53 protein-coding genes (2 of these 53 running past the window's edge) are annotated in these 56,401 nt (G+C 67.2%); 13 read left to right on the top strand and 40 right to left on the bottom strand.

The genetic code is table 11. The features are described 5' to 3' along the window. From DSM104443_RS05380 to ppsA, 5 genes are all read right to left on the bottom strand, one after another. Positions 1-320, bottom strand: partial view of an acetoacetate--CoA ligase gene (locus DSM104443_RS05380; RefSeq protein ID WP_171090180.1) — the beginning only. Its footprint begins 1,636 nt before the window's first position; the window shows 320 of its 1,956 coding nt (coding positions 1-320); the start codon lies at positions 318-320; the stop codon falls past the left edge of the window. Then, positions 317-1,129, bottom strand: a complete 813-nt coding sequence (gene pcp, locus DSM104443_RS05375) for a pyroglutamyl-peptidase I (protein ID WP_212756957.1) — start codon at positions 1,127-1,129, stop codon at positions 317-319. The genes DSM104443_RS05380 and pcp overlap by 4 nt, the downstream gene beginning before the upstream one ends. 67 nt (positions 1,130-1,196) lie before the next feature. Further along, a complete protein-coding gene (locus DSM104443_RS05370) occupies positions 1,197-1,985 on the bottom strand; it encodes a 3-hydroxybutyrate dehydrogenase (RefSeq protein WP_171090178.1) in 789 nt (262 codons plus the stop codon). Further along, complete coding sequence (locus tag DSM104443_RS05365; RefSeq protein ID WP_171090176.1) at positions 1,982-2,446, bottom strand: GNAT family N-acetyltransferase; 465 nt, start codon at positions 2,444-2,446, stop codon at positions 1,982-1,984. The genes DSM104443_RS05370 and DSM104443_RS05365 overlap by 4 nt, the downstream gene beginning before the upstream one ends. A gap of 38 nt (positions 2,447-2,484) precedes the next feature. Then, positions 2,485-4,869, bottom strand: a complete 2,385-nt coding sequence (gene ppsA / locus DSM104443_RS05360; protein ID WP_171090174.1) for a phosphoenolpyruvate synthase — start codon at positions 4,867-4,869, stop codon at positions 2,485-2,487. 95 nt (positions 4,870-4,964) lie between these two features. On the opposite strand from ppsA, the gene ppsR reads away from it, so the two are divergent. The 3 genes from ppsR (at position 4,965) to DSM104443_RS22145 (ending at position 8,322) form a co-directional block, all read left to right on the top strand. Then, positions 4,965-5,789, top strand: a complete 825-nt coding sequence (gene ppsR / locus DSM104443_RS05355) for a posphoenolpyruvate synthetase regulatory kinase/phosphorylase PpsR (protein WP_171090172.1) — start codon at positions 4,965-4,967, stop codon at positions 5,787-5,789. Positions 5,790-6,103: 314 nt separating this feature from the next. Further along, entirely contained in the window at positions 6,104-8,005 is a 1,902-nt protein-coding gene (locus tag DSM104443_RS05350; protein WP_171090171.1) for an autotransporter domain-containing protein, read from the top strand. Next, positions 8,002-8,322 carry a putative signal transducing protein gene (locus tag DSM104443_RS22145; RefSeq protein ID WP_171096229.1) on the top strand — a complete coding sequence of 107 codons (321 nt, stop codon included), beginning with the start codon at positions 8,002-8,004 and terminating at the stop codon, positions 8,320-8,322. The genes DSM104443_RS05350 and DSM104443_RS22145 overlap by 4 nt, the downstream gene beginning before the upstream one ends. 181 nt (positions 8,323-8,503) lie before the next feature. Here DSM104443_RS22145 and DSM104443_RS05340 read toward each other — a convergent pair whose 3' ends face one another. The 18 genes from DSM104443_RS05340 to rpsB all read right to left on the bottom strand — a co-directional run bounded on the left by DSM104443_RS05340 (position 8,504) and on the right by rpsB (position 26,639). Beyond that, the gene (locus DSM104443_RS05340) at positions 8,504-10,708 is read right to left on the bottom strand and encodes a patatin-like phospholipase family protein (RefSeq protein WP_171090169.1); all 2,205 of its coding nucleotides are present in this window, start codon (positions 10,706-10,708) and stop codon (positions 8,504-8,506) included. Between the two features lie 11 nt (positions 10,709-10,719). Further along, positions 10,720-11,427 carry a queuosine precursor transporter gene (locus tag DSM104443_RS05335; protein WP_171090167.1) on the bottom strand — a complete coding sequence of 236 codons (708 nt, stop codon included), beginning with the start codon at positions 11,425-11,427 and terminating at the stop codon, positions 10,720-10,722. Between the two features lie 18 nt (positions 11,428-11,445). Further along, positions 11,446-12,228 carry a TrmH family RNA methyltransferase gene (locus DSM104443_RS05330; protein ID WP_171090165.1) on the bottom strand — a complete coding sequence of 261 codons (783 nt, stop codon included), beginning with the start codon at positions 12,226-12,228 and terminating at the stop codon, positions 11,446-11,448. Between the two features lies 1 nt (position 12,229). Then, the gene (gene rnhB / locus DSM104443_RS05325; RefSeq protein WP_171090163.1) at positions 12,230-12,829 is read right to left on the bottom strand and encodes a ribonuclease HII; all 600 of its coding nucleotides are present in this window, start codon (positions 12,827-12,829) and stop codon (positions 12,230-12,232) included. Further along, positions 12,786-13,937, bottom strand: a complete 1,152-nt coding sequence (lpxB, locus tag DSM104443_RS05320) for a lipid-A-disaccharide synthase (protein ID WP_171096227.1) — start codon at positions 13,935-13,937, stop codon at positions 12,786-12,788. Before lpxB ends, rnhB begins: the two co-directional genes overlap by 44 nt. A 44-nt stretch (positions 13,938-13,981) precedes the next feature. Further along, positions 13,982-14,758, bottom strand: coding sequence for an acyl-ACP--UDP-N-acetylglucosamine O-acyltransferase (lpxA, locus tag DSM104443_RS05315; RefSeq protein ID WP_171090162.1), 777 nt, complete (start codon positions 14,756-14,758; stop codon positions 13,982-13,984). A 188-nt stretch (positions 14,759-14,946) separates the two neighbouring features. Continuing rightward, positions 14,947-15,384 (bottom strand): 3-hydroxyacyl-ACP dehydratase FabZ, encoded by a 438-nt coding sequence (fabZ, locus tag DSM104443_RS05310; RefSeq protein ID WP_171096225.1) that lies wholly within the window; start codon positions 15,382-15,384, stop codon positions 14,947-14,949. 5 nt (positions 15,385-15,389) lie between these two features. Then, on the bottom strand, positions 15,390-16,388 hold the full coding sequence (lpxD, locus tag DSM104443_RS05305; protein WP_212756953.1) for a UDP-3-O-(3-hydroxymyristoyl)glucosamine N-acyltransferase: 999 nt from the start codon (positions 16,386-16,388) through the stop codon (positions 15,390-15,392). Positions 16,389-16,391: 3 nt separating this feature from the next. Then, positions 16,392-16,844: an OmpH/Skp family outer membrane protein gene (locus DSM104443_RS05300; RefSeq protein WP_246232524.1), complete on the bottom strand. Its 453-nt coding sequence runs from the start codon at positions 16,842-16,844 to the stop codon at positions 16,392-16,394. 173 nt (positions 16,845-17,017) lie between these two features. Continuing rightward, positions 17,018-19,312 (bottom strand): outer membrane protein assembly factor BamA, encoded by a 2,295-nt coding sequence (bamA, locus tag DSM104443_RS05295; protein WP_171090160.1) that lies wholly within the window; start codon positions 19,310-19,312, stop codon positions 17,018-17,020. Positions 19,313-19,328: 16 nt separating this feature from the next. After that, positions 19,329-20,699 carry an RIP metalloprotease RseP gene (gene rseP, locus DSM104443_RS05290; protein ID WP_171090158.1) on the bottom strand — a complete coding sequence of 457 codons (1,371 nt, stop codon included), beginning with the start codon at positions 20,697-20,699 and terminating at the stop codon, positions 19,329-19,331. Then, positions 20,696-21,907: a 1-deoxy-D-xylulose-5-phosphate reductoisomerase gene (ispC, locus tag DSM104443_RS05285; protein ID WP_171090156.1), complete on the bottom strand. Its 1,212-nt coding sequence runs from the start codon at positions 21,905-21,907 to the stop codon at positions 20,696-20,698. The genes rseP and ispC overlap by 4 nt, the downstream gene beginning before the upstream one ends. Next, on the bottom strand, positions 21,904-22,728 hold the full coding sequence (locus tag DSM104443_RS05280) for a phosphatidate cytidylyltransferase (protein WP_171090154.1): 825 nt from the start codon (positions 22,726-22,728) through the stop codon (positions 21,904-21,906). The genes ispC and DSM104443_RS05280 overlap by 4 nt, the downstream gene beginning before the upstream one ends. Before the next feature lie 10 nt (positions 22,729-22,738). Then, on the bottom strand, positions 22,739-23,506 hold the full coding sequence (gene uppS, locus DSM104443_RS05275) for a polyprenyl diphosphate synthase (protein WP_171090151.1): 768 nt from the start codon (positions 23,504-23,506) through the stop codon (positions 22,739-22,741). 64 nt (positions 23,507-23,570) lie between these two features. Beyond that, on the bottom strand, positions 23,571-24,122 hold the full coding sequence (gene frr, locus DSM104443_RS05270) for a ribosome recycling factor (RefSeq protein WP_171090149.1): 552 nt from the start codon (positions 24,120-24,122) through the stop codon (positions 23,571-23,573). 27 nt (positions 24,123-24,149) lie between these two features. Continuing rightward, on the bottom strand, positions 24,150-24,899 hold the full coding sequence (pyrH, locus tag DSM104443_RS05265) for a UMP kinase (RefSeq protein WP_171090147.1): 750 nt from the start codon (positions 24,897-24,899) through the stop codon (positions 24,150-24,152). A gap of 2 nt (positions 24,900-24,901) precedes the next feature. Next, positions 24,902-25,783 carry a translation elongation factor Ts gene (gene tsf, locus DSM104443_RS05260; RefSeq protein WP_171090145.1) on the bottom strand — a complete coding sequence of 294 codons (882 nt, stop codon included), beginning with the start codon at positions 25,781-25,783 and terminating at the stop codon, positions 24,902-24,904. 106 nt (positions 25,784-25,889) lie between these two features. Then, positions 25,890-26,639, bottom strand: coding sequence for a 30S ribosomal protein S2 (gene rpsB / locus DSM104443_RS05255; RefSeq protein WP_171090143.1), 750 nt, complete (start codon positions 26,637-26,639; stop codon positions 25,890-25,892). A gap of 252 nt (positions 26,640-26,891) precedes the next feature. Here rpsB and map point away from each other — a divergent pair, with 252 nt between their 5' ends. Both map and DSM104443_RS05245 read left to right on the top strand, forming a co-directional pair. Continuing rightward, a complete protein-coding gene (gene map / locus DSM104443_RS05250; RefSeq protein ID WP_171090141.1) occupies positions 26,892-27,713 on the top strand; it encodes a type I methionyl aminopeptidase in 822 nt (273 codons plus the stop codon). A 6-nt stretch (positions 27,714-27,719) separates the two neighbouring features. Continuing rightward, positions 27,720-30,320 carry a [protein-PII] uridylyltransferase gene (locus DSM104443_RS05245; RefSeq protein ID WP_343034685.1) on the top strand — a complete coding sequence of 867 codons (2,601 nt, stop codon included), beginning with the start codon at positions 27,720-27,722 and terminating at the stop codon, positions 30,318-30,320. Between the two features lie 3 nt (positions 30,321-30,323). Here DSM104443_RS05245 and DSM104443_RS05240 read toward each other — a convergent pair whose 3' ends face one another. From DSM104443_RS05240 to smc, 13 genes are all read right to left on the bottom strand, one after another. Continuing rightward, on the bottom strand, positions 30,324-31,412 hold the full coding sequence (locus DSM104443_RS05240; RefSeq protein ID WP_171090138.1) for a hypothetical protein: 1,089 nt from the start codon (positions 31,410-31,412) through the stop codon (positions 30,324-30,326). 107 nt (positions 31,413-31,519) lie between these two features. Continuing rightward, positions 31,520-31,936 (bottom strand): PIN domain-containing protein, encoded by a 417-nt coding sequence (locus DSM104443_RS05235; protein WP_171090136.1) that lies wholly within the window; start codon positions 31,934-31,936, stop codon positions 31,520-31,522. A 6-nt stretch (positions 31,937-31,942) separates the two neighbouring features. Beyond that, positions 31,943-32,185 (bottom strand): AbrB/MazE/SpoVT family DNA-binding domain-containing protein, encoded by a 243-nt coding sequence (locus DSM104443_RS05230; protein ID WP_171090134.1) that lies wholly within the window; start codon positions 32,183-32,185, stop codon positions 31,943-31,945. Positions 32,186-32,272: 87 nt separating this feature from the next. Next, a complete protein-coding gene (locus tag DSM104443_RS05225) occupies positions 32,273-32,965 on the bottom strand; it encodes an outer membrane beta-barrel protein (RefSeq protein WP_171090132.1) in 693 nt (230 codons plus the stop codon). Continuing rightward, on the bottom strand, positions 32,962-33,795 hold the full coding sequence (locus DSM104443_RS05220) for a hypothetical protein (protein WP_212756951.1): 834 nt from the start codon (positions 33,793-33,795) through the stop codon (positions 32,962-32,964). Before DSM104443_RS05220 ends, DSM104443_RS05225 begins: the two co-directional genes overlap by 4 nt. 20 nt (positions 33,796-33,815) lie before the next feature. Beyond that, positions 33,816-34,196: a DUF4870 family protein gene (locus DSM104443_RS05215; protein ID WP_171090130.1), complete on the bottom strand. Its 381-nt coding sequence runs from the start codon at positions 34,194-34,196 to the stop codon at positions 33,816-33,818. Beyond that, the gene (gene def / locus DSM104443_RS05210; protein WP_171090128.1) at positions 34,189-34,719 is read right to left on the bottom strand and encodes a peptide deformylase; all 531 of its coding nucleotides are present in this window, start codon (positions 34,717-34,719) and stop codon (positions 34,189-34,191) included. Before def ends, DSM104443_RS05215 begins: the two co-directional genes overlap by 8 nt. Continuing rightward, on the bottom strand, positions 34,706-35,455 hold the full coding sequence (locus DSM104443_RS05205; protein WP_171090126.1) for an S-methyl-5'-thioinosine phosphorylase: 750 nt from the start codon (positions 35,453-35,455) through the stop codon (positions 34,706-34,708). The genes def and DSM104443_RS05205 overlap by 14 nt, the downstream gene beginning before the upstream one ends. Then, complete coding sequence (locus DSM104443_RS05200) at positions 35,455-35,997, bottom strand: hypoxanthine-guanine phosphoribosyltransferase (RefSeq protein ID WP_171090124.1); 543 nt, start codon at positions 35,995-35,997, stop codon at positions 35,455-35,457. The genes DSM104443_RS05205 and DSM104443_RS05200 overlap by 1 nt, the downstream gene beginning before the upstream one ends. Further along, positions 35,994-36,884, bottom strand: coding sequence for a UTP--glucose-1-phosphate uridylyltransferase GalU (gene galU, locus DSM104443_RS05195; protein ID WP_171090123.1), 891 nt, complete (start codon positions 36,882-36,884; stop codon positions 35,994-35,996). Before galU ends, DSM104443_RS05200 begins: the two co-directional genes overlap by 4 nt. Further along, positions 36,881-38,893 carry an NAD-dependent DNA ligase LigA gene (gene ligA, locus DSM104443_RS05190; protein WP_171090121.1) on the bottom strand — a complete coding sequence of 671 codons (2,013 nt, stop codon included), beginning with the start codon at positions 38,891-38,893 and terminating at the stop codon, positions 36,881-36,883. The genes galU and ligA overlap by 4 nt, the downstream gene beginning before the upstream one ends. Before the next feature lie 3 nt (positions 38,894-38,896). Beyond that, a complete protein-coding gene (locus tag DSM104443_RS05185; protein WP_171090119.1) occupies positions 38,897-40,018 on the bottom strand; it encodes a cell division protein ZipA C-terminal FtsZ-binding domain-containing protein in 1,122 nt (373 codons plus the stop codon). Positions 40,019-40,049: 31 nt separating this feature from the next. After that, entirely contained in the window at positions 40,050-43,571 is a 3,522-nt protein-coding gene (smc, locus tag DSM104443_RS05180) for a chromosome segregation protein SMC (protein WP_171090117.1), read from the bottom strand. Between the two features lie 76 nt (positions 43,572-43,647). On the opposite strand from smc, the gene queF reads away from it, so the two are divergent. Next, a complete protein-coding gene (queF, locus tag DSM104443_RS05175) occupies positions 43,648-44,070 on the top strand; it encodes a preQ(1) synthase (protein ID WP_171090115.1) in 423 nt (140 codons plus the stop codon). After that, positions 44,031-46,001 (top strand): alpha/beta hydrolase family protein, encoded by a 1,971-nt coding sequence (locus DSM104443_RS05170; RefSeq protein ID WP_171090114.1) that lies wholly within the window; start codon positions 44,031-44,033, stop codon positions 45,999-46,001. The genes queF and DSM104443_RS05170 overlap by 40 nt, the downstream gene beginning before the upstream one ends. Here DSM104443_RS05170 and DSM104443_RS05165 read toward each other — a convergent pair. Next, positions 45,998-46,588 carry a helix-turn-helix domain-containing protein gene (locus DSM104443_RS05165; protein ID WP_171090111.1) on the bottom strand — a complete coding sequence of 197 codons (591 nt, stop codon included), beginning with the start codon at positions 46,586-46,588 and terminating at the stop codon, positions 45,998-46,000. The genes DSM104443_RS05170 and DSM104443_RS05165 overlap by 4 nt on opposite strands. Next, the gene (locus DSM104443_RS05160; RefSeq protein ID WP_171090110.1) at positions 46,585-47,226 is read right to left on the bottom strand and encodes a DJ-1/PfpI family protein; all 642 of its coding nucleotides are present in this window, start codon (positions 47,224-47,226) and stop codon (positions 46,585-46,587) included. Before DSM104443_RS05160 ends, DSM104443_RS05165 begins: the two co-directional genes overlap by 4 nt. Positions 47,227-47,414: 188 nt before the next feature. Here DSM104443_RS05160 and DSM104443_RS05155 point away from each other — a divergent pair, with 188 nt between their 5' ends. Next, positions 47,415-48,554, top strand: coding sequence for a TRAP transporter substrate-binding protein (locus DSM104443_RS05155; RefSeq protein ID WP_171090108.1), 1,140 nt, complete (start codon positions 47,415-47,417; stop codon positions 48,552-48,554). Then, complete coding sequence (locus DSM104443_RS05150; RefSeq protein WP_171090106.1) at positions 48,551-49,393, top strand: MBL fold metallo-hydrolase; 843 nt, start codon at positions 48,551-48,553, stop codon at positions 49,391-49,393. The genes DSM104443_RS05155 and DSM104443_RS05150 overlap by 4 nt, the downstream gene beginning before the upstream one ends. Here the strand turns inward: DSM104443_RS05150 and DSM104443_RS05145 are convergent. Continuing rightward, on the bottom strand, positions 49,359-50,240 hold the full coding sequence (locus DSM104443_RS05145; protein WP_171090103.1) for a DMT family transporter: 882 nt from the start codon (positions 50,238-50,240) through the stop codon (positions 49,359-49,361). The two genes, DSM104443_RS05150 and DSM104443_RS05145, sit on opposite strands and share 35 nt — an antisense overlap. Next, positions 50,237-51,385: a class I SAM-dependent methyltransferase gene (locus DSM104443_RS05140; RefSeq protein ID WP_171090101.1), complete on the bottom strand. Its 1,149-nt coding sequence runs from the start codon at positions 51,383-51,385 to the stop codon at positions 50,237-50,239. The genes DSM104443_RS05145 and DSM104443_RS05140 overlap by 4 nt, the downstream gene beginning before the upstream one ends. A gap of 38 nt (positions 51,386-51,423) precedes the next feature. On the opposite strand from DSM104443_RS05140, the gene DSM104443_RS05135 reads away from it, so the two are divergent. The 4 genes from DSM104443_RS05135 to dapC form a co-directional block, all read left to right on the top strand. Further along, positions 51,424-52,890: a glycosyltransferase family 4 protein gene (locus tag DSM104443_RS05135; RefSeq protein ID WP_171090100.1), complete on the top strand. Its 1,467-nt coding sequence runs from the start codon at positions 51,424-51,426 to the stop codon at positions 52,888-52,890. Next, complete coding sequence (locus tag DSM104443_RS05130) at positions 52,877-54,712, top strand: glycosyltransferase family 2 protein (protein ID WP_171090098.1); 1,836 nt, start codon at positions 52,877-52,879, stop codon at positions 54,710-54,712. Before DSM104443_RS05135 ends, DSM104443_RS05130 begins: the two co-directional genes overlap by 14 nt. 7 nt (positions 54,713-54,719) lie before the next feature. Next, a complete protein-coding gene (locus DSM104443_RS05125; protein ID WP_171090096.1) occupies positions 54,720-55,778 on the top strand; it encodes a class I SAM-dependent methyltransferase in 1,059 nt (352 codons plus the stop codon). Between the two features lie 232 nt (positions 55,779-56,010). Continuing rightward, a protein-coding gene (dapC, locus tag DSM104443_RS05120) for a succinyldiaminopimelate transaminase (RefSeq protein ID WP_171090094.1) crosses the window boundary here: on the top strand, positions 56,011-56,401 show its 5' portion. The gene runs 830 nt beyond the window's last position; only the first 391 of its 1,221 coding nucleotides appear in the window; its start codon is at positions 56,011-56,013; the stop codon falls past the right edge of the window.

Below are 56,401 nucleotides of genomic sequence, written 5' to 3'. Positions count from 1 at the left end.
CAGAAGACGATGGCGTCGGAGTCGTCGCGGCGGCGGAGCAGGTTCTCGGCGAAGTTGAGCTTGGCGTCGGGGAAGAAGCGCGCGCCGGGCATCTTGTCGCCGTCGGCGAGCGCGACCTTGCCGCGCGTCTCCGCGACCACGGCGCTAAAGTCCCAGACCGCGATCCAGAAATCCTCGAGGTGGTCGCACGACCAGCGGTAGAGGCTCGTGTAGTCGGTGAGCTTCGTGCCGTGGCGCTCGTTCACGAGCTTCGTGAACGCCGTGACGTTGGAGGCGGCCACCCGTTCGGGCGACGGCGTCCAGAGCGGTGCTTCGGTCATGTCTCTCGGCCTTCGGAGATCTTGGTATCGGTCTTGTGCGCGAGCGCGGCGGTGATCGCTGCCTCGATGCCGCGCGCCATCGCGTCCACCGACATCGACGGTTGGCCGGGTTTGTCCAGCACCTGCGCATCCGCGTAGGGCACGTGGATGAAGCCGGCGCGCGTTGCGTGCCCGCTGGCAGCGATGAAATGCAGCACGCCGTAGAGCAGGTGATTGCAGACGTACGTGCCGGCCGTGTTCGAGACCTCGGCGGGAATGCCGGCGTCGCGAACCGCCTTGGCCATGGCCTTGATCGGCAGCGTGGTGAAGTAGGCGGGCGGGCCATTCGGTGCGATCGCCTCGTCCACGGGGCGCTCGCCTCCGTTGTCGGGAGCGCGCGCGTCGTCGATGTTGATGCCGACGCGTTCGATGGAAATCCGGTCGCGGCCGCCGGCTTGGCCAATGCAAACGACGAGCGCGGGCTTCAGCTTCTCGATCGCCTCGGCGACGGTTTCGATGGAGGTGCGGAAGAGGCACGGCACCTGGAGTGTTTCGACCCTGGTCTTGCCGATCGTGGCCGGCAGCCGCTTGCAGATCTCCCAGGAGGGATTGCTCGCCTCTCCGCCGAAGGGCTCGAAGCCCGTGACGAGCACCACGTTGGCGCGCGAGGCTTTCGCCTGCGGCGTTGTCTCCTCCGTGACGATCAGCTCCGCGGGCACCACGGCGCCGGGGCGCGCGCGGCGCCGGGATCGGGTCTCGGTGACCGCGGGAGGCGCCGGCTTGCGGGTGTCCGGTTTCGGGCGCCGGGTTCTCCGTCGAAGCATCGTCATGCTGGAGTCTTGTCGTTCCCGCGAAGGCGGGAACCCAGTGGATTCCCGCCTTCGCGGGAATGACGATTCATTTCGCGGTCCATCCGCCGTCTATCGAGAACGACGCGCCGTTGATTTGCGCGGCCGCTTCCGTGGAGAGGTAGAGGGCCATCGCCGCGATCTCCTCGATCTTCACGAACTCCTTCGTCGGCTGCGGGGCGAGGATCATGTCCTTGGCGGCGGCCGCGGTGATGTTGTGCTGCTTCGCGAGGTCGTCGATCTGCTTCTGCACCAGCGGCGTGAGCACGAAGCCGGGGCAGATCGCGTTGCTGCGGACGCCCGTCTCCGCCACTTCCAGCGCCACCGTCTTCGTGAAGCCGACGATGCCGTGCTTGGCGGCCACGTAGGCGCTCTTGTTGGGCGAAGCGACCAGGCCGTGGGCCGAGGCGATGTTGATCACGCGGCCCCAGCGGCGCGCCTTCATGCCCTTCAGCACATGCTTGGTCGCATGGAAGGCCGAGGAGAGGTTGATCGCGATGATCGCGTCCCACTTCTCCGTGGGGAACTCGTCGACGGGCGCCACGTACTGGATGCCCGCGTTGTTCACCAGGATGTCGACCGGCCCCAGCTCCTTCTCGGCCGCGCGGATCATCGCCTCGATCTCGGCCGGCTTCGACATATCCGCGCCGTGGTACGCGGCCTTCGCGCCGCTTTCCTTCGCGAGCGAGGCGCGCAGCGATTCGATTTCCTTCGCGTCCCCGAAGCCGTTCACGAGGACGTTCGCGCCCTCGCGCGCGAAGAACTGCGCGATCGCACGGCCGATGCCGCTCGTGGAACCGGTGACCACAGCGGTGCGTCCCGCGAGCTGCCCGCTCATGGCCGCACCATCTCGATGTGGGGGATGCCGTCTTCCATGTACATGTCCGAAGCTTTCTCGAAACCGAAATCGTTGTAGAACTTCTCCAGCCGGGCCTGCGCGCCGATGCGGATCGCCTCCTTCGGCCACAGCGCCTTGGTGCGCGCGACCGCCTCGCCCATCAATACGCGACCCAGGCCCGTGCCCCGCGCCGCCTCTGTTGTGAGCACGCGGCCGATCGACGGTTCCGCGAACTTGATGCCGGGCGGCACGATGCGGCAATAGGCAATGATGGGGAAGGAATTAGGGTCTGACCCCAATTCTTTTCGTGTGAAGAGGTGCCAGCAGGCGGGATCGGCGCCGTCGACGTCCTGGAACGGGCAGTTCTGCTCGAGGACGAAGACCTCGATGCGGGCCTGGTAGATGTCATGGACGTCACGCGCGGTGAGGTCGTTGAAGCGGACGATACGCCAGGCGTGCATGGTGGGGACGGGCGGGAAAGCGGCCTTCGAGTATGACGCTACCCGGCGACCTTTTCACTCGCTTTCGCGAGGTGGAGCCACGTTTCCACCACCGTGTCCGGATTGAGAGACATCGATTCGATGCCTTCGGACATGAGCCACTCGGCGAGGTCCGGATAGTCGCTGGGGCCCTGGCCGCAGATGCCGACGTACTTCTTCGCCCGGCGGCAGGCGTCGATGGCCAGGTGCAGCATCTGCTTCACCGCGGCGTCGCGCTCGTCGAAGCCCTCCATCACGAGCCCGGAGTCGCGGTCGAGCGCGAGGGTGAGCTGCGTCATGTCGTTGGAGCCGATGGAGAAGCCGTCGTAGTGCTTGAGGAACTCGTCGGCGAGGATGGCGTTGGACGGGATCTCGCACATCATCACGACGCGCAGGCCGTTCTTGCCTCGCTCCAGGCCGTTCTCCTTCAGGATGGCGTGCACCTGCTCGGATTCTTTCAGCGTGCGCACGAACGGGATCATGATCTCTACGTTCGTGAGGCCCATTTCGTCGCGGACCTTCTTCATGGCCTCGCATTCGAGCCTGAAGCAATCCCGGAAGCTGGCCGCGATGTAGCGCGAGGCGCCGCGGAAGCCCAGCATCGGGTTCTCTTCCGACGGCTCGAACTTGGCGCCGCCGATGAGGTTGCGGTACTCGTTGGACTTGAAGTCCGACAGCCGCACGATGACCTTCTTCGGCCAGAACGCGGCGGCGATGGTGGCCACGCCCTCGACGATCTTCTCGCGGTAGAACGCCACCGGATTCGGGTAGCCGCGCGATTGCTTCGTCACCTGCGCCTTCAGGTCCGGCTGCAGCTTGTCGTACTCGAGGCAGGCCTTCGGATGGACGCCGATCATGTTCGAGATGATGAACTCGAGGCGAGCCAGGCCCACGCCCTCGTTGGGCAACTGCGCGAAGTCGAAAGCGAGCTGCGGGTTGCCGACGTTCATCGCGATCTTGACCGGGATCTTCGGCATTTTGTCCAGCTGCACCTCGACGATGTCGAACTGCAGCTTGCCGGCGTAGATGTAGCCCGTGTCGCCCTCGGCGCAGGAGACGGTGACGTCCATTCCGTCCCGGAGTCTCTCCGTAGCGTCTTCGCAGCCAACGACCGCAGGAATGCCGAGTTCACGCGCAATGATCGCGCTATGGCAGGTTCGGCCCCCGCGATTGGTGATGATGGCCGCTGTTCGCTTCATCACCGGCTCCCAATTCGGATCGGTCATGTCGGTCACGAGCACGTCACCTTCCTGAACGCGCGCGATCTCCGCGATGTCCGTGACGATGCGCACCTTGCCCTGGCCGATCTTCGAGCCGATGGCGCGGCCCTCGGAGAGCACCTCGCCGCGTTTGCCGATGCGGTAGCGGGTGAGCGTGCGTTTCTGCGTCTCCTGGCTCTTCACCGTCTCCGGGCGGGCCTGCAGGATGTAGAGCTTGCCGTCGGTGCCGTCGCGGCCCCACTCGATGTCCATCGGGCGGCCGTAGTGCTTCTCGATCGAGACGGCGTAGCGCGCCAGTTCCTCGACCTCCGAGTCCGAGAGCGAGAAGCGGTCGCGGTCGCCCGGGGCGACGTCCTTCTCCTCGACCGACTTGCCGGGCTTGGGATCCGCGCTGAAGACGAGCTTGATCGCCTTGCCGCCCAGGCTCCGGCGCAGGACCGCGGGCTTGCCCGCCGCGAGGCAGACCTTGGAGACGTAGAACTCGTCCGGATTCACCGAGCCCTGCACGACCGTCTCGCCCAGGCCGTAGCTCGAGGTGATGAAGACCACGTCGGGGAAGCCCGACTCGGTATCCATCGTGAACATGACGCCGGCCGCTCCGAGGTCGCTGCGAACCATGCGCTGCACGCCGGCGGAGATGGCCACGTCCTCGTGCTTGAAGTTCTTGTGCACGCGATAGGCGATGGCGCGGTCGTTGTAGAGCGAGGCGTAGACGCGAAGCACCGCGTCCAGCACGTTCTCGATGCCGCGGATGTTGAGGTAGGTCTCCTGTTGGCCGGCGAAGGACGCGTCCGGAAGATCCTCGGCGGTGGCGGAAGAGCGCACGGCGAACGACGCATCCGGCGTGCCGTGGGAGATGCGCGCGTATTCTTCGTGGATCGCCTTCTCGAGCGCCGGGGGCAGCTTGCCCGCCTCGACCATCGCACGGACCTCGGCGCCCGCTTTCGCGAGGGCGGAGACATCGTCCACGTTCAGCTTGCCGAGGATCGCGTCGATCTTCGCCTTCAGCTGGTTGTGCTCGAGGAACTCCTCGAAGGCCCGCGCCGTGGTGGCGAAACCGCCCGGAACGCGAACGTTGGAGGCCGCCAGCTGGCTGATCAGCTCGCCCAGGGACGCGTTCTTGCCACCGACGCTCGCCACGTCGGTCATGCGGAGTTTTTCGAGCGGGAGGACGTGGGCGGACATGGGGTTTCGAATCACGCGGAAGCTTGCAATTATACCGGCCCAACCGCAGCATTGCTGCACCGCAAAATGACCCGCCGGCCGCGTGCCGGGACCCCATGGCCCAGCATCGCCGCGTCTTCTTCATCTCCGACCGTACCGGCCTCACCGTCGAGGCACTCGGCTCGTCGCTGCTCACGCAGTTCGCCGGCGTCGAGTTCCAGCGGATCACGCTCCCCTTCATCGACACGATCCCCAAGGCGATCGCGGCGGTGGCGCAGGTGAACCAGACCGAGGACGAGGTGGGCCAGCGCGCCCTCGTATTCAGCTCGATCGTGGACGACGCCGTGCGCGAGGAAATCAACAAGTGCCACGGCCTGGTGCTGGACGTCTTCGAGCGCTTCATCATCCCGCTGGAAGGCGAGCTGGGCGAGAAGTCCACGCACGTCGTGGGCAAGAGCCACAGCGCCGGCAATTCCAAGGACTACAACCACCGCATCGAGGCGATCAACTACACGCTCTCGCACGACGACGGCGTGACCAACCGCGAGCTGGAGGAGGCCGACATCATCCTGGTCGGCGTGTCGCGAAGCGGCAAGACGCCCACCTGCCTCTACATGGCGATGCAATTCGGCATCAAGGCGGCCAACTACCCGCTGATCCCCGAGGACCTCGAGGCCAACCGCCTGCCGCCGGCGCTGCTCGCGCACAAGCACAAGGTGTGGGGCCTCTCGATCGCGCCCGAGCGCCTGCACCAGATCCGCAGCGAACGCCGGCCCGATTCGAAGTACGCCGCGCTCGAGAATTGCCGCTACGAAGTCGCCGCCGCGGAGAAGCTGATGAAGCGCAACGACATCATCTTCCTCGACTCGACGACGAAGTCGATCGAGGAGATCGCGACGCATGTCCTCCATGAGGCGCACCTCATGCGTCGCGTGTATTGATCTGGCTTTCGCCTGGCCCCCCTTGAACCACGGAGGCACGGAGACACGGAGGGCCACGGAGGAATGCAGGAATGGACGTGAAGTGGGTTCGGCGGTGACCTCTGCACGGTTGATCGCTACAGCAATTCCAAGATTCCTCCGTGGCCCTCCGTGTCTCCGTGCCTCCGTGGTTCAATGGGTCCCGAATAGGGTTGCCGCCAGGCATCCGCGCAGCGGAAGACAGTTCCGCAATCCCCGTTTCCTCGCTGCACTGCAGGAGTGCGTGCCCGGGACGGTTGTGCGAAGATTCCTCCCATAAAGGAGGAGTCACCCACATGAAAAAACGTATCGTCCCCGCCCTCGTCCTGTCCCTCTTCGCCACCCTCGGCGCAACGCAATCCAGCGCAGCCCAGTTCTCCAACGTCGTCGTCTTCGGCGACAGCTTGTCCGACGCCGGCTACTTCCGCCCCTTCCTCACGGGCCTCGGCCTGCCCCCGGCCCTCGTGGCCCAGCTCGGCCGCTTCACGATCAACCCGGGCCCGGTCTGGTCGGAGCTCGTGTCGCAGCACTATGGCGTGACGGCCGTCGGACCCAGCAACGCGGGCGGCTCCATCTACGCTCAAGGCGGCGCCCGGGTGACGCAGCCCTCCGCTTCGACGCCCCCCGGCTCCGCGCAGCGCCCGGTGAGCACCCAGATCAACGAGTTCCTCGGCGCCAATGGCGGTGCTGCCGATCCGAACGCGCTCTACGCCGTGTTCGCGGGCGGCAACGACATGCTGCAGAACCTCGGCCTCTTCCAGGCCGGCCAGATCACGCAGGCCCAGCTCCAGGCCAACGTGCTCCAGGCCGCGACGGACGACGTGGCGCAGGTCGCGCGCCTTCGCGCCGCGGGCGCCCGCTACATCCTCGTGTTCGCGCTGCCCGACGTGGGCGGCACGCCCTCGGCCGCGGCCGGCGGCCCGGCGATCGCCGGGGCTGTCACGGCGCTTTCGGCGGGCTACAACACGACGCTCTTCACGGGCCTCGCGTCCGCTGGCATCCGCGCCATCCCGGTCGATACGTTTGGCCTCTTCACCGACGTGAAGAACAACGCCGCGGCGTTCGGCTTCACCAACACCACGGGCGTGGCCTGCCAGACCTTCCCGCCCACCAACTCGAACAGCTCGCAGTTCTGCACGGCGGCCACCATCGTCCCCGGCGGCCAGACCTACCTCTTCGCCGACAGCGTCCATCCGACGCCCGCCTCGCAGGCCATCCTCGCGCAGTACGTGGAGAGCCTGATCGACGGCCCGTCGCAGTATTCGATGCTGCCCGAGACCGCGATCCATTCGCGCCAGGCGCACGTCCGCTCGCTCGCCGAGGGCGTGCGTACGGGGCTCAAGGCCTCCGAGGGCACGTGGACCACGTTCGTCTCGTACAACAACAGCGACCCGAGCTTCGACGCTCGCCAGGGCATTCCCTCGCAGGACACCGATTCGTACAACTTCGCGGTGGGCGCCTCGATGCGCGCCTCCGAGAACGTCGCGATCGGCGTCGCCTACGGCATGAGCAACGAGAAGGCGCGGTTCGGCGGCAACGCGGGCGGCTACAAGATGACGGAGAACACGCTGTCGGCGTTCGCGGCCTACCAGGGCACCAACCTGTACGCGAGCGGTGCGTTCAGCATCAGCGACATCGACTACTCGGAGAACCGCCGCAACATCCAGCTGGGTCCGGTCACCCGCACGGGCGAATCGAGCCCCAGCGGCAACAACGCGTCGTTCTACGCCAACGTCGGCTACGACTTCACCTTCGGCAAGTTCAAGGTGGGCCCGTACCTCACGCTCGGCGTGCAGAACGTCGAGGTGAACGGGTTCAACGAGACGGCCTCCGGCAACGCGCCCAACACCGGCATGCTCAACATCAGCAAGCAGACGCGGCGCTCGGAGATCTGGAGCATCGGAGCGCAAGCCTCGATGGACTTCGGCATGTGGACGCCGTGGATCCGCTTCCAGGCCGACAAGGAGCGCCGCGATGATCCGCGCTTCGTCTCCGCGCAGCTGCAGTCGCTCGGACCGACGGGCCTCACGTACGACATCGAGGCCTACAAGCCCGACTCGACGTACATGACGACCTCCGTGGGCCTGCGCGGCAACATCACTCCGTCGATCGGCGTGGGCCTCGCGTTCTACAACGTCTCCGGCCGCGAGGGCTCGAAGGACGACGGCTTCACGGCCGCCGTGGCGTTCCGCTTCTGAAGCGCGTCTTCACGGCAGCCAACCTGGTCGAGGCCCAGCTTCTCCTCGACCAGCTGGCGGGCGCGGGGATCCGCGCCCGCATCTTCAACGCCAACGCCTCCAGCATCGCCGGGGAGCTGCCGATCGACTCCTCCCTCCCCCAGCTCTGGGTGGACGAGGAGAAGAACTCGGAACGGGCGCGGGCCCTCATCGATGAATACCTGCGGCGGCGCCCTTCGGGGCCCGCAGTGCGGTGTCCTTCGTGTGGGGAGGAGAATCCTGGCTCTTTCGAGCTCTGCTGGAATTGCGGGGCTGCGCTGGAGACGCTGCGCTCCTGAGGGACCCCTTGAACCACGGAGGCACGGAGACACGGAGGGCCACGGAGGAAACCTTGTAGGGATTGTCGATGACGGGCGATCGCGAATCACTGCCGACCGCATCTCCCACGACCCGCCAAGCATTCCTCCGTGGCCCTCCGTGTCTCCGTGCCTCCGTGGTTCAAGGGGTCCCAAGCGATTTTCACGGGGTTCCAACAAAAAGATAAAAGCGTCCCTCGCCCTTCTTCGAATCCGAGTACCCGAAGTACACCGGACCCAGGAACGTGTTCGCGGCAATGTAGATCCCGTAGGACTGCAGCCACACCCCATCCAGCGCGAGCTCCGTCTGGGACTTGCGCATCCGCCCCGCCTCCGCGATCGCCCCCGCGATGAAGTTCAGCCCCAGCAGCGGGATCGGCTTGGTGAGGCGCCACTGCGCTTCGAGCCGGCCGTACTCGTACTGCTCGCCGAGGAACTGGTCGTTGGCGAAGGACGAGAGCCGGCGCGGCCCGCCGAGCGAGAAGAGGTCGCCGGCCGGAAGGTTGCCCTTGGTCGCGTTGCCGCCCTCGATCTCCCCGATCAACGACACGTCGCGGATCGAGTAGACGCCCTCGAAGGCACCGCTCAGCTTCGCGTACTTGCTCCCGCTGTCGCCCGTGGCCTTCAGCGCGTGGAAGTAGTCGATGCGGCCCTGGAACCCCTTGGTGGGGAAGTAGGCCTGGTCCTCGGTGTCGAGCGCGATGTTGAGCGACGGCCCGGACACGCGGTCCTTGAAGCTCGGGAAGATCTCGATGCCGGTGTCGCGCCCGAGGTTGAGCCAGCGGTGCACCCAGCCCAGGCGCGCCTGCCCGTAGATGCCGATGTTGAGGCCGCCTTCGATGCCGATGCGGGAATCGCGGAAGGTGTAGTCGGCCAGGCGGTCGCCTTCGTTGTAGATGCCGATCTGGCGGCTGTCGAAGAAAGCGAACGGGCGCACGAACGTGTGCTGCGCATAATCGAGCGGCTGGTAGAACTCGGTGGTGATGAACTGCTCGCTGCCGATCTGCCCACCCAGGCGCCACTCGCCGCCGTAGCTGTTCATCCAGGTGCGGCGGTAGAGCGCGCGCACGTTGTAGTCCGCCTGGCTCTGGAAATCGGTAGCGAGGTTCACGCCGAAGCGGATGTAGTTCGGGCCCCAGCCCTTTTCCACGGGCAGGACGTTGAGCACGGTCTTGTTGCCCTCGCGCACCACGCTGTAGTCGAGCGACTGCAGGTCGCCCTGGCTGTAGACCCACACGAGGTCCTTCACGAGCTTGTCGCTGTCGAGCGCCTCGCCCTCCTTCGCGCGGATGCCGGCGCGGATCGACTCCGGGGCCACGTACTTCGTCTCGCCCACGCGCACCTCGTCGATGACGGGCGGCTTCGGCGTGAGGATCTGCCGCATCCCCATGCGCCAGATGTTGAACTCGCGCGACTCCATCGACAGTGTCCGCAGGACCGGCAGCACGTCGAGCGCGGCCTTCCGCCCAAGGTCCGCGGCCTCGATCTGCTGGTCGAAGCCGGCGCTCGAGATCGCGCCCAGGTCGGGGCGCAGGTAGATGTCCTGCTTGCGCATGAGCGTTAGGGACTTGGCCACGTTCTGCTCGGCGAGCAGGCTCACCATCTGGCCCACGACCGAGACGAGGCCCGTCACCTCCTCGGGCTTGAAGAGCGGGGAGCCCACGTTGATGGCGATGATGACGTCGGGCTTGCACAGCTCGATCACCTCGCCGATCGGCACGTTGTCCACGAGGCCACCGTCGACCAGCTTGCGGCCGTCGCGGATCACCGGCGCCAGCACGCCCGGCACGGACATGGAGGAGCGCATCGCCGAGCTCAGGTTGCCGGTGCGCATCACCACGCGCTCGCCGGTGCCGATGTCGGTGGCCACGATGGCGATGGGCAGCGGGAGCTGCTCGATGTCGCGCGAGCCGAGGTCCTCGCGCACCAGGCCGTTGAAGAGAAGCTTCAGCTTCTCGCCCGCGATCGCGCCGGAGCGGTACTTGAGGCCGTCCTTTCCGACGCCGAACTCGAGGCCCGAGGTGAAGCGGTCGTCCAGCTCCTTGCGCCGCAGGTTCACGAGGTCGCGTCCGGCGGAGTCGTCGAACACGGTGGCCCAGTCGGTCTTCTTCACGAAGGCGCGCATCTCCTGGGGAGAGACGCCCGCCGAGTAGGCGCCGGCCACGAGCGCGCCCATGCTCGTGCCCGCGATGCAGTCGATCGGGATATGGTTTTCTTCGAGGACTTCCAGCACGCCGATGTGCGCGGCCCCGCGGGCTCCGCCGCCGCCCAGGACCAGGCCCACCTTCGGGCGCTTCTCCGTCTCGGCGGCCGCGGCGAACCCGCCGGCCAGGAATGAAAGTGTCAGGGCAAGCGCGATCGTCCGCATGGTCCGAACCTCTAGATCTTGAGCGTGAACGGCGTGAACTGGGTGTCGCGGTCGTAGTGGTCGACCCCCTCGCTGCGCTTCAGCCAGCCGACGAGGAAATAGGTGACCGGGGTGAACAGGACTTCGACACTCACTTTCGCGACGAATTGCGACAGCATCACCAGCGGCAGCTTGTCGTCCGGGATGATCCCGGTGCCGTAGAAGGCGAGCGGGTAGAACAGCGACGAGTCCACCGCCTCGCCGAAGATCGTGGAGCCGATGGTGCGGGTCCACAGCCAGCGCCCCGCCGTGAGGATCTTCATCTTGGCGAGCACGAAGGAGTTCACGAACTCGCCGCAGAAGTACGCGAACATCGAGGCCGCGGCGATGCGCCACGCCTGCCCGAAGGCGATCTCGTAGGCCTCCTGGTTCTTCCAGAACGGCGCCGGCGGCAGCGCCACGACGGCCCAGGCCATGAAGGAGGCGAAGCCCAGCGCGGCGAAGCCGGCCCAGATCACGCGGCGCGAGCGCGCGTAGCCGTACACCTCCGTGAGCACGTCGCCGAACACGTACGAGATCGGGAAGAAGAGCACGCCCGCGCCGAAGGTGAGGAGACCCACGACCGGGAAGTCCACCTGCGCGATCTTCGCGGGGCCGATCAGGTTGGAGCACACGAGGAGGGTCACGAAGGCGACCATCACGAACTCGTAGTACTTGAAGGAGCGCGGGGCTGCGGCCATGCGGTCGGTCCGGTTTCGTTAGCGCGATCGGCGCTGGCGGACCGCCTCGAAAAGCGCAAGGGATCCGGCGACGCCGGCGTTCAGCGATTCCATCTTACCGGGCATCGGGATGCTCGCCGTGAACGTCGCGTGGCCGCGCACCTCGGGCGTGAGGCCCGAGCCTTCATTTCCCACCAGCAGGGCGACGGGGCCGCGAAGGTCCACGTCGTACAGCGATCGCTTCGATTCGCCGGTGAGCGCCACGGCCGTGCCGCGGAAGCTCTCGAGGAACGCGACGAGATCGATGCCCTCGATGATGTTCAACGCGAAGTGCGCGCCCATCGCGGCGCGGATCGTCTTCAGCGACCAGGCGAATGCGCAGTCCTTCGAGAGCACGGCATGGCCGGCTCCGGCGGCCGCGGCGCTGCGAAGCAGCGTGCCGACATTGCCCGGGTCCTGGATGCCTTCGAGAACCAGCACGAGATCCGCATCGGGCGGTACGGAGTGCCCCGCGGGCGTTTCGGCGGCGGCGATCATGCCGGTGGCGGAATCGACGGTCGAGAGCACCTTGAAGAGCGCCTCGCTCACCACCGTCACGCGCGAGCCCGGCACGCGGTCCACGAGGCGCTCGATCTCCGGGCGCTGCAGCGCGGGGGCCGACACCATCAGCGAATCCACCTCGCGCCCGGAATCGAGGAAGGCCGCGACGAGATGCGCCCCGTCCAGCACGGTCAGGCCGCGGCGCTTCCTCTCAGACGTGCTCGCGGCGAGCTTCGCCATCGCCTTGAAGGCGGCGTTGTCGCGCGAGGTGACCGCCTTCATCTCAGAACGGGAGATCGACTTGCAGCAGCAGGCGCACCGGCTCGAACGAGCGGCGGTGGATCGCGCAGGGGCCGAGCGCCTTCAGCGCCAGCATGTGCTCGGGCGTCGAGTAGCCCTTGTGGTTCGCGAAGCCGTAGCCGGGGAAGCGCGTGTCCATCTCCCGCATCTCCGCATCGCGGGCCGTCTTGGCGAGGATCGACGCAGCCGAGACCTCGGGCACCGTGCGATCGGCCTTCACGACCGGGCGGCACTTGATGCGGATGGGCGGCTTGTGGAGGCCGTCGACGCACACCTCCATGGGACGGCACGAAAGCGCGAGGATGGCCCTGCGCATCGCGTAGAGGCTCGCGCGCAGGATGTTCATGCGCTCGATCTCCTCCACGCTCGCCGAGGCGATCGCCCAGCAGCGCGCGCGGTCCTTGATCAGGAGGGCGAGCTCCTCGCGCACTTCCTCGGGCAGGAGCTTGGAGTCGTTCAACCCCTCGACCGGGCGCTCGGGATCGAGGATCACCGCGGCGGCGAAGACGCTGCCGGCGAGCGGGCCGCGGCCCGCCTCGTCAACCCCGCAGAGCAGCGAGATGGTTTCCTTGCGCGTTCGCATGGTTCGATCCGCCCGGGGCGAGGAAAGGTTGGAGCGCCTGCGCCACGCGCTCGTCGTGTCCGCGCGCGAGGCTCTCGTGCATCGCCGCGAAGCGCTCGCGCAGCATCGCGCGGGCGTCCTTGTTGTCGAGCCAGTTGCCGAGCGCCTGCGCCAGGTTCTGCGGCGTGGCGTCCTCCTGGAGCAGCTCCGGCACGATGAACTCGCCGGCGAGGATGTTGGGCAGGCCGACGTACGGCAGGATGGCCTTGCGCATCATCAGCCAGTAGGTGAGCCTGGGCACGCGGTAGGTGATGACCATCGGGCAGCGCGCGAGCGCCGCCTCCAGCGTGGCGGTGCCGCTCGCCACCAGCGCCACGTCGGCCGCGTTCAGCGCCAGGCGCGCGTGGCCGAAGAGGATGGTGATCGGCAGCTCGTGGGCCTCGAGCGCGTAGAGGCGCGTCTCGAAATAGTCGCGCGTCTCGCGAGTCGCCAGCGGAATGAAGAAGCGAAGGTCCGGGCGCTCCTTGTGCAGGATGCGCGCCGTCTGGATCATGAGGTCGGAGTGGGCGACCAGCTCCTTCATGCGGCTGCCGGGCAGCATCGCCACCGCGGGGCCGGCCTTGGCGAGGCGCAGCTGCGAGCGGGCGCCGTCGCGGTCCGGATTGAGCGGCATCTCGTCGGCGAGGGGATGGCCGACATAGGTGACCGGAATGCCCGCCTTCTGGTAGATCGCTTCCTCGAAGGGAAACACGGCGAGCATGTGGTCGACGGCCCGCTTGATCTTGTGGATGCGCTCGGCGCGCCACGCCCAGATGGACGGGCTGATGTAGTGCACCGTGCGGATGCCCTTCGAGCGCAACTTGGTCTCGAGGCCGAGGTTGAAGTCGGGCGCATCGACGCCGATGAAGACGTCGGGGCGATCCTCGATGAAGCGCTTGGCCAACTGCTTGCGGATGCCCAGCAGCTCCGGCAGGTGGCGGACCACCTCCACGTAGCCGCTCACCGAAAGCTTCTCCATCGGGAAGAGCGACTCGGCGCCCTCGGCCATCATCTTGGGGCCCGCGATGCCGTAGAACTTCGCGTCGGGCTCGCGCTCGCGCACGGCGCGGATCAGCGCCGCCCCGAGCATGTCGCCCGAGGCCTCGCCGGCCACGATGCCGATGCGCCGGCCGCTCACCGGACGATGCCGCGCGTGGAGGATGCGAGGAAGTCGACGAGAGCCCGCACCTCGGGCACACGCTCGGCGTGTTTGGCCAGCTCCACCTTCGCTTCGGCGAGCAGCAGCCCCGATTTGTAGAGCGTCTTGTACGCGGTCTTGAGCTCGGGGATCGCCTCGGGCCTGAAGTCGCGGCGCTTCAGGCCTTCGGCGTTGATGCCGAAGGGCGCGAGCGGATTGCCGCCGACCATCACGTACGGCGGGATGTCCTGCAGCACGACGCTCGAAACGCCCGTCATCACGTGCGCGCCGATCTTCACGTACTGGTGCACGCCCGTGAAGCCGCCCAGCGTCGCCCAGTCGCCGATATGCACGTGGCCCGCGAGCTGCGTGCAGTTGGCGATGGTCGCGCGGTTGCCGATGATGCAGTCGTGCGCCACGTGGGCGTACGCCATGATCCAGTTGTCGTCGCCCACGGTGGTGACACCCTGGTCCTGCACCGTGCCGCGGTTGATCGAGACGTACTCGCGGATGGTGTTGCGATCGCCGATCACGAGCTTCGTCGGCTCGCCCTGGTACTTCTTGTCCTGGTTCGCCTCGCCGATCGAGCAGAAATGGAACAGGCGGTTGTCGCGGCCGATCTTCGTGTGGCCGGTGATCACGCAATGGGCGCCGATCGTGGTGCCCTCGCCGATCTCCACGTCCCCGTCGATGACTGAGTACGGACCGACGCTGACGTTGCTAGCGAGCTTCGCCTTCGGATCGACAATCGCAGTGGGATGAACGTGGCTCACGGGTGCAAAAGGCTTTGGAACCGCCGATCCCCGCCGATGGAGCGCCGATTCCCGCCGATCAATGATGCAGGGGTTTGTTCTTGTACAAAACTGTGGCGCATCTCTAACGAAATTCCTTCATGATTTTCATCGGCGGAGATCGGCGAAGGATCGGCGGGGATCGGCGGTTCCAAAGCCTTTCCCTCGCATCACTCGAGCGGCCTCAACGCGCAAAGAAGCTCTGCTTCGGACGCGATCACGCCGTCCACCTTGGCGACCGCGCGGAACTTCGCCATCCCGCGCTTCACGGCGATCTGCTCCACCTCGAAGGTGATGGTGTCGCCGGGGACGACGGGCTTCTTGAAGCGAGCCCCGTCGATGCCGACGAAGTAGTAGACGCTCTTGCCGTCGTTCTCCTGGCCCAGCGAGCGCAGCGACAGCACGGCGGCAGCCTGCGCCATCGCCTCCACGATCAGCACGCCCGGCATCACCGCGTAGTGCGGGAAGTGGCCCTGGAAGAACGGCTCGTTGATGGTGACGTTCTTCTGCGCGACGATGCGCTTGTCCTTCTCGAAGTCGATCACGCGGTCGATCAGCAGGAACGGGTAGCGGTGCGGGAGGTATTTCTTGATCTCCTCGATGCCCATGGCGCTCACGATTTTTCCCCTTTGGCGTCGCGCCGCGCGTGGACCGCCCACCGCAGCCACTCGTCGTGCGGCATCATCGGCAGCGCCGAAGTGTAGACGCCCGGTTTCTTGATCGACTTGGTGACCAGCGTCATCGCCGAGATGGTGACGTTGTCGCAGATCTCGAGGTGCCCCGAGATGCCCGCGGCCCCGCCGATGCGGCAGCGCTTGCCGATGCGCGCACTGCCCGCGATGCCCACGCAGCCCGCGATCACGGTGTGCTCGCCCACCACGCAGTTGTGGCCGATCTGGATCTGGTTGTCCAACTTGCAGCCGTCCTCGATCACGGTGTCGTCGAGCGCCCCGCGGTCGATGGTGGTGTTGGCGCCGACCTCGACGTCATCGCCGATGCGCACCGCGCCCACCTGGGGGATCTTCACCCAGCGGCCCTGGTCCGGCGCCATGCCGAAGCCGTCCGCGCCGATCACCACGCCGGAATGCAGGATGGTGCGGTCGCCGATCGTGCAGTCGTTGTAGATGGTGACGCGCGGATAGAGCCGCGTGTCGTCGCCGATGCGCACGTTGGCGCCGATGACGCAGGTGGCACCGATCGAGGTGCGCTCGCCGATGCGCGCGCCGTGGCCGACCACCGCATACGGGCCGATCTCCGCGCTCGCAGCGACGATGGCCTCGGGGTCGACCTGCGCCGTCGGGTGCCGGCCGGCCTTCACGGGCGGTGGCGGGTTGAAGAGTGCGACGGCCCGCGCGTAGTACGCATACGGGTTCGGCGTCACGATGCGCGGCAGCGGAGTCGCGTCACGCTCGTCCGGGCCGAGGATCACGGCGCCGGCGCGCGTGCGCTCGAGCTGGGCGCGGTACTTGAGGTTGGCGAGGAAGGCGAGCTGCGTGGGACCGGCGGATTCGATGGTCGCGACGCCGGTGAGGCGCTGGGCGGATTCGCCCACGGCTTCACCCCCGAGCTCGGAGACGATTTCCCGCAGGCTGAAGGTGAGCGCCTCGGCCACGGCTCACTTGTCGGACAGAGCGCGAATGACCTTGTCCGTGATGTCGATGCGGGTGCTCGCGAACACCGCTTCCTGCACGACGAGGTCGAACTTCTCCTGCTCGGCGATCTGGTTGATGACGCGCGTCGCGCGCTCCTGGACGCCGGCCAGCTCCTGGTTCCTTCTCAGGTTGAGGTCCTCGCGGATCTCGCGCTGCAGGCGCTGGAAATTGCGGCTGATGTCGGCCAGCACGCGCTCCTTCTCGCGGCGCGCGGCATCGGTGAGCGTCACCGTTTCGCGTTCGAGATCCGTCTGCAGGTCGCGGCCCTGCTTCTCCAGCTTGGCGAGCTCCTGGTTGCGGGTGGCGAATTCGCGCTCGAGGTTCTGCTGCGCGCGCTTGGCGGGCGCCGCTTCGCGGAACACACGCTCGGTGTTCACGAAGCCAACCTTGATGTCGGCCGCACTCGCGGCGGACATCAAAAGCAAAAGGCTCCCTCCGCAGATAAACGCAGATAAACGCCGATAAAAGGCGAATCTGGGCGGGTTCATCTTCGTTTCGGAGGCTGCCATTGAATTCACGATTGAAGCTCTCAAGGTTTTATCGGCGTGTATCTGCGTTCATCTGCGGAGGACGCCTTTCGCCTTAGTCTTTAGAACACGCGGCCAAGCTGGAATTGGAACCGTTCCACCTTGTCGCCTTCCTCTTTCTTGATCGGTGTGGCGATGGAAAACCGCAGCGGCCCCACCGGCGAATCCCAGCTTACCGCAATGCCGACGGAAGCGCGGAGGTCGCTGAACGACACCTTTTGCGCCGGCCCCCAGACGTTGCCGAAGTCCATGAAGGTGGCGAGGCGGACGTTCTTTTCCTTGTTGCCGGGCATCGGGAAGAGCAGCTCGATGTTGCCGACCAGGCGGCGGTCGCCGCCCAGCACGTCGCCGCTCAGGTCGCGCGGGCCCAGGGACGCGGTCTCGAAGCCGCGCACGGAGCCCACGCCGCCGGCGTAGAAGTTCTTGAAGAACGGCAGCGGCTTGCCGCTGTAGCCGTCGGCGTAGCCGATTTCGCCGTTCAGCATCAGCGTGAGCCAGGGGAGGAAGCGCTCGTTCGTGTAGAACCACTGGCTCTGGTAGTTGGCGCGGTAGTACAGGAGGTCGCCCGGCGGGATGCCGACCTCGACGCCGATCTCGTTCAGCCAGCCCTTGGTCGGCCACACGAGGCTGTCTCGCGTGTCGCGGGCGAAGCCGAGGTTGGTGCGGAGCGTATTGGTCTTCTCGCCGAACTCGGCGACGAATTGCTGGTAGCGGATGGGGCTGAATTCGTCGATCGCGAGCTTGGTGTTCTCGAAGGTGATGCCGAGGTTCACGCCGTCGTATTCCGTGACCGGGATGCCGAAGCGCATGCCCACGCCGGTGGAGTACGTGCGGTAGTCGGCCACCGACAGGGTGTTCGTGTCGACGTCGCGGCGGAAGAAGTCGAAGCCTCGCGAGACGCCATCCGGCGTCCAGTACGGGTTCATGTACGTGAGCGAGTAGACCTTGTTCACGTCGCCGTTGTTGACCTGGAAGGCGAGCAGGTTGCCGGTGCCGAGGATGTTGGCCTGCGAGACCGACGCCTGGATGGTGAGGCCTTCGGCCTCGGAGTAGCCCACGCCGAAGTTGAGCTGGCCGGTATTGCGCTCGGTGACGTTCACGTTCACGTCGACCTGGTCGCCGGTGCCGGGGACGGCCGGCGTCTCGATGTTCACGTCCTGGAAGTAGCCGGTGCGCTGCAGGCGCTCCTTCGACCGCGCGATCTTCTCGAGCGAATACCACGAGCTCTCGAGCTGGCGCATCTCCCTGCGCACGACTTCGTCCTGCGTCTTCTGGTTGCCGGCGACGTTCACGCGGCGGACGTACACGCGCCGGCCCGGGTCGACGTAGAACGTGAACGAGGCGAGGCGCTTCTCGCGGTCCAGCTCCGGCACCGGGTTCACGTTGGCGAAGGAGTAGCCGTCGTTGCCGAGGCGGTCGGTGATGCGCTTGGTGGATTCGACGATCTTCTCGCGCGAGAAGACGTCGTTCGGCAGCACCGTGACCAGCGAGCGCAGCTCCGGCTCGTTCACGATGAGCTCGCCGCCGAACTTGGTGGTGCCGATGCGGTAGACCGGGCCCTCGGTGATCACGATCGCGATGTAGATCTGCTCGCGGTCGGGCGTGATCGAGACCTGCGTGGACTCGATGTTGAACTCGACGTAGCCGCGGTTGAGGTAGAACGAGCGCAGGCTCTCCAGGTCGGCGGTGAGCTGCTGCTTGGAGTACTGGTCGTCCTTCGTGAACCACGTGAACCAGCCGGGCGTGCGCAGCTTCATCTCGCGCAGCAGCTGCTTCTCGGTGAAGTCCTTGGCCCCGATGATGTTGATGTCGAAGATCTTGGTGACCGAGCCCTCGACGATGTCGAAGCGCAGCGCCACGCGGTTACGCTCAAGCGGCGTGACCGTGGTCTTGACCTCGGCGCCGTAGAAGCCGCGGCTCGTGTACTGGCGCTTCAATTCCTTCTCGGCGCGGTCGAGCAGCGACTTGTCGTAGATCTTCGCTTCCGAGATGCCGGCCTGCTTCAGGCCGTCCTTCAGGTTTTCCTTCGTGAATTCCTTGGCGCCGTCCACGTCGATGGACGCGATGGCCGGGCGCTCCTGCACGAAGACGATGAGGATGTCGCCGTCGGCCTCGAGGCGCACGTCCTGGTAGAAGCCCGTGGCATAGAGCGCCTTCACGGCGGCCGAGGCCTTGTCGTCGTCGATCCTGTCGCCGACCTTCACGGGCAGATAGGTGAACACCGTCCCCGCTTCCGTGCGCTGGACACCCTCCACGCGGATGTCCTTGATCACGAACGGCTGGATGGCGAACGCGGGGAGCGCTGCTGCGAGCGTTCCGGCGAGAGTGAGGAGGAGAGCGAGAAGCCGGGAACGCATCAAGGGGAGTCTTCGGTCAACCGGTGAACAATCGATTGATGTCGTTGTAGAAAGCGAAGAACGTGAGGCCCAGGAGGAGCGCGAGCCCTACACGCTGGCCGATTTCCATCGTGCGTTCGGAGACCGGACTACCCTTCACGATTTCGGCGAAATAATACACTAGGTGACCCCCATCCAGCAGGGGTATCGGGAGGAGGTTGAGCACGCCGAGGCTCACGCTCACGAAGGCGAGGAAGGTGAGGAACGTGACCCAGCCCGCCTGGGCCGACTGTCCCGCGTAGTCCGCGATGGTGATCGGCCCCGAGAGATTCTTCCAGGACACCTCGCCCGTGATCATCCGCCACAGCAGCTTCAGGCTGAAGACGGAGAGGTCCCAGACCTTGTAGGCGGCCTTGGGCAGGGCCGTGAGCGCGTCGTACGAGACGGTGGTGCGCATGCTCGCGGCTTCCCGCTTCAGCTCCTCGCTCACGCCCACGCCCAGCAGGCCGATGCGGCTCTTGCCCTTGCCGTCGGCATCGGGGGTGGCGGTGATCTCCAGGCGCGCTCCACGGCGCTCCACGTCGAGCTTGAGCGGCTTCTCGGCGTTGGCCCGCACGATGGTGGTGAATTCGACCCACGTGGCCACGGGTGTGCCGTTCACGCCGACGACGCGGTCGCCGGGCTGCAGGCCGGCGCGGGCGCCCGCGCGATCCGGGAGGACGCTGCCCAACACCGCCGGCGAGCGCAGCACGTAGGGCCGCAGGCCCAGCTTGTTGAGGAGCGAGCCGTCCACATCGTCGGCGGTGGTGCCCGAGAGGTCCAGCGTGCGGTAGCCGCGGCGGCCGGAGGCCTCGATGACCTCGACGCGCACCTTGCTGCGATTGACCGCCTCCTTGAGCAGGCGCCAGTTCACGTCGCCCCACGTCTGCACCGGCTCGTCGTTGATGGCGACGAACGTGTCGCCGTTGGCGATGCCGGCCAGGGCCGCGGGCGTATTGCGGACGGGCTCGGCGGTCACGGGCTTCTCGCCCGGCACGCCGGTCACGAAGAGCAGCCAGAAGAAGAGGATCGCGAGCACGAAGTTCGCCACGGGGCCGGCGCCGACGATGAAGATGCGGCGCCACACGCTCTGGCGGTTGAAGGCGCGCGGCAGGTCCTTCGCGGCGACGTCTTCCTCGCGCTCGTCCAGCATCTTCACGTAGCCACCCAGCGGGACCGCGGCGATCGCCCATTCCGTCTGGTCGGGGCCGACGCGGCGCGACCAGAGCACGCGGCCAAAGCCCACGGAGAACTTGAGGATCTTCACCTTGCAGATGCGCGCCGCCCAGTAGTGGCCGAGCTCGTGGAAGACCACGAGGATGGCGACGGTGGCGAGGAACGAGAAGAGGTAGGTGAGAGCGGTGCTCATGGGCTGGACCGGGAAACCTGGGGGAGGCGCGCCACGTAGCGCGAGGCGAGAGCCCGTGCCTCCACGTCCGCAGCGTATACCCTTTCCAGGGTATCGAGCCCTTCGACATCGATCTCGCCGAGAACGTTCTCGATGATTCGCGCGATGTCGGTGTAGCCCATGCGGCCCTCGAGAAAAGCGTCCACGGCGACCTCGTTTGCGGCGTTCAACACGGCCGGGGCCGTGCCGCCGCTGCGGATCGCTTCCTGGCAGAGGCGCACGCAGGGGAAGCGCTGCGTGTCGAGGCGCTCGAACTCGAGCTTGCCGAGCGTCGTGAAATCGAGCGGCTCGACGCCGGCCTCGATGCGCTCCGGCCATGCGAGCGCGCAGGCGATGGGCGTGCGCATGTCGGGCTGGCCCAGCTGCGCCATCACCGAGCCGTCGCGGTACTCGACCATCGAGTGGATCACGCTCTGCGGGTGGACCACGACCTCGATCTTTTCCAGCGGGGCGCCGAAGAGCCAGTGCGCCTCGATCACCTCGAGGCCCTTGTTCATCATCGTGGCCGAATCGACGGAGATCTTGCGGCCCATCACCCAGTTGGGATGGGCGCAGGCCTGGTCGGGCGTCACGCGCGCGAGGCGATCGAGCGGCGTGGTGCGGAACGGCCCGCCCGAGGCGGTGAGCAGGATGCGGCGGATGCCCGAGCGCTCGACCTCGCCCGCCCGCCCGCACTGGAAGTCGTCGGGCAGCGACTGGAAGATCGCCGAATGCTCGCTGTCCACGGGGAAGAGGCGCGCCCCACCCTCGGCGACGGCGCGCATGAAGAGCGCGCCCGACATCACCAGCGCTTCCTTGTTGGCGAGCAGCACGTCCTTGCCGGCGCGCGCCGCGGCGAGCGTGGCGGGCAGGCCCGCGGCGCCGACGATGGCGGCCATGACGGCGCCGACTTCCGGCAGGGTCGCCACGCGCTCCAGCGCTTGCGCGCCTTGCAGGACCTGCGTATCGCTGCCCTTCGCCTTCAACGCGGCCTGCAGGCGCTCCGCGGCGGCGGCATCGACCAGCACCGCGTAGCGCGGCTTGTGCTCGAGGCACTGCGCGAGCAGCTTGGTGTCGCTCTTCGCCGCGGCGAGCGCTTCCACGGCATAGCGGCCCGGATGGCGCGCCACGACATCGAGCGTGTTGGCGCCGATCGAGCCGGTGGAGCCGAGGATCGTGAGGCGCTTCACCCGAGGGTCCCTTTGAGCGAGACCAGCAGGGCCGCGACCGGTAGCGTTGAAGTGAGCGCATCGACACGGTCGAGCACGCCGCCGTGGCCGGGCAGGAGATTGCTCGAGTCCTTCACGCCCGCTCCGCGCTTCATCCACGACTCGAAGAGGTCGCCCAGCACGCTCACCGCGGTGAGCAGCACCATCGCGGCCAGGAAGACGATCCACCAGGCCGTGGGCGCGGCGCCCGACGACCAGACGAGCAGGATGACGCCGTAGATCAGCACGCCGGTGAGCGCTCCGTACACGCCCTCCCACGACTTGCCGGGGCTGATGGCCGGGGCGAGCTTGCGCTTGCCGAACTTGCGCCCGGCGAAGTAGGCGGCGATGTCGGCGATCCACACGATGAGCGCGATGGCCAGCAGCAGCCACTTGCTGCGGTCGCGCAGATCCACCAGCGCGATCCAGAACGGCCACACCACGAGCCAGCCGGCGAGCCCCAGGACCCACGGCGGCGGCCGCAGCTTCTCCTTGAGCCACCAGGGCACCGCGAAGAGCCAGAACGCCGCGGCGGCCCACAGCAGGCCCTGCGCGACCATCGGGTAGAGGTTGAGCGGCGAGACCACGTAGAGCGTGAAGAGCGCGGCGCCGATCGAGGCGGAGAAGGCGAGCCAGGCGCGCTGCGCGAGGGCCTGGAAGCCGCAGAGGCGCGACCACTCCCAGGATGCGAAGGCGGCGAAGAGCATCGCGAAGAGCGACCACCAGCCGCGCGGCGCGAAGATCAGCATGCCGAGGACCGCCGGCATGAGGGCGAGCGCCGTGAGGACGCGCGTGAGCAGCATCGCGCCGGTCCTAGCCGGCCTTGGGCAACGGCTCGCCCTCGGCGAGCTGCTCGCTGGTGCGGCCGAAGCGGCGCTCGCGCTGGCGGTAGGACGCGAAGGCGGCCTCGAGCGAGCCGGCATCGAAGTCCGGCCAGAGCTGGTCGGTGAAGAAGAGCTCCGTGTACGCGAGCTGCCACAGCAGGAAGTTCGAGACGCGCTTCTCGCCGCCGGTGCGGATGAAGAGGTCCGGCTCGGGTGCGTAGGCCATGGACAGGTGCGGGGCCAGGCCTGCCTCGGTGATGTCCGCCATCGGGTTGCCGACGCGCGCCCGGTTGGCGGCCTGCAGGATGTCCCAGCGCCCGCCGTAGTTGGCGGCGATGGTGAGCGTGAGCTTGGTGTTGGCCTCCGTGAGCTCCTCGGCGCGGCGAATGAGGTCGCGGATGCGCTGGTCGAAGGCGGCGATGTCGCCCACGACCCGGAAGCGGATGCCGTTGGCGTGCAACTTTTCGACTTCCTGCTCGAGGGCGCGGATGAAGAGCTGCATGAGGAACGTGACTTCCTCGGGCGGGCGGCGCCAGTTTTCGCTCGAGAACGCGAAGAGCGTGAGGTATTCCACGCCGCCTTCGGCGCAGGCCTTCACGACGGAGCGCACCGACTCGACACCCTTGCGGTGGCCCGCCACGCGCGGCAGGAAGCGGTTCTTCGCCCAGCGCCCGTTGCCGTCCATGATGATCGCCACGTGGCGCGGCACGTGGCCGGTCTCGGGGATGGACTGCGTGGAGCTGTCGAATTCGGACATATTCCTCGTCATTCCCGCGAAGGCGGGAATCCAGCTGGGCCCCCGCCTTCGCGGGGGCGACGGTTCACACCGCCATGAGGTCCTTCTCTTTGTCCGCCACCAACTTGTCGATGTCGGCGATCGACTTGTCGGTCATCTTCTGGACGTCGCCGGCGGCGCGCTTCTCTTCGTCCTCGCCGACGTCTTCCATGTCCTTCAGGTGCTGGAGGGCGTCGCGGCGGATGTTGCGCACGGCAACCTTCGCGTTCTCGCCCTCGTGCTTCACGATCTTGGTGAGCTCCTTGCGGCGCTCCTCGGTCAGCATCGGGGTCGGGACGCGGATCACGTCTCCGGTCACGGCGGGGTTCACGCCGAGGTCGGAATCGCGGATCGCCTTCTCCACCGCCTGGATCATCTTCTTCTCGAAGGGCTGGATGGAGATGGTGCGCGCGTCGGAGAGCGTGACGTTGGCCACCTGGTTGATCGGCATGGGCGAGCCGTAGTAGTCCACGCGCAGGTGGTCGAGGATGCCCACGTGGGCGCGCCCGGTGCGGACCTTCGCGAGGTCGTTCTTGAGCGTCTCCACGGACTTGGCCATCTTCTCCGTGGCCGTCTTCTTGATGTCGGCGATATTCATGCGGCGATTATCTCCCGAACCACGGTCTCAGTTGTGAACCAGCGTGCCTTCGTCCTCGCCCATCACCACGCGCTTCAGCGCCCCGGCCTTGAAGATCGAGAACACGTTGATGGGCAGCTTCTGGTCGCGGCACAGCGCCAGCGCCGTGGCGTCCATCACCTTCAGGTTCTTCACGAACGCCTCGTCGAAGGTGAGCTTGTTGTAGCGCGTGGCCGTCTTGTCCTTCATCGGGTCGGCGGTGTAGACGCCGTCCACCTTGGTGGCCTTCAGCACGATCTGCGCCTCGACCTCGCGGCCGCGGAGAGCCGCCGCCGTATCCGTGGTGAAGAACGGGTTGCCGGTGCCGGCCGCGAAGATCACGACCTTGCCTTCTTCGAGGTAGCGGATGGCCTTGCCGCGGATGTAGGGCTCGACCACGGGCTCGATGGTGAGCGCCGATTGCACGCGTGCCACGAGGCCGCCTCGGTTCATCGCATCGCCGAGGGCGATCGCGTTGATCACGGTGGCGAGCATGCCCATGTAGTCGGCGTTGGCGCGGTCCATTCCCGCGGCGCCTTGCGAGACGCCGCGGAAGATGTTGCCGCCGCCGATCACGATGCCGACCTGCACGCCCATGTCGACGACTTCCTTCACCTCCGCCACGAGCTTTGCCAGCATCGCGCGATTGATGCCGAACGCGTCATCGCCCATCAACGCCTCCCCGGACAGCTTGAGGAGGATGCGTTGGTAGGCCGGTTTCACGGTCGCGTCGTTCTGGGCCTGCGGGGCGACCGGCATCGTCAGGCCGCGGTCTTTGCCATCGCGGCGACTTCGGCCGCGAAGTCCATCTGCTTCTTCTCGATGCCCTCGCCCACGACCAGGAACTTGTAGCCGTGGAGCTTGGACTTCTTCGCGTCGAGCATCTTCTGCACGGTCTGCTTGTCGTCCTTCACGAACGGCTGGCCCAGCAGCGTGATCTCGGCCAGGAACTTGTTGATGCCGCCCTCGACCATCTTCGCCACGATCTCCGGCGGCTTGCCGGATTCGGCGGCGCGCGCCTCGAGGATCTTCTTCTCGGCGGCGATCACGTCCGGCGCGACCTGATCGCGCGACATGAACTTGGGCTTGGCGAACGCGATGTGCATCGCGACGTCCTTGGCGACGGCTTCATCGCCCTCGAGGTCCACCATCACGGCGACCTTGGAGCCCGGGTGCACGTAGGCGACCAGCTTGCCGTTGCCCTGCACGCGCTCGAAGCGGCGCACGGTGATGTTCTCGCCGATCTTCTGCACCAGCTTCTGGCGCGCGGCCTCGATCGTCTCGCCGTTGATGGAGAGGTTCGAGAGGGCGGCGACGTCGGCCGGGTTGCTCTTCGCAACCTGCTCGGCGACCGCGTTGGCGAACGCCTGGAAGTCGGGGTTCTTCGCGACGAAGTCGGTCTCGGCGTTGACCTCGACCAGCGCGCCCAGCTTCGCGTCGCCGGAGAGGTACGTGGCGATCGCGCCGTCGGCAGCCACGCGGCCCGCGGCCTTGCTCGCCTTGGCGCCGCTCTTGATGCGCAGCAGCTCTTCGGCCTTCTTGATGTCGCCGCCGGCTTCTTCCAGCGCCTTCTTGCATTCCATCATGCCGAGCCCGGTGAGCTCGCGCAGTTCCTTGACCATGCCTGCGGTGATTTCCGCCATTGCTCTTTCCTCTACGTCATCCCCGCGAAGGCGGGGATCCAGTTTTCAGGTACGAAAAAGGGGCTTCGTGGGCCCCTTTGTCGCGCGACCTTGCTGCAGGGACCGGTTACTGCTTGACGGCTTCCTCGACCTCGACGAAGTCTTCCGAGGTCGGCTGCGCCACCATCTCCTGGATGACCTGGCTGCGGCCCTCGAGGATCGCGTCCGCAACGCCACGGGCGTAGAGGCGGATGGCGCGGGTCGAGTCGTCGTTGCCCGGGATGACGTAGTTCACGCCGTCCAGGGAGTTGTTCGTGTCCACGACGCCGACGATGGGGATGCCGAGCTTCTTGGCCTCCGTCACGGCGATCTTGTGGAAGCCCACGTCGATGATGAACAGCGCATCCGGCACGCCGCCCATGTCCTTGATGCCGCCGAGCGAACGCTCCAGCTTGTCCTTCTCGCGGCTGAGGGTGAGCTGCTCCTTCTTGGAGAGCTTCTCCATCGAGCCGTCGGCGACCATCTGGTCCATGTCCTTCAGGCGCTTGATGGACCCCTTGACCGTCTTGAAGTTCGTGAGCATGCCGCCCAGCCAACGGTAGTCGACGTAGGGGGCACCGGCGCGGATCGCCTCTTCCTTCACGATTTCACGGGCCTGGCGCTTCGTGCCGACGAACAGGATCTGCCCCTTGTTCGCGGTGAGCTGGCGCACGTACTTGAGCGCATCCTGGTACATCGGAAGGCTCTTCTCGAGGTTGATGATGTGGATCTTGTTGCGGGCGCCGAAGATGAACGGGGACATCTTCGGGTTCCAGAAACGGGTCTGGTGGCCGAAGTGCACGCCGGCCTCCAGCATCTGGCGCATGGTGACGGACATTCTTGAAACTCCTGTCGGTTAAGGTTTGCCTCCCCCGCTGAAGAGCTCCGAAGAACTCACCTTAGCCAAGGCGGGGTGCGGATTTACGAATTAGGTCCTTTTGGACCCCAGCTAGCCCAAGATTATAGCGCGAAAAGGCGAGCGGATTCAATCAGTTCGTAGGACAGGCCTCGGGGACCGCAGAGCCTTGAACTTGGCCCGGCCCGGGGCCATCTCAAGGCTATAATTCCGCCTATAACCGGAAGCGAGTGCATGGGAATCCAGATCAAGAGCCGTGAAGACGTCGACAAGCTGCGCGTGGCGGGCCGCCTCGCCTCGGAAGTGCTCGACTTCATCACCCCCCACGTTGTGCCGGGGGTATCCACGGCCCGGCTGGACGAGCTCTGCCACGACTACATGGTCGACGTGCAGCGCACCATTCCCGCGCCGCTCAACTACGCCCCGCCCGGCCACCGCCCCTATCCCAAGTCGATCTGCACCTCGGTGAACCACCAGGTCTGCCACGGCATCCCCGGCGAGAAGATCCTCAAGGCCGGCGACATCGTGAACATCGACATCACCGTCATCAAGGACGGCTGGCACGGCGACACCTCGCGCATGTTCTACGTGGGCGAGCCGTCCATCCAGGCCAAGCGCCTGTGCGAGGCCACGTGGGAAGCCATGTGGCATGGCATCGCCATGGTCCGCCCCGGCGCCACGCTGGGCGACATCGGCAGCGCCGTGCAGCACCACGCGGAATCGAAGGGCTACAGCGTCGTGCGCGAGTTCTGCGGCCACGGCATCGGCAAGCGCTTCCACGAGGAGCCGCAGATCCTCCACTACGGCCGCGCCGGCACCGGCACGGAGCTGAAGGAAGGCATGGTGTTCACCGTCGAGCCGATGATCAACGCCGGCCGGCGCGACATCAAGCAGATGAACGACGGCTGGACCATCGTCACCCGCGACCACAGCCTCTCGGCCCAGTGGGAGCACACCGTGGCGGTCACCGCCGACGGCGTGCAGGTGCTCACGGTCTCGGCCCACGCGCCCCCGCCGCCCGCGTTCGCGGCCGAGCGCGTCTCCGTCCCCGCGTAGCGTCCCCTGAGCGACATCGCGACCGCCTCGCCGCCCCGCGCGGCCGCCCTCCGCGCGCCGCCCGCGGAACCCCCCGCCATTCGCACGTGGCTCCGCGAGCGCCGCGAGGCCCTCCGCGCACGCTACCTCCGCCGTCCCGAGCCGCATCGCCTGCTCGCCGCTCATTCCGCGTGCGTGGACGAGCTGCTGCGCTCGCTCTGGGCCGAAGTGATCTCGGATCCGTCCATCGCGCTCGTCGCCGTCGGCGGCTACGGACGCGGCCTGCTCTTCCCGCATTCCGACGTGGATGTCCTCGTGCTGCTCCCCGACGGGCAGAAGCCGAGCGAAGGCGTCGAGCGCTTCGTGGGCCTGCTGTGGGACTGCGGTATCGAGCCCGGCCACAGCGTGCGCACCGTCGCGGAATGCCTGGAGGAAGCGGCCAAGGACGTCACCGTCGACACGAGCCTGCTGGAATCGCGCTTCGTCGCGGGCAATACGGCGCTGGTGGACGAGCTGAACGCGCGCCTGGGCAAGCAGCGCAAGGTGCGCGACTTCTTCGTGGCCAAGATCGACGAGCAGACGCGCCGGTACGAGCGCTTCCAGGACGCGGCTTACAACCTCGAGCCGAACATCAAGGAAAGCCCGGGCGGTCTTCGCGACCTGCACGTGGTGATCTGGCTCGCGCGCGCCGCCGGCCTCGGCCGCTCGTGGAAGGACTTGGCCGACCAGGGCCTCATCACTCCGCATGAAGCGGGTGCGATCGCGAAGAACGAGCGCGTGCTGGAAGACCTTCGCATTCGTTTGCACTACATGGCGGGGCGCCGCGAGGACCGGCTGGTCTTCGACCACCAGATCGAGATCGCGCGCCAGCTGAAGCTCCCGAACACGAAGGAGCTCGCCGCCTCCGACCTCCTGATGCGCCATTACTACCTCGCCGCGAAGGCGATCTGGCGCTTCAACACGATCATGCTGGCCAACCTCGTGGCGCGCGTGCGGCCCGAGGCGGAGCGCACCACGCGCATCCTCGACGACGATTTCGCGGTGGTCGATCGCCTGCTCGACATCCGCGACGAGACGCTCTTCGAACGCGAGCCCGGGAAGATGCTCGATGCGTTCCTGCGGCTGCAGCAGAACCCGGACATCGTGACGCTCTCGGCCACGACGCTGCGCGCCCTTTCGCGGGCGCTGCCGCTCGTGAACGGCGCCTTCCGCGAGGATCCCGCCAACCGCGTGCGCTTCATGAAGATCATGCAGAGCGAGCGCCTCACGTGGACGCTGCGCCGGATGAGCCGCTATGGGCTCCTCGGCCGCTACATCCCGGCGTTCGGACGCATCGTCGGCCAGATGCAGCACGACCTCTTCCACGTCTACACCGTGGACGAGCACATCCTCATGGTGATCCGGAACCTGCGCCGCTTCCGCATCCCGCGCTTCGACCACGAGTACCCGCTGCTCTCGCAGCTCATGCAGGAGTTCGACAAGCCCGAGCTGCTGTACATGGCGGCGCTCTTCCACGACATCGCCAAGGGCCGCGGCGGGGACCATTCCGAGCTGGGCAAGAAAGACGCGATCCGCTTCTGCCGCGAGCACGGCCTCTCGAAGGCGGATGCGGAGCTGGTCGCGTGGCTCGTGGAGCAGCACCTCGTGATGTCGTCCACGGCGCAAAAGCAGGACCTCTCCGATCCCGAGGTGATCTCGCAGTTCGCCACGCTCGCGAAGGATGAACGCTGGCTCACCGCGCTCTACATCCTCACCGTGGCCGACATCCGCGGCACGAGCCCGGCGGTGTGGAACGCGTGGAAGGGAAAGCTCCTCGAGGACCTCTTCCGCGTCACGCGCCGGGTGCTGCGCGGCGAGGCGGATTTCGCCCGCTCCTGGGTCGAAGGCAAGAAGGAAGAGGCGCTTCGCGTCTTCCGCCAGTACGTCCCCGAGCCCGGCCGCCACGAGGCGCTGTGGAACAACTTGGACGACCCGTACTTCCAGCGCTTCGAAGCGAACGAGATCGGCTGGCACACGCGCACGCTGTGGGCGCGCGTCACGCCTGATGCGCCGATCGTCCGCGCACGCTTGTCACCCATCGGTGAGGGCCTGCAGGTGATGGTCTATGCGCCCGACCAGCCGGGCCTGTTCGCGCGCATCACCGCATTCTTCGAGCGCGCGCAGTTCGACGTGGTCGCGGCCAAGATCTACACCACGCGCCACGGCTTCGCACTCGACAACTTCCAGTTGCTCTCACGAGCGCGCTCCGGCGAGCACTACCGCGAGCTGATCCGCACCGTGGAGACCGGCTTGGCCGAACGCATCGCGCTGGGCGGGCCGGTGGATGCCGCGCGCGCGGGACGCGTCTCGCGCTGGGTGAAGCACTTCCCGTTCGAGCCACGCGTGGAGATCCGCCCGGATCGCAGGCCGGGCCGCTGGCTGGTGATGGTGAGCTGCGCGGACCGCCCCGGCCTGCTGTCGGCCGTCGCGCGCGTGATGCTCGACCAGGGCTTGAACCTCGTCGATGCGCGCGTCACCACGCTGGGCGCGCGCGCCGAGGATGCCTTCGTCGTGAACGGTCCCGCGATGGAAGAGGAAGCTTCCCGCGCGCAGGTCGCTACGGCGCTGCGCGCGGTACTCTCCGACTAGCCGCTACACCTTGTCGAACGCGAAGCGCGTGCAGCCCTCGGTGCTGATGCCGGGCGACCACGCACCGAGCTGCGCATCCTTGCCGAGCGTTCCCAGCAGACGCGCCGTGGTTTCGCGATCGCGCGCACGGCAGGCGAACGTGGCGTAGAGGTTCCGGTTCCACGGATCCGGATATCGCGACACGAGGTCCTCGAAGGACTGCTTCATTTTCGGCCACGTCGCGGCCGTGACTTCCAGGTAGTCCCCGTTGATCTTCTGCAGCACGTCGATGTAGATCCACGCGTAGAACGCGCTGCCCTCGCTCGCCGAAGTGCGCTGGACCGACTGCTGCACGAACGCATCGACGCGCTTGAAGTTTCCGCCCCACTGCGGGAGCAGGTAGTTCACGCGCGTGTAATAGAGGGTGTGATACGTCGGGAAGCGTGTGACCGCCTCGTCGAAGAGCGCGTCGAAGGACTCGGTCGAAGCTCCGCTGCTCCCCGCCACGATGAGCGCCGTCCAGTACCAGAGCGGCGTTTCCTTGCCCACCACTTCCGAATCCTTCAAGGCCTTGGCTGCTTTCGCGAGGCCCTCGCGGAAGAGCTGCTGCGCTTCCTCGGGTGTCGCGGCAGACGACCCGCCGCCGCGCGCCCGCCACGCAGCGCGCTGCCAGCGCATGGCCTTCACGACCGGGAGCAGCTTCGAATCGGGCACGGCCTGCTCCCAATTGCGGAGGTAGCCCTCCACGTTCGTGTCCGAGGCGTAGAGCGTTCCGTCGATGCCTTCCTGCACGGCCTGGGCGAGCCAAATGCCGTCGGTCGTGCGGACCTTGTCGCGCACGAACTCCGCATGCATGCGCTCGATCTTGGCGAATTCGCCATTGACGATCGCGGCGCTGGAGATCGTGCGAGCCTTTTCAAGGTGCTGGCGCGTGTAGACGACGGGCTGCGCGGGTTGCGCAGGCTGGGCGGGTTGCCCGAGCGTGCCGGAGCCCATCCATCGGCCCGGTCTCGGCGGATCCCACCATTGGGCTTGTGCAGCGAAGGGAATGAAGTAGCAGAGCGAAGCTGCGAGGAGCCCGCGAACGCGGACTCCGAAAGCGTGAAACGGCATTTCTGTGAATCTCCCTGGAGCGGCTTGTGGCGCTGCGCGGACCAGGCCGCGTTTGCGCCATCGAGGTTGAACGGCAACCGCTATTTTAAACCCATGTATCCACTGGGCTATGAACGCCGCGTCAGGACTTTCAGGCCGAGCATTGCAGGCGAGAGAATCTCCACGCCCTCGATTCTCTTGCCGTAGAGCGGTGCGAAATGCGCCTTGTCCCCCGTCACCAGGATGTCGCAATGGCCCGCGATCGCTGCCGCCATGACCGGGCGATCTTTCTCCGGAAGGCCGTAGGTGGCTTGCCCGGCTGGCTGGGCCCGTGTGGGGATCACTTCGACCGTCGTCAACAGCTCGTTCAGGTAGGGGATCGAGGCTGGAAACTTCGCCGCGAGATTCCGGCGAGCCTCTTCAACCACATACGCATCGACGCACGACGCGCAGCCGCTCTGTGCGAGGAGGCCGAGCAGCTGCCTCACGGCGCCATCGCTCTTGGCCGCGGAGAACAGCACGTTCGCATCCAGGAAGATCCGCACAACTTGCTAGCGCGAGCGCTTGCCCTTCCGGGCCAGCACCCGAGCGAGCTCGGCCTCGGCATCGTCGAATTCGCGGATACGCTTCGGCGAATAGCTCTCCACCGGCAGCGTCACGGCGGGCCGCAGCAGGATGCCTTCGGCCGTGGTCTCGGCAATGAGGACATCGTCGGCCTTGAGGCCCATGGCTTCCCGCAGCTTCGCAGGAAGGGTGACCACGCCGCGGCTCGTGATGGTAACCGTCGATTTCATGCATGCAGTTTAGCAGAATTGCAGTAATTCGGCAAACGCATCAGGAATAGACCTCCGGGAGCCTGCCACCCGGCAAGCCGTGTCCCGCTAGAAGCGGTACATCGCCCCGATCGTCACCACGTCGACGTCCGCTTCGCCGGTCCCGTTGCGGGTACCGATGGCGAAGGCATTGCCGACTTCGAAGTAACGCTCGTACTCGAGGCGGAGGGCCGCATTCGGCATGAATTTCCAGTCGAAGCCGACGCCGGCCTTCCAGTTCGAGTTGTGCGACGACTTCGAGCGCGAGTTGCCGCCCTCCCCGTCACTGAACACGGCATCGCCCGAGATGACGATCGTGGCATCGGCCTGGGCGCGATACGCACCCACGCGGCCGAACACGCTGAAGCGTTCGCCCAGCGGCGCGGCGACGACGAGGTCGATCGCGAAGCCCTTCACGTCGCGGTTCGTGGCGATCGTGCCGCCGGGGCCGCCCACGTTGTCGAACGCGGTCTGCGCGGAGATCGATCCGAAATCGAAGTAGCTGCCCTCGAGCGCCAGGTTGGGGCCGAAGCGGTAGCCGCCGAAGGCCTTCCACGCCGTGTCCTTGTCGTCGAACGACGTGCGGAAGTTGCTCGCGTTCTGGACCGAGTTCTCGCGGTTGCTGACGAAGTCGTCGCCGGTCTTGGCCTGCCCCGCGCCAAGGCCGAAGTACCAGCCGGTGTCGGGTTGTTGCTGGGCGGCGGCGGGAAGCGCGGCGGAGAGAACGGCAGCGGCGATGAGGGTGCGGGTCTTCTTGATCATGGTCTTGCGAGGCTCCGTGCGGTTGCGAAAAGGAAATTCCCGAAGCGCTTCGCGCGGTTCTGCGCGCGCTCGAGGAGCGACCGGTCCACGAAGTACGTGAGGAGGATCGAGTCGCGGGTGTTCACTTCCGGGCCGACCGTGTCCACCGAGTGGAACGTGTCCTGGCCGACGGCGAAGGCGTAGCCGCTATTCGGCACGAACGGCATGCGCGTGGCGACTGTGAAGCGGCCCTCGGCGTCCTTCTTGTGGAACACCGTGCCGACGTGCTCGATGGAGCTGTCGCGCGGGAGGTAGAGCTGGACCGTCATGGCCTTCCACCGCGTGTCGGGGTGGATGCCGATGCTGTAGCCCGGCACGTCGCGCGTGAGCACCGGGATGGAATACATGCCGACGCTCGCATGGTCCGGGCCGAAGCGCCGCTCGAGTCCTGGTGCCAGCCGGCGCATGAAGGCATCGCGAACGGCGGCCGAGTTCAGCGCTACTCCGACGCCTTCCCACACCGAGCGCTTGCCGGGCGGAAGGATGCGGATCCATTCGGGAAAGAGATCGAGCTTGGTGCGCTCATCGGCCTTGAGCTTCGCCCGGGCGCGGCCCGACATCCGGCGGTAGTAGTCCGGCTCGGGCATGCAGTCCAGCATCTGCGCGTAGACATCCGCCGGGAAGACGTCGGCCAGCCGGAGGTGGAAGTACGGGTCCACATCGTGCGGTGCCGCGTCGATCGCGGCACACACGTGCTCGATGGTGCGCGCGACGACGTCCCGCCCCGCTTCATCCAGGGGGCCGGCGGGACCGGGCCATCCCGCGTATCCGGCGTTTTCGACGTCCGACATCTCGACAGGCCTCGCCACGCTCAGGCCGGAGCGGGCTTCTTGTCGTTCAGCAGGAGCCAGCCGCGGATCACGCGGTAGAGGTACCAGACGAAGAGGACGGTGAACGGAATCCACGCGAGGATCGCGAGGATGAGCGTGAGGACCATGAGGAACGTGACGACCGAGGCGATCACGATCCACAGCAGCCCCCACCAGAACGTGCGCGAGAGCCACGAGATGTGGGTGTCGAGCCAGCTGCCGCGGTAGTCGTCGCGCTTCACGGCGCCCACGAAGACCGCGACCACGGCCAGGATCCACGCCGTGAAGGGCGCCAGGCCGTGCAGCAGGTAGAGGATGTGGATCGGGCCGGTGTTCGGGGCCTCGGCCGCGATGACGGTCGGATCGGTGTGGATGTCACTCATCGGAATCCTCCATTCCCGGAAACAGCACATCGGTGAAGCCGAAGCGCGCCATGTCGGTCATGCGCTGCGGATAAAGTACGCCGTCCAGATGATCGCACTCATGCTGCACCACTCTCGCATGGAAGCCGTCGGCCACGCGATCGATCGGCTTGCCGTTCTCGTCGAAGCCCGTGTAGCGCAGCTTCGTGAACCGCGGCACCACGCCTCGCAGGCCGGGCACCGAAAGGCAGCCCTCCCAGCCCTCCTCCAGCTCCTTCGTCAGGAACTCGATCTTCGGATTCACGAGGATGGTAAACGGAACTTCCTCCGCGTCGGGATAGCGCGGGTTCTTCTCCACGCCGAAGATCACCACGCGAACCGGCACGTTGATCTGCGGCGCGGCGAGGCCTGCACCGTTCTGCGCGGCCATCGTGTCCCTCATGTCCTGCAACAAGGCCTGGAGCTCGGGGCCGAAGCTCGTGACGGCCTGGGCCACCTGGGCCAGCGTCGGATGCCCCATGCGGATCACCTCACGAACGGCCATGGCGCTCCACCAGCTTCGCAACGATCAGTCGGACTTTCGACATGGTCTCCTCGATGACTTTCCCAAGTTCTTCCAGCTGGATGCCGCCGGCGCTCTCGCGCCGCCCCGCGGCCGAATTCACCACCACGGCGATCACCGCGTACTGCATGCCGAGCTCGCGGGCGAGCGCGGCCTCGGGCATCCCCGTCATTCCTACAATCGTGGCGCCGTCGCGTTCGAGGCGGTCCACCTCGGCGCGAGTCTCCAGTCGGGGACCCTGCGTCGCCGCATAGGTTCCTCCCGGCACGATCGCGACCCCGGCGTCGCGCGCGGCGGAGATGCACATCTCGCGCGCCGTCTCGTCGTACGGATTCGTGAAGTCGATGTGCGTCACCGGCTGCTCGGCGCCTTCGAAGAATGTCGAGCGCCTTCCCCAGGTGTAGTCGATCAGCTGGTCGGGCACGGCGAGCGAGCCGGCCGGATGCGCGGGCGTGATGCCACCCACGGTGCACACGGCGGCGATGCACTTCACGCCGCGCGAGTGCAGCGCCCAGATGTTGGAGCGGTAGTTGATCTCGTGCGGGGCGAGCGTGTGGGCATAGCCGTGGCGCGCGAGGAAGGCGATGTCGCGCCCGCCGACGCGGCCGAAGGTGAGCGGCCCCGAGGGCTCGCCGTAGGGCGTGCGCACGATCTGGCGAGACGTGATCTCGAGGTTGGCGAGCTGCGTGAGGCCGGAGCCTCCGATGATGGCGAGCATCAGTCTTTCAGGGCGTAGATCGCCGGGAGGTTGCGCCACAGGCCGTAGGCATCCATGCCGAAGCCGAAGACGTAGCGGTTGGGAACGGTGACGCCGACGAAGTCGGCGGCGATGGGCTTCTCGTGCCCGAGCGCCTTGTCGGCGAAGACGGCGCTCCACACGTGCTTGGCGCCCATCTCGAGCAGCTTGTCGCGAATGGCGGCGAGCGTGATGCCCTGGTCGAGGATGTCGTCCACGACGAGCACGACGCGCCCGCGCACGTTGTCGCGCGGCGGCAGGCTCCAGTGGATGTCGCGGCCTTGCGTGTCGTTGTTGTAGCGCGTGACCTCGATGGCGCCGAACTCGAGCGGAAAGACGAGCAGCGGCAGCAGGTGGCCGGTGAAGACCGCGGCCCCGCCCATCACGGAGAGCACGACGGGGAACTCGCCCTTCAGCTTCGTGGTGATCTCGCCCGCGAGGCGCTCGACGGAGCTCTTCACAACGTCCGCCGGACAGATCAGGTCCGCCTCGTCCAGCAGGCGTTGGGCGTCGCGCTGATTCATTTGACCTTGGCCGCTTTCGCGAGCGACAGCAGGTACGCGCGGAAATCGGCGGCGAGCTCGGGGTGCTTCAGGCCCAGCTCCACCGTGGCCTGCAGGTAGCCCAGCTTGTTGCCGCAGTCGTAGCGCTTGCCCTCGAACGGATACGAGAGGACTTCCTGGTCGCGCAGCATGCGGCCGATGGCGTCCGTGAGCTGGATCTCGCGGCCGGCGCCGGGGCGCGTGGTGGCGAGGTACTCGAAGATGTGCGGCGAGAGCACGTAGCGCCCCACGACCGCCTGGGTGGACGGCGCGTCCTCGGGCTTCGGCTTCTCGACGATGCCGTTGATCTTGCAGGTCTTCGTGGAGTCGCCCTCGCAGGACACGATGCCGTAGGAGCTCGTTTCCGAAGGCGCGACGGTCTGCGTGGCAAGCACGCTGGCGCCGCGCTGCTCCCAGACGTCGGTCATCTGCTTCATCACCGGCACCTTCGCGTCGATCAAGTCGTCGGCGAGGATCACGGCGAAGGGCTCGTCGCCCACGAGGTGACGCGCGCAGAGCACCGCATGGCCCAGGCCCAGCGGCTCGGCCTGGCGCACGTAGACGCAGTTCACGCCCTCGGGAAGGAGGCTGCGGACCTCCTTCAGCAATTTGTTCTTGCCGTTCTTCGCGAGCTCGGCTTCCAGCTCGTAGGCCTTGTCGAAGTGGTCCTCGATCGCGCGCTTGCCGCGGCCGGTGATGAAGATGAGGTCGACGATGCCCGCGGCCACCGCCTCTTCCACCGCGTACTGGATCAGCGGCTTGTCGACGACCGGCAGCATCTCCTTGGGCGAGGCCTTGGTGGCCGGCAGGAAGCGCGTGCCGAGGCCGGCGACGGGAAACACGGCTTTGGTGACTTTGCGGGGGGTCATTTGTCGAGCATCTTCAGGAATTGCGCTTCGTCCAGGACCGGGACGCCGAGTTCGTTCGCCTTGTCGAGCTTGCTGCCTGCTTCCGTTCCGGCGACCACGTAGTCCGTCTTTTTCGACACCGACCCGGTGATCTTGCCGCCCGCTTCCTCGATCAGCGCCTTCGCGTCGTCGCGCGGGATCGAGAGCGTTCCGGTGAGCACCACAATCTTACCCGCGAACGGACCGGTCGCCGCCTTGGCCGCGGCCCCTTCGCCCTCCGTCCAGTGCACGCCGGCGGCTCGAAGCTGCTCGACCACCTCGCGGTTGTGTTTCTCCGCGAAAAACCGCGCGATCGATTCGGCGACGATGGGCCCCACGTCGGGCGTGCCCTGTAGCGCCTCCACGTCGGCTTCCATCAGCTTGTCGAGCGAGCCGAAGTGCCGCGCGAGGTCCTTGGACGTAGTCTCGCCGACGTTGCGGATGCCGAGCGCGTAGATGAAGCGGGCGAGCGTCGTCTCGCGGCTCTTCTCGATGCCGTCCACGACGTTCTGCGCCGACTTCTCCGCCATGCGCTCCAGCTCCGCCAGCTTGGCCACGCCCAGCTTGTAGAGATCCGGAGCGGTGCGCACGAGCCCGCTCTCGACGAGCTGCTCCACCAGCTTGTAGCCGAGGTTCTCGATGTTCATCGCGCGGCGTCCCGCGAAGTGGATCAGCGCCTGCTTGCGTTGCGCCGGGCAGAAGAGGCCGCCGGTGCAGCGCGCGACCGCCTCGTCCTCGCCCTTGGCAATAGCCGAACCACACACGGGGCACTTCGTGGGCATCGTGAACCGGTCGGCCTTCTCCCGCGGGCCTTCCTTCGCCACGCGCGCCACCTCGGGAATCACGTCCCCGGCGCGGCGGACGACGACCGTGTCGCGCTTCCAGATCTCCTTGCGGCGGATCTCGTCCTCGTTGTGAAGCGTTGCGTTCACGATGGTGGTGCCGCCGACGAAGACCGGCTTCAGCCGCGCCACGGGCGTGATGGCGCCGGTGCGGCCGACCTGGATGTCGATATCCAGCAGCTCGGTGGTCGCCTCTTCCGCCGGAAACTTGTGCGCGATGGCCCAGCGCGGCGCGCGCGAGACGAAGCCGAGCGAGCCCTGCTGCGCGAACGCGTTCACCTTGTAGACGACGCCGTCGATGTCGTAGTCCAACTTCGGGCGCTTGGCGCCGACCGCCTTGTAGAAATCGAGCAGGCCCTTCACGCCGCGCGCGACCTTGCGGTCCTTGGCGACCGGGAAGCCCAGGTCCGCCAACGCGTCGAGCAGCTCCGAGTGCGTGGGCGGCACCTTGAAGCCCTCGTTCGCGCCGATGCCGTAGGCGAAGAACGAGAGGCGGCGCTGGGCGGTGAGCTTAGGATCGAGCTGGCGGAGCGCCCCCGTGGCGGAGTTGCGCGGGTTCACGAACGTCTTCTCGCCGGCGGCCTCGGCTCGCTTGTTCAGGGCGTCGAAGTCGCGGCGGAACATCAGCACCTCGCCTCGCACCTCGAGCAGCTTGGGGGGCTTCTTCGCCTCGAGACGCAGGGGAATTGAGCGGACGGTGCGCAGGTTGTTGCTGACGTCCTCGCCCACTGCGCCGTCGCCGCGCGTGGCGCCCTGCACGAAGACGCCGTTCTCGTAGACCAGCGTCACCGCGAGGCCGTCGAACTTGAGCTCGCAGGCGTACTCGACTTCCGGGACGTTCAGCAGCTCGCGGCAGCGGCGGTCGAAGGACTCCACGTCCTCGTCCTCGAAGGCGTTGGCGAGCGAGAGCATGGCGACGCGGTGCGTGACTTCCTCGAAACCCTCGCTGGGCTTCGAGCCCACGCGCTGCGTCGGCGAATCGGGCGTGGCGAGCTCGGGATGCGCGGCCTCGATCTCCTGCAGTTCCTTGAGGAGCGAGTCCCACTCCGCGTCCGAGATCTCGGGCGCGGCGTCGTTGTAGTAGAGCTTGTTGTGGCGCTCGATCTCGCGCCGCAGCGCCTCGGCGCGCGCCGCGGGCTTCGCCGCCATGGGCTAGGTGAAGAGCCGGCGCGCGAGCGCGCTGCCGGCGGGAATGCCGTGGGCTTCCATGTCGCGGAAGACGGTCTCGAGGCTGCGGCGGATCGCCGCGAGGCCGGCGGCACTCAGGGGCTTGCGGTTGTCGTCCACCAGCTCGCCGCCCAGCGTCGTGGCGCAGGTGTTGGCGAGCGCCACCATCTCGTCGAACGCGGCGCCCGGGTCGGAAACGTGCGGGACGTCGATGCCGAAGGTGAGGCCGCTGGTGTAGTTGGCGTCGTGCCGCTCGCCGTCGCGGTCGAAGCGGCGGATGGAATACGCGGGCGTTCCGTCGCGGGCGAAGCTCACGAGGTCGCCGTCGCCGGTCTCCGAGAGGCCGTGCTCGAGCGCAACGGACTTCACCTTGGCGAGCGCGAAGGTGGCGCCGTACTGGCCGACCACGTTCACCGCCACCTCGATGTCCGCGTCGGCGCAGAAAGTGTCGAGGTCGCGCGCGCGCTGCGCGGCGGCCGCGGGCGACTCGCGCTGCGAGACGCCGCCGACCGATGCGGCGAAGCTCGCAATCGTCTCGTTGAAGCCGGCGATTTCGTCCTCGGTCACGGGGCCGCTGCGCGAGGCGAGCTGCAGCCCGGCGCGAAGCTCGCGCCAGCTTCCCTTGCCTGTGGCGTCGATCGGGCGCCACTGCTCCTCGACGATGCCCTCCATCAGGACCGGCGTGGTGTGGGCTTCGAGCGCGTTCAGGAGGGGCTCCAGCGTCTCGCGGCGCACCGGATCGTCGGCGAGGACGACGGCGACCGTGTCGATGCGGCTCGAGACCATGGAATCGGCGCCGCCCGGGGCGTGGGCGATGTCGACGTCGTCGTCATCGACGCGCGGGGCGGTCCCACGCGGGGCGCTCACGTCCTCGATGCGGCCCATCTGGGGCTCGGTGCGGTCGACCGTAGGCATGGCGCCCATCGTCGGCTCGCGGCGCGGGGCCGGGGCGATGGCGCCGGCATCCAGCAGCACATCGGGAGCCTGCGTTCCGAAGGCGCGCTCGGCGCGCTGGCGTGCGCGGCGCTCGACGATCGTGTTGTAGACCACCACGCCTGCGATGAAGCACAGGCCGAGGGCACCTAACGCGATCTGGAGATCACTCATTCGATGGAAAGTCGACTCTGACCCGGGTTTTTCATGCGGCCTGTTTGCGAGCAAATTCCATGGCGGCCTCGATATCGACTTCGACGATACGCGACACGCCGGGTTCCTGCATGGTGACGCCGACCAGCTGCTCGCCCAGCTCCATCGTGATCTTGTTGTGCGTGATGAAGAGGAACTGCGTCTGCGCCGACATCTGCTTCACCAGCTCGCAGAAGCGCACGGTGTTCGGGTCGTCCAGCGGCGCGTCCACCTCGTCCAGCAGGCAGAAGGGCGCGGGGTTCAGCTTGAAGAGCGAGAACACGAGCGCGATCGCCGTGAGGGCCTTCTCGCCGCCCGACAGGAGCTGGATCGAGGCGTTCTTCTTGCCCGGGGGCTGAGCGAAGACCTGCACGCCCGCGTCGAGGATCTCCTCGCCCGTGAGCTTCAGGCTCGCCTGGCCGCCGCCGAAGAGCGCCGGGAACATCTCGGTGAAATTGGCGCTCACGATGTCGAACGTGGACTGCAGCATCTCGCGCGTCTCGCGGTCGATGCGCTTGATGGCCGCCTCGAGCGTCTCGACCGCCTGGAAGAGGTCTGTGGCCTGCGCGTCGAGGAAGCCCTTGCGATCGCGCGCGGTCTCCAGCTCCTGCAGCGCGGCGAGGTTGACCGGGCCCAGCGCCGCGATCTCCTCGGTAAGGCGCGTGATCTCCGCTTGCATGGTGCGGGAACCCACGCGCTTCTCGATCTGCTCGGCCATCTCCTCGCGCGTGACGCCCGCTTCCTGGAGCTGCGTGGCGTACTGCTCGGCGTTGGTGACGGCTTCCTGCTCCTTCAGCTTGAGCTCGGTGATGCGCTCGCGCATCGGATTGAGGTTCTGCTCGACCGACAGGCGTCCTTCCTCGAGGCTGCGCAGCTCGTCGGCCAGGTGCTCCAGGCCCGAGCGGGCGTCGGCGAGGATGCGCTCGCGCTCGCTCTTCACCTGCAGAGCCCCTTGCAGGCGCTCGCGGACGTTGCCTTCCTCCAGCGCGCCCAGCTCCTCGCTGACCTTGGCCTTGTTCATGCCGAGCGCGGACAGGCGCTCGCCGAGCGATACGGCGAGCTGGCCCTGCGAGGCCGCCTTGTCGGTGGCGCTGCGCTCGGTGTACTGCGCTTCCTGGTGGGCGCGTTCCGCGGCGAGGATGCCCGCGCGTGCCGTATCGAGGGCCGACTGCGCGTCGCGGGCGCTCTCCTCGAGCGCCTGCAGCCGCTGGACGATCGTCTCGATCGCCTCGGAGCCGCGCTGGAGGGCGTGCTGCGCCTCGCTCATCTCCAGCTTCTCGCCCTCTTCCTGCTTCTCGATCTCGGAGAGCTCGACGCGGATCGCCTCGCGGCGCGCTTCTGCTTGCTTGGAGCTCTGCGAGAGCTTGAGATATTCGACCTCGAGGTCGTGGTCCTGCTGGCGGGCGCGCTGCAGCTCCTCGCGCACGCGCCGGGCGTTGTCCTGGCCTTCGCGCAGCTCGATCTCGAGGGCCTTCAGGCGCTCGTCGACCTCCGCGCGGCTGCGCACCTGCGCCGGAATGCGGCCCTGCAGGTCCTCGATCTCGCGCTGGCGCTGCAACACGCCGTGCAGCTCGGACTGCGGGCCGTGGAACACCACGCCCTGGCGGCCGAAGAGGTGGCCGGCCTTCGAGACCAGCAGGCCTCCGGGCGGCAGCACCTTGGCGAGCGCCAGGCCTTCCTCGCCGTCGGGAAGGATGAAGACGTTGCCCAGCGCTTCCTTCACGTACGCGAGCACGCCGGGACGCGTGCTCGTGACCACGGAAGAGAGCGGGCGAAGGTGCGACGAAGCCGAAGCGATGTCCGGCACGCCGCGCTCGATGAAGACCGCGAAGTTGCCCGGGGGCGCATCGCGCAGCAGCGACGAGAGGTTGCTTTCGTCGGACAGGCGAGCGGCGTTCAGGCGCACGCCCAGCGCGGCTTCTACCGCGTCGTCCCAGCCGGCTTCCACGTGCATCGCCTGCCAGAGGCGCTCGGAGCGATCCAGCGCGTGTTGCCTGGCCCAGTCGGCGAGCTTGGAGTTGTTGTCGAGCTTGGCCTGCTGCGACTCGAGGGCCTTCAGTGCGGCTTCGAGGTTGGCGACCTCGCGCGTCTTCTCCTGCAGCGTGGTGACGGCAGCGCGGCGCTCGTCTTCCAGCGCGGGGAGGCGCCCTTCGGCATCCTTCTGCTGCGTCTCGAGACCGGAGACCTTTTCGCGAAGCGAATCGCGCTCGCGCTCGAGGCCGGCCAGCTTCTCGGGCTCCGGGAAAACCAGCGCCATGTTCTCCTGCTTGAGGCGGTTCTTCCGCGCCTCGAGCTGCGAGAGGATCTTCAGCGCGTGCGACTCGCGCGACTCCTCGATGCCCTGCGCCTGCTCGGCGGCGGACATCTCGGTTCCCGCGGATTTCACGTTGGCGGTGGCGGTGCGCGCGGCCTCCTCGGCGGCGGGCAGCGCGGCGCGGGCACGCTCGACATCCGCGGCACGCTCGCCGATCGCGGCACGGGCGCGTTCGGAATCGGACTGGAAGCGATCGCGCTCGCCGTGGGCTTCGGAGATGCGGCGCTCCACTTCGCCGATCTCGGTGGCGAGGCCATCCAGCTGCACGGTCATGCGGCGGCGGTTCTCGCCGAGGAACGCGATCTCCTGCTCCAGCGACTGGACGTCGGCGTTGGCCGCGTAGAGGTTGCCCTGGAGCTGCGAGAGGTGATCGGTTTCCTGGTAATGCTTGTGGCGCAGGTCCTCCAGCGCGCGCTCGTTCTCGCGCAGCTTGGCCGTCTCCGCTTCCAGTGCGACGGTGACCTTCTGCACCTCGTTGCCATAGCGGGTCTTCGCCGTATCCGCTTCGCGAAGGCGCGTGAAGGTCAGCAAGTTGTGGTTCAGCGCGAGCTGGGTCTGCAGCTCGTTGTACTTGCCGGCGACTTCTGCCTGCTGGGCCAGGTGCCCGACCTGCGTCTCCAGCTCGGCCTGGATGTCGCCCACGCGGGAGAGGTTCTCCCTCGTGTCCTCGAGCCGCAGCTCCGTCTCGCGGCGGCGCTCGCGATACTTCGACACGCCCGCGGCCTCCTCGAGGAACACGCGCAGCTCCTCCGGCTTGGAGGTGATGACGCGCGAGATCATGCCCTGCTCGATGATCGAGTACGCGCGGGGGCCGAGGCCGGTGCCGAGGAAGATGTCCTGCACGTCGCGGCGGCGGACGTGCTGGCCGTTGATGTAGTAGTTGCTGTCGCCGTCGCGCGAGAGCACGCGCTTCACGCTGATCTCGGTGTACTGCGCCCAGGCACCCCCCACGCGGCCGAGCGAGTTGTCGAACACGAGCTCGACGGAGGCGCGGCCCACGGGCTTCCTTTCCGCGGAGCCGTTGAAGATCACGTCGTGCATGTGCTCGCCGCGAAGCTGCTTGGCACTGGTTTCGCCCAGGACCCAGCGCACCGCATCGATGACGTTGGACTTGCCGCAGCCATTGGGGCCGACGACACCGACGAGCTGCCCGGGGACGGCGATAGTGGTGGGGTCGACGAAGGATTTGAAGCCGGCGAGCTTGACGGAGGTGAGTCTCAAAGCCTGGTGCCTTTCAAAGACAACGATTGCCGCTTGTTTAGAATGTCGATTTTACCGGTTTGATTCCCCGATCCCAATGCCCGCGAAACCCGCCCCGTCGAAAGTGCTTGACACGTTCCCGAGTCCGAATGGGGAGCGCGATTTCGCCATCCACATGCGCATTCCGGAGTTCACCTGCCTGTGCCCGAAAACCGGGCAACCGGACTTCGCGACCCTTTTCCTGGACTACATCCCGGACAGGAAATGCGTCGAGCTGAAGAGCCTCAAGCTCTACATCTGGTCGTTCCGCAACGAGGGGGCTTTCCACGAGGCCGTGACCAACCGGATCCTCGACGACCTGGTGAAGGCACTCTCGCCGCGCTTCATGCGCCTCACCGGGCGTTTCTACGTTCGCGGCGGCATCTTCACGACCGTGGTCGCGGAGCATAGCAAGGCCGGGTGGAAAGGAAAGGAGCCGGCGTGGACCGGCGACGGGTCCGCCCCGGAGCGCTCGACGTGATCCGGCGGCTCGCCGCCGCGCTGGTTGCCGGCCTCGCGGCCAGCGCCTCTGCCGCCGAGCCGCCCTCGATCGAATCGCTGTTCCGCCTTCCGCAGTACTCGGCCATGGTGCTGGCCCCGGACGGCTCCGTCGTCGCCGCGCTGGCCCCGGTGAACGGCCGCCAGAACCTCGTCCTGCTCGACCTCGGCAGCCGCAAGGCCACGCCGGTCACATCCTTCGAGGACGTCGACGTCGTTGCGTTCGACTGGGTCAGCAGCAAGCGCCTGCTCCTGCGGACCGGAACGCTCAACGACCGCGACGCCAACTTTCGCGGCGGCGACCTGATCGCGATCGACCGCGACGGCAACCAGCCGTATCGCCTCGCCGAACGGGGCCGCTTGCTGCGCATGGATCTCCCCACCGCGGCGTGGGAAATCCCCGTGCGCATGCTCCCCGGCGAAGGTGACGACGTCATCCTCCAGCAGTTCCGCCCGGAACGCTCGCGCGTCGCCGCCGGCGGATTGCGGCGAGTGAACACGCGCAACGGGCAATCGACGCCCCTCAGCCTCGACAAGCCGGAGGGCGGCGAAGGGGAGCGCTGGCTCGTGGACGACAACGGCGTGGCCCGCGCGATCGTCGTCGGCCGCGAGAAGTCGGTTACGTCGTGGTATCGCAGCGGGGCCGGCAAGCCGTGGGTGAAGGTCTCCGAGGAAGAGGCACTGAGCGCCGGGCGCACGCCGGTCGCGATCGACGGCGACGGGCTGATCGTGAGCGTCGATTCCGGGCGCGACAAGGCGGCGCTCTATCGCTGGTCTCCGGAGACGAAGCTCGCCGCCGAGCCGATCGCCGAGCACCCGCGCGTGGACCTGCGGCGCATCCGCTTCGACCAGGGCACGCCCGTTGGGGTCAGCTACGCCGATGATGTTCCCGGCACCGCGTGGTTCGATCCCGCGATCCGCCGCGTGCAGGAGGCCATGGACAAGGCGATGCCCGGCACGGTCAACGACCTCTCGTGGTCGCGTGACCGCAAGCACTTCATCGTCCAGTCGCGCTCGGATGTCTCCCCGGGCGCCTTCTACTACTTCGACGCAACGTCCGGGAAACTCGAGTGGCTGGCGGACCGCTCGCCGTGGATCAAGAGCGCGGAGATGTCGCACACGCGGGCGGTGCGCTACAAGGCGCGCGACGGCCTGGAGATCCCGGCGTACCTCACGCTCCCGCGCGGGTCGGACGGCAAGGGCCTGCCGCTGATCGTGAACGTGCACGGCGGGCCGTACGTCCACGGATCGACCGGGATGTTCGACCCCGAGACACAGTTCTTCGCGTCGCGCGGCTACGCAGTGCTCTCGCCCAACTTCCGCGGCTCGACGGGCTACGGCTGGAAGCACTTCCAGGGCGGCTTGGGCCAGTGGGGCCTGGCGATGCAAGACGACCTCACCGACGGCGTGCAGTGGGCGATCGCGCAGGGCATCGCCGATCCCAAGCGCGTCTGCATCTACGGCGCGAGCTACGGGGGCTACGCCGCGATGATGGGTGTGGCCAAGACACCGGACCTCTACCGGTGCGCGGTGAACTACGTCGGTGTGACTGACCTCATCCTCATGCTCACGGCGACCTGGAGCGACTACTCCGACTCCGACTACGCGCGCTACATCCAGCAGGATGCGGTGGGCGATGTCACGCGCGACCGCGAACGGCTGGAGAAAGCCTCGCCGGCGAGGCAGGCCGCGAAGATCACCGCGCCCGTACTGATGGCCTACGGCGCATCCGACCGGCGCGTGCCCATCGAGCACGGGACGAAGATGCTCTCGGCCCTGCGTGCGGCGGGGAAATCACCGGAGTGGATCGTGATGGAAGGCGAGGGGCATGGCTTCCGCAACCCGGAGAACGTCGCCGCCTACTACAAGGCCGTCGAGGCCTTCCTCGCGAAGCACCTCAAGCCGGCCAACTAGTCCTTCGCCTGCGGGCTGTACGTCACGACGATCGCGATCGCCTCGCCGTGAATGCTGCGCCCACGGTGCGGCAGGCGAGCATCGAAGTAGATGCTGTCGCCCGTCTCGAGCACCAGCTTCTGGCCTCCCGCCTGCCATTCGACGCGGCCCTTCAGCACGTACATGAACTCCTCGCCCTCGTGCTCGAAGAAGACGTACTTGTCGATCTCCGAGGGGAATGTGAACAGGAAGGGATCCATCTTCTTGCCCGGCAGGTCACCGGCCAGGCTCTGGTAGTCGTAGCCGAAGGCGGTGCCGCCGCGCACGACCGGCCGGCGCTCGCTCGCGCGCACCACGGACAGCCCACGGCTCGCACCCTGCGCCGGCGAGTGGAGCAGCGCGCTCATGTCGGTCTTCAGCGCCGCGGCGATGCGCGAGAGCGAGCCGATCGGCGGGACCTTGTGCGAGTTCTCGATCTTCGAGAGGTAGCTCTTGCTGAAGCCGGTGAGCTGAGCAAGCTGGTCAAGCGTCATGCCGGAGCGCGTGCGCAGGTCCGCGATGCGCGTGCCGATCACCTTCTGCGGATCCGCTTCCGCTGCCTGCGTCATGGGCGCGTCTTCGGCGGAGCCGCGACGACGTCCGGCAAGCGCTCCGCATTGGCCGCGAACGCCGCGGAATACTCGAGGATGCGCGCCGTTTCCACGGCGACACGCTCGCCATGGAAGCGGTGCAGCAGGTACAACATCATGTCGATGCAGAGCGTGACGCCGCCGCCGGTCAGGACGGGGCCCTCGTCCACGAGGCGTGCGTCCAGCGCCCGGATCGCGGGATAACGCTCGCGCAGGAGGGTGAGCGGCGGAACCTCCGTCCCCGTCACCTCGCGCTTGGTTGTCGCGGCGTGGCCGTCGAGCACGCCGCTCGCGGCGAGGATCATCCCCCCGGTGCACACCGCGGCCACGGGCGTCGCGCGGCTGAACCGGCGGATGAATTCCAGAGTGGGCGGATGGCTCGCTTCGCGGGTCCAGCCCGGCCCTCCCGTCACCACGAGAACCTGGGCCGGCGGCGCGTCGGCGTAGCCGTGGTTCGCCATCACGGTCAGCCCGTTCGCGAGCGTCACCGGCCCCGCCCTCTCGGCCACCAGGTACATCGAGATTCCGGGCTCGACCCGGCGCGCCATCGAGAGCACGCCATACGTGGCGAGGTCGATCGGCTCGGTCCCGGGATAGATGAGGATGGCGGCTCGCATGCCTTATGAATCAATTATTTAACTTCAATCCCACAGTTTGCAGGTGCTAACTTCATGAGCGATGTTGACTTCGAGTTTCCCAACAGTCAATACTTGGCCACGACTTCCGCGAGCGCGGCGCGGAGGCCGATCCGACCTCAAACGCGCTTCCCGCATCGTGAGCCCCCCATCCATCCCGGGAGACCCGCATGCCTCGCACCGTAGCCGACAAACCCGCCGCCGCCTCATCCACCCGCCGTCGCTTCCTCGCCGGTGCGGGCATCGCGCTCGCGGGAGCCCCGATGGTGGTGCGCGCCCAGCCCGCGCCGATCACGCTCCGCTTCCAGAGCACCTGGCCGGTGAAGTTCCTGTACCACGAGTTCGCGGTGGACTTCACGAAGAAGGTCGCGGAGCTCTCCAATGGCCGCCTCGTCATCACCATGCTGCCCGCCGGCTCCGTCGTTCCAGGCCTGCAGGTCGTGGAAGCGACCAGCAAGGGCATTCTCGATGGAGGCCATGGCCTGGCCGCGTTCTGGTTCGGCAAGAACACCGCCTTCGGGCTCTACGGCGCGGGCCCCGACTTCGGGCTCGACGGCAACCAGCTTCTCGCCTGGGTGGAATACGGCGGAGGCAAGGAGCTCTTCGCGGAGATCCAGGCCGCCGCGCAGCTCGACATCGTGAGCCTCCTCTACGGTCCCGTACCGTGCGAGCCCATGGGCTGGTTCAAGAAACCGATCCGCTCCGTGGCGGACCTGAAGGGCCTCAAGTTCCGCACCGCGGGCCTCGCCGTCGAGATGTTCAACGAGCTCGGCATGTCCACCGTGCAGATGGCGCCCGGGGACATCGTCCCGGCGTTGGACCGCGGGCTCCTCGACGGCGCGGAATTCGCCAGCGCCTCGGACGACCGCGTGATGGGCTTCGCCGACGTGGCCAAGTTCTACCTGCAGCAGAGCTACCACATGTCGAATAATTTCTGCGAGATCATGATCAACAAGAAGAGATACGAGTCGCTGCCCGACGACCTCAAGGTGGTGCTCAAGATGGCGAGCCACGCCGCCAGCGCCGACATGGAGTGGAAGAGCATGCACCGCATGTCGCAGGACTTCCTCGAGCTGAAGGCCCTGCAGAAGGTGAGCATCTACCGCACGCCGAAGCCCATCCTCGACGCCCAGCTCAAGGCCTGGGACAAGGTGATTGCCAAGCACTCCGCGACCAACCCGCTCTTCGCGAAGGTGGTGGAGTCGCAGAAGGCCTGGGCGAAGCGCGTGATGTACTGGCACAACGAGGTGCAGGTGGACCAACGCTCCGCCTACACCCACTGGTTCGGGAAAGGACCCGCCACGACATGAACCCCGTCATCCGCTACTACGGCTGGTCGGCCCTGGGCATCGAGGCCGAGCCGGGCACGCTCTACTTCGACCCGTTCTATCGCCACTACTGCGGCGCCTCGTGGTTCGGCCTGGAGGATTTCGCCAACGCGAGCGTGGTGTGCGCCACGCATGGCCATGAGGAGCACTACCTCGACATCCCGTCGGTGGTGGCCCGCAGCGGCGCGGACGTGGTGGGCACCAAGGCGGTCTGCGACTACCTGGCGTGGCGCAACAAGGTGCCGCGCGAGCGGCTGCACCCGATGCAACCCTTCACGCCCGCGGATGTGAAGGGCTACCGCATCACCACCTTCAACTGGAAGCACCGCGACATCAACCTGTGGAAGGCGCTCACCAAGGCCGTGTTCCACGGCAACGCCACACAGCTCTCGTGGGCCTGGTCCTCCGCCACCAACGCGCCCTTCTACTCCGACTACACCGGCTTCCACGTCGAGCTGCCCTCGGGCCTCACGATCCTCAACTACAACGAGGGCTTCAACACGAAGATGACCGATGCCGAGATCCAGGACCTCGGCAAGCGCGTGCGCACCGACGTGCTGCTCGCGGGCATGCAGCTCTCGTTCATGGACGACGTGGCGCGCGGGGCGCTCGCGTTGAAGCCGAGGATGGTCGTGCTGTACCCGCCGCACGAGCACTTCCACGCGATGATGGGTGTCACCTCGCGGCCGTGGCCGGAGTTCAAGGCCGCGGTGGAGAAGGCGCTGCCCTCCGCGAAAGTGATCATCGCCAACCCCGGCGACGCGATCGATGCCGTGACCGGCGAGGTTACGGCTCGGCGGGCGGAGCGCTCCGCGGCCTGAGCGTCGTCACGAGCGTGGCCCCCACGATGAAGAGGCCGCCCAGGTAGTCCTTGGCGCGCGGAACCTCGTCCGCGAGCAGCCACGCGGCGAACACGGCGACCGGCAGCTCGAAGAGAAGGATCACGATCGCGCGGTTCGCGGGCAGGCGCGAGAGTCCGTACTGCATCGCGAGGCTCATCGCGACGAGGGCCAGGCCGATGCCCCAGGCGATCGGCCAGTCGGCCACGGCGACGGCATCCATCAACGTCGCGTCGCTCCACGGAATGTGGACCGCCGCCGCGATCGTGACGCCCAGCCAGATCGCGATCGACTTGCCCGCGTCCGACACGTTGTCGATCTTGCGCACCAGCACGTTGCCGAGCGCGAAGAGGAAGCCGGCCACGCCCGCCAGCCAATCCGCGCGCGTCTCCGGCCACGGGAATCCCAGTTCCGGGCGCCAGAGCATCGTCGCCGCGCCGCCGAACGCGAGCGTCATCGCGAAGACGCCGCGGCGGTCGAGGCGCTCGTCCAGCAGCAGCCAGGCGATCGGCACGGTCCACAGCGGCGCCAGGTAGAAGAGCAGCAGCACGCGCATGACCTCGCCTTCCAGCACCGCGAGGACATAGGCGAGGTTGCTCCATCCGATCGACAGCCCCATCGCCGCCACCAGCCACGGCGAGGCGAGCATCCCGCGCCAATGCCGGAAGAAGATCGCGCCCCCGACGACGGCGGCGATGCCGTAGGTGATCGCGGTCGACCAGATGCCGTCCAGGCCCGCCTGCGCGAGCAGGCGATACGGGTACCAGACGATTCCCCAGAGGGAGGCGCCCGCCAGGAGGGCCCAGGCCGGTCCCGCGGTAGCGTTCATTGGATCGACGTGCGCGAGTTGCGCAGCACGACGACGTCATGCACGCCAATGGCGCCCGGAATCATGGCGACCACCTCGAGAAAGCGGCCCCAGTGGCGCCGGACATACCAAGGTGCGTGATCGACATTGAGGTAGTAGTCGGAATTTCCGATGGCCGCGGCGATCTGGTCGTTGGCGCTCGTCACCAGGAACCCTTCCTTGCGGAGGCGCTCCTTTCGCAACGCATTCGCTTCGAGCCCTCCTCCACCGTATTCGATGGCCGTCTCGCCGTGCGTGGTCACGATCACTGTGCCGCCTGGGCGCGTGATGCGTGCCAGTTCGCGCAGCCACGCGTCTTGGGCGAGCTGCGACAAATGCGTGAACACTGAGACCCCGTAGACCAGATCGAAGTGTCCATCGGGATAGTCCGTCGGCGGCATGAGCGGCACTGACCGGTACTCGCCACGCAAGTTGCGAGCGCACCAATCGGCGTTGTCCGCGTCGATATCCGCGCCATGCACCTCCACGCCCTCGACCCGCTGGAGGTAGCGAGCAACCCGGCCGCAACCCACGCCCCAATCGAGAATACGGTTGCCTGGCCCGATCGGCGCTCCATGGCGTGCGGCGATCGCGCAAATCCGCTTGAAGTCCGTCGCGCCGCCGAGTCGGAACTGGAACGAATCGTCCCGGCCGATCACGCGGACCAGCCGCTCGGTCTCCGGTAAGGGCGGGTCGCGATCCGGATCGCCGAAGAACCACGCGTTCGCTGCCGCGAAGGGCTTCGGCCTGCCGTGAAAGCCATACTCGATTCGCAGGAACTCTCGCTCGAAAATCTCGGCCCGGCTCGCTCGTACGCGACACGCGAATCCCGAGGCGGCGGAATACGCCCGCGTGAGGAAATGCCGCCCGACGTCGTCGCGGGCAATGGGAAATTCGACTGCGTCGAAGGGGCGGTCGTTCCATGTGAAGCGAGCGGGAAGGCCCGCGAGCGGGGGAAGAACCCATCCGCTCACCCGCAGGCCGTCGTCATCGATACCGATGGTTTCGATCGTCCACGGCTCGGCACGGAAATAACCGATGCCGAGCGCCACCATCAGGTCCGAGCGCCAGCGTGCGGGCAATACGTGGCTGGCTTGCCTCAATGCACGGCGCAACGGTTCTTTCATCGACCGTATGATAGCGAATCACTTCTTCGGTTCGTCCGTTGCCCGCAACGATCCTCCACGTCACGAGTCTCTTTGGCGGCGGCGTAGACCGCCATCTGCGAGACATCGCGCGCGCTGTGCCGGGACGTCACCTGGTCTGGCATGTCGGCGACAAGGCCGAGGTGATCGAGACACCCGGGCAGCGATTCGCGACCATGGATCCGCATCGCATCAACGAAAATCCGAAAGCACTGGCTGCCGCGCTGCGCGCCGAGCGCGTGAGTATCGTGCACCTTCACTCCAGCCACCCCCGGCCCCGGGCCCGGGCGCTGGAAGCGGCAAAAGCGCTCGGAGTGAAGCGCATCGTCACCCTGCACGACGTCCTCTTCCTGCGGCCCGATGCCTTCGACGTCGAGGCGGATGCGCCACCGAATGCCGAATGGCTTGCCGGCACCACGGCCGAGCTTCGCGACGCTGCCGCCGTTCTCGCGCCCTCCGAGTTCATGGCGGCGAAGGCGCGGCAGCACATCCCCGATCTCGAAGTTGCCGTCGTTCCCAACGGTTCGGCGCCGCCCGTGGATGGAAAGGCCGAGGCGCGCGCCGAGTTCCTCGCGCATCGTCCGCGTCATGTGGTCGCCGTGCTGGGCGCGATCGGTCCCCACAAAGGCAGTGAACTCCTCGAGGAGCTGCCCGCGCACCTCGAAGGAACCGACATTGGCGTGGTGGTGATCGGCTATCTCGACCGGCAGCTGTTTCCGGGATGGCGCGTGCCCGGGCGGCTCTTCGTGCATGGCGCCTATGACGACGCGCAGACAGGCGCGCTCCTTCGCGCCTACGGGGCCCAGCTCGTGCTTTTCCCCAATCGCGTCGAGGAGAGCTTCAGCTACGCGCTCTCGGATGCGTGGGCGGCCGGGCTGCCCGTGCTCGCAGCACCGCTGGGCGCGCTCGCCGAGCGCGTGCGCCACTGCGCCTGCGGCTGGTTGCTGCAACCGGGCTTCGACGCGCACGAAGTCGCCACGCGGCTGCGCCACCTCTTCGCGCACACCGGTCCTTCGGGGCTCGCGGAGGTAGAATCCGCGCTCTCCCGTCCCGATCCCTCGCGCATCCCCGCGCTCGACGACATGGCCCGCTCCCTCGACGCCTTCTACCGCCGCTTCGCGATCGACCCCGCGGCGCCCGAGGCCGCGGACGGCGAGGCGCTGCAGCGGCTGCTCGCGGCCAACCTCGACGGTTCGATCTTCCGCCAGGAGCTCGTGCGCCTCGCCGACGAGTACGCGCAGGTGAAGGCCGCGCTCGACGGCGAACGCGCACGCACCGAGACCTTCGAGCGCGAATCGCGCGAATGGATGGCGAAGCTCGAGCGCGACATCGAGGGCCTGAAGGGCGAGCTCGAAGGCGAGGTGGCCCAGCGCCGCGACCTCGGCCAGCAGATCGTGCAGCTGCAGATCCACAAGGACGCGTTCGACCTCCTCCCGGAGTTCGTCCGCAAGCTCCTGCTGAAGAAGATCCTCGATGCGCGAAATTGACGTCAGCGTCGTCACGTTCCATCCCGACCTGGCGCTCCTGCACCAGCTCTTCTCGAGCCTTGCCGAATCCGTTTCGCCCGCCGTCCGGCTGAACGTCCTCGTCCACGACAACAGCGCCGACGCCGCTGCGGCCGCGCGCATCCAGGCGCTGCCCGAGCTGCAGGCGGGCGGTGCATTCGCTTTCGTCGAGGTGCAGCACTCCGCCACCAACCTCGGCTTCGGCCGCGGCCACAACGCCAACGCAGCCCGCGGCCGTGCGCCGTGGCTCTTGGTGGTGAACCAGGATTGCGTGCTGGAGCCCGGAGCGCTCGAGGCCTTGCTCGCGGCGGTGGATCGCGACAGCGACGGCCAATGTGCCGCGTGGGAGATGCGCCAGATCCCCTACGAGCATCCGAAGGAATACGACCCCATCACGCTCGAGCCGCCGTGGGTGAGCGGCGCGGCGTCGCTCTTCCGCCGCGTCGCCTACGACGAGGCCGGCGGGTTCGACCCGCGCTTCTTCCTGTACGCCGAGGACGTCGACCTCTCCTGGCGATTGCGGGCCTTGGGATGGAAGCTGCGCTACGTGCCGCGCGCCGGCGTCGTCCACCAGACGTACAAGGGCGCGCACGAGGTGAAGCCGCAGCAGGTCTTCGGCGGCGTGTTCGGCAGCCTGAGCATCCGGCTTCGCTTCGGCGGTGTCGCGCGCATGGCGCAGGGCCTCGCCATGCTCTTCGCGGAGATCCTCGCGCCGAACAGCTTCCCCGGCCGGCGCTGGGGCCTGGTGAAGACGGGCTTCCGTTTCCTCTACCACGCGCCGCACTTCGCCTTCACGCGCGTGAAGCCCACGCGGACCTTCCGGCCGAAGTTCGTCGGCTGGGGCTTCGAGATGCATCGCGACGGCGCGTTCCTCGAGTTCCGCTCGGTGCGCGACGGCAATGCGCCGCCTCGACCGAAGGTTTCCATCCTCATCCGCACCCTGAATCGCCCGGCGATGCTGCGCGAGGCGCTCGCGTCGTGCGCCAACCAGACCTACCCGAACCTCGAGGTCGTCGTCGTGGAGGATGGCGGCGGCAATGCGGGCGAGGCGGTGGCCGCCGAGTTCGCGGAGCGCCTCGACGTGAAGTACCAGGCGACGCGCCGCCGGGTCGGGCGCGGGCGGGCGGGCAACACCGCGATGGGTGCCGCGACCGGGGAGTGGCTCAACTTCCTCGACGATGACGACGTCTTCTTCGCCGACCATGTGGAGGTGCTGGTCGACACCGTGACGCGCACCGGTCTCGCCGGCGCCTACAGCCTCGCGTGGGAGACGCACACGGAGTTCTCGGGCAACGGCAACGACGCCTACGACGAGCTGATGCACGTGACCCGCCACAAGCAGCCGTTCGACCGGCTGACCCTCTGGCACCACAACTACCTCCCGATCCAGGCGGTGATGTTCAGCAAGCGCCTCTTCGAGAAGTACGGCGGCTTCGCGGAGGACATGGACCAGCTCGAGGACTGGAACCTCTGGACGCGCTACACGCTCGAGAACGACTTCGCGATGGTCGAGAAGACGACGTCGAAGTACCGCGTGCCGGCGGGCGCGCGTGCCGCGGCGCAGCGCCAGGCGCTCCTCGACGACGCCTATTCGGACGCGCTGCGGCGGCAGGAGGCGCTGCTGATCACGCTCTCGCCGCGCGACATCTCCAAGATGGCCGATACCTTCGTGCGCAGCCAGGCGGTGATGATGGTGACCCGCAACGACCTGCGCCGCTTCGTGGGCGGCAACCGCGCGCTCTCGTGGGTGGCGCGCTGGCGCGCCCCCGTCGGCCGCTTCCTCCGCCGCCGCCGCATCCTATAATCGCCCGGTGAACGCACCCGAGACACCCCAGGAACCCGATCTCCCCTTCACCGGCGAGCGTTTCGTGCCCGGCGCGAAAGGCGAGATCTGGATCGAGCACTGGCACCGCTACCACTTCGCCTCGCGCTGGGCCGCGGGCCGCGTGGTGCTCGATATCGCGTGCGGCGAGGGTTACGGCTCCGCTCTGCTCGCGCGCACCGCCGCGCACGTGACCGGCTTGGACATCTCCGAGCAGGCGATCGACCACGCGAACCGCGTCTACGCAGGCCTCGCCAACACCACGTTCAAGTGCGCCTCGTGCACGCGGATCCCGCTCGCCGACGCCAGCGTGGATCTCGCCATCTCCTTCGAGACGGTCGAGCACATCACCGAGCAGAAGGAGTTCCTGGCCGAGCTCGCGCGCGTGTTGAAGCCCGGCGGCGTGCTGCTGATGTCCTGCCCTAACAAGCTCGAATACACCGACAAGCGCGACTACCACAACGAATTCCACGTGAAGGAGCTCTACCGCGCGGAGCTGGCGCAGCTCGTGGGCACGCACTTCCCGCACATCGCGTGGTACGGCCAGCGGCCATCGTTCTTCTCGGTGATCAGCCCCGAGACCGTCGCCGGCAGCGCCGCCCAGGTGATCGAGATCGACGAGACGAATCCGGCCGAAGCCTCGGATGCGGTCTCCAATCCGCTCTACTTCATCGTCGCCGCGAGCCGCGACGCGGCCTCCGTCGCCGCCACGCCGGGCGCCCTCTCGGTGCTCTCCGACCGCGACGACTGGGTGCACCGCGACTACGTGAAGGTGATGGGCATGCTCGAGTCGTCGGTGCGCAACGGCGAACGCCTGGCCAACGAGGTGCGCGACCGCAACCTCTCGATGATCGCGTTCCAGAAGGACTTCGCGAAAGTGAACGACGAGCTGACGCGGCGGCTGGTGGAGATGGCGGATCTCAATCGGGAGATCTCGCAGCGCGACCGCGCGATTGAGGAGAAGGACCGGGAGCTTTCCCGGCGGCGGGGGTTCCGCTGGTGGCTGAAACTTCCGTTTATCCGCGTGCGCGATTTCTTTCGGGGCTAGTTTCCTGGCGGCCTGCGGCCGTGCTTGGGACCCCTTGAACCACGGAGGCACGGAGACACGGAGGGCCACAGAGAAATTCTTGAAATGCAGTGGCGACTGTCGTGCAATAGTCATCGCCGCACCCAGTTCATGTTCATTCCAGTATTCCTCCGTGGCCCTCCGTGTCTCCGTGCCTCCGTGGTTCAAGGGGTCCCAAGCACGGCCGCAGGCCGCAAAGATTTATAATTCAAAGATGAATCCCCGCCTCGGCCTCCTCAAGCCCTACCCCTTCGAACGCATCCGCACCAACCTCGCCGGCCTCGAGCCCCCGAAGGGCGTGCCGCTCATCAACCTGTCCATCGGCGAGCCGCAGCATCCGACGCCCGCGCTGCTGAAGGATGCGGTCACGAAGAACCTCGGCGGCCTCGCCCGCTACCCGCAGTCGAAGGGGCTGCCGGAGCTGCGCGAAGCGATGGCTAAGTGGATCGCGAAGCGCCACGGCCTCGGCACGCTCGATCCGGAAACACAGGTGATCCCGGTGACCGGCAGCCGGGAGGCGATCTTCTCGATCGCGCAGGCGGTGCTCGATCCGGCCGACAAGAACGCGTACGTCGTGTGCCCGAATCCGTTCTATCAGATCTACG

The sequence above is a fragment of the Usitatibacter rugosus genome, assembly GCF_013003965.1.
GTDB classification, from domain to species: Bacteria; Pseudomonadota; Gammaproteobacteria; order Burkholderiales; family Usitatibacteraceae; genus Usitatibacter; species Usitatibacter rugosus.
The sequence above is the reverse complement of the archived record's forward strand: the minus strand, read 5'-3'. Positions and strand labels throughout refer to the sequence as shown.

Excerpts from the sequence above, each read along its gene's own strand:
- pcp (WP_212756957.1), bottom strand. The coding sequence starts at position 1,129 with ATGACGATGCTTCGACGGAGAACCCGGCGCCCGAAACCGGACACCCGC.
- DSM104443_RS05370 (WP_171090178.1), bottom strand. The coding sequence starts at position 1,985 with ATGAGCGGGCAGCTCGCGGGACGCACCGCTGTGGTCACCGGTTCCACG.
- DSM104443_RS05365 (WP_171090176.1), bottom strand. The coding sequence starts at position 2,446 with ATGCACGCCTGGCGTATCGTCCGCTTCAACGACCTCACCGCGCGTGAC.
- ppsA (WP_171090174.1), bottom strand. The coding sequence starts at position 4,869 with ATGTCCGCCCACGTCCTCCCGCTCGAAAAACTCCGCATGACCGACGTG.
- ppsR (WP_171090172.1), top strand. The coding sequence starts at position 4,965 with ATGGCCCAGCATCGCCGCGTCTTCTTCATCTCCGACCGTACCGGCCTC.
- DSM104443_RS05350 (WP_171090171.1), top strand. The coding sequence starts at position 6,104 with ATGAAAAAACGTATCGTCCCCGCCCTCGTCCTGTCCCTCTTCGCCACC.
- DSM104443_RS05340 (WP_171090169.1), bottom strand. The coding sequence starts at position 10,708 with ATGCGGACGATCGCGCTTGCCCTGACACTTTCATTCCTGGCCGGCGGG.
- DSM104443_RS05335 (WP_171090167.1), bottom strand. The coding sequence starts at position 11,427 with ATGGCCGCAGCCCCGCGCTCCTTCAAGTACTACGAGTTCGTGATGGTC.
- DSM104443_RS05330 (WP_171090165.1), bottom strand. The coding sequence starts at position 12,228 with ATGAAGGCGGTCACCTCGCGCGACAACGCCGCCTTCAAGGCGATGGCG.
- rnhB (WP_171090163.1), bottom strand. The coding sequence starts at position 12,829 with ATGCGAACGCGCAAGGAAACCATCTCGCTGCTCTGCGGGGTTGACGAG.
- lpxB (WP_171096227.1), bottom strand. The coding sequence starts at position 13,937 with ATGCTCGGGGCGGCGCTGATCCGCGCCGTGCGCGAGCGCGAGCCCGAC.
- fabZ (WP_171096225.1), bottom strand. The coding sequence starts at position 15,384 with ATGGGCATCGAGGAGATCAAGAAATACCTCCCGCACCGCTACCCGTTC.
- DSM104443_RS05300 (WP_246232524.1), bottom strand. The coding sequence starts at position 16,844 with ATGTCCGCCGCGAGTGCGGCCGACATCAAGGTTGGCTTCGTGAACACC.
- bamA (WP_171090160.1), bottom strand. The coding sequence starts at position 19,312 with ATGCGTTCCCGGCTTCTCGCTCTCCTCCTCACTCTCGCCGGAACGCTC.
- rseP (WP_171090158.1), bottom strand. The coding sequence starts at position 20,699 with ATGAGCACCGCTCTCACCTACCTCTTCTCGTTCCTCGCCACCGTCGCC.
- DSM104443_RS05280 (WP_171090154.1), bottom strand. The coding sequence starts at position 22,728 with ATGCTGCTCACGCGCGTCCTCACGGCGCTCGCCCTCATGCCGGCGGTC.
- uppS (WP_171090151.1), bottom strand. The coding sequence starts at position 23,506 with ATGTCCGAATTCGACAGCTCCACGCAGTCCATCCCCGAGACCGGCCAC.
- frr (WP_171090149.1), bottom strand. The coding sequence starts at position 24,122 with ATGAATATCGCCGACATCAAGAAGACGGCCACGGAGAAGATGGCCAAG.
- pyrH (WP_171090147.1), bottom strand. The coding sequence starts at position 24,899 with ATGCCGGTCGCCCCGCAGGCCCAGAACGACGCGACCGTGAAACCGGCC.
- tsf (WP_171090145.1), bottom strand. The coding sequence starts at position 25,783 with ATGGCGGAAATCACCGCAGGCATGGTCAAGGAACTGCGCGAGCTCACC.
- rpsB (WP_171090143.1), bottom strand. The coding sequence starts at position 26,639 with ATGTCCGTCACCATGCGCCAGATGCTGGAGGCCGGCGTGCACTTCGGC.
- map (WP_171090141.1), top strand. The coding sequence starts at position 26,892 with ATGGGAATCCAGATCAAGAGCCGTGAAGACGTCGACAAGCTGCGCGTG.
- DSM104443_RS05240 (WP_171090138.1), bottom strand. The coding sequence starts at position 31,412 with ATGCCGTTTCACGCTTTCGGAGTCCGCGTTCGCGGGCTCCTCGCAGCT.
- DSM104443_RS05230 (WP_171090134.1), bottom strand. The coding sequence starts at position 32,185 with ATGAAATCGACGGTTACCATCACGAGCCGCGGCGTGGTCACCCTTCCT.
- DSM104443_RS05225 (WP_171090132.1), bottom strand. The coding sequence starts at position 32,965 with ATGATCAAGAAGACCCGCACCCTCATCGCCGCTGCCGTTCTCTCCGCC.
- DSM104443_RS05220 (WP_212756951.1), bottom strand. The coding sequence starts at position 33,795 with ATGTCGGACGTCGAAAACGCCGGATACGCGGGATGGCCCGGTCCCGCC.
- DSM104443_RS05215 (WP_171090130.1), bottom strand. The coding sequence starts at position 34,196 with ATGAGTGACATCCACACCGATCCGACCGTCATCGCGGCCGAGGCCCCG.
- def (WP_171090128.1), bottom strand. The coding sequence starts at position 34,719 with ATGGCCGTTCGTGAGGTGATCCGCATGGGGCATCCGACGCTGGCCCAG.
- DSM104443_RS05205 (WP_171090126.1), bottom strand. The coding sequence starts at position 35,455 with ATGCTCGCCATCATCGGAGGCTCCGGCCTCACGCAGCTCGCCAACCTC.
- DSM104443_RS05200 (WP_171090124.1), bottom strand. The coding sequence starts at position 35,997 with ATGAATCAGCGCGACGCCCAACGCCTGCTGGACGAGGCGGACCTGATC.
- galU (WP_171090123.1), bottom strand. The coding sequence starts at position 36,884 with ATGACCCCCCGCAAAGTCACCAAAGCCGTGTTTCCCGTCGCCGGCCTC.
- ligA (WP_171090121.1), bottom strand. The coding sequence starts at position 38,893 with ATGGCGGCGAAGCCCGCGGCGCGCGCCGAGGCGCTGCGGCGCGAGATC.
- DSM104443_RS05185 (WP_171090119.1), bottom strand. The coding sequence starts at position 40,018 with ATGAGTGATCTCCAGATCGCGTTAGGTGCCCTCGGCCTGTGCTTCATC.
- queF (WP_171090115.1), top strand. The coding sequence starts at position 43,648 with ATGCCCGCGAAACCCGCCCCGTCGAAAGTGCTTGACACGTTCCCGAGT.
- DSM104443_RS05165 (WP_171090111.1), bottom strand. The coding sequence starts at position 46,588 with ATGACGCAGGCAGCGGAAGCGGATCCGCAGAAGGTGATCGGCACGCGC.
- DSM104443_RS05160 (WP_171090110.1), bottom strand. The coding sequence starts at position 47,226 with ATGCGAGCCGCCATCCTCATCTATCCCGGGACCGAGCCGATCGACCTC.
- DSM104443_RS05155 (WP_171090108.1), top strand. The coding sequence starts at position 47,415 with ATGCCTCGCACCGTAGCCGACAAACCCGCCGCCGCCTCATCCACCCGC.
- DSM104443_RS05150 (WP_171090106.1), top strand. The coding sequence starts at position 48,551 with ATGAACCCCGTCATCCGCTACTACGGCTGGTCGGCCCTGGGCATCGAG.
- DSM104443_RS05145 (WP_171090103.1), bottom strand. The coding sequence starts at position 50,240 with ATGAACGCTACCGCGGGACCGGCCTGGGCCCTCCTGGCGGGCGCCTCC.
- DSM104443_RS05140 (WP_171090101.1), bottom strand. The coding sequence starts at position 51,385 with ATGAAAGAACCGTTGCGCCGTGCATTGAGGCAAGCCAGCCACGTATTG.
- DSM104443_RS05130 (WP_171090098.1), top strand. The coding sequence starts at position 52,877 with ATGCGCGAAATTGACGTCAGCGTCGTCACGTTCCATCCCGACCTGGCG.